Origin of the sequence: Paenibacillus methanolicus (assembly GCF_008124765.1) — a bacterium.
GTDB lineage: Bacteria > Bacillota > Bacilli > Paenibacillales > Paenibacillaceae > Paenibacillus_Z > Paenibacillus_Z methanolicus.
The window spans coordinates 57,672-115,342 of the sequence record NZ_VNHS01000003.1 but is presented as its reverse complement, the minus strand read 5'-3'; the positions used below and the strand labels follow the sequence as shown (position 1 = coordinate 115,342).

Below are 57,671 nucleotides of genomic sequence, written 5' to 3'. Positions count from 1 at the left end.
TATCCCGCGCCGATTTCGCGCTGCTGCTCGCGCGCTTGGCCGGCGCCGACGCAAGCGCTGCCGGAGGGACGGACTTCGCGGACGTGAAGCCGGGCGCTTACTATGCCGGTGCCGTAGGCTGGGCGCTTGATGCCGGCATCGTCAGCGGCGTTAGCAAGGACCGCTTCAATCCGCATGCGCCGATCACGCGCGAGCAGATGGCGGTCATGATCGCGCGCTTCGCGGAAGCGGTCGGTTACGAGCTGCCTCGGAACGCGCAAGCGGCCGCGTTCCAGGACGCAGGCGCCGTCTCGCCGTTCGCGGCGGACGCGGTGGACGCGCTTCTAGCGGCCGGCCTGCTTGGCGGCAAACCGGCCGACGGCGGCACCGTCTTCGCGCCGAAGAAGACGACAACTCGCGCGGAAGCGGCCGTCTTGCTGGCTTCGCTGCTGCAAGGCATGGCGCGTTAAGAGGGGATCCGCCAGTCGATGGCAAACGCAAAAAAGGCATGGTCCGATAACGGATCATGCCTTTTTTGATATGCATTTGGTTAAATCTTAAAGTTCTCGATCGTTTTCTTCAGTTGCTCCGCGCTCGCTTTCGTATCGCCGGCCACCTGCAGCACCTTATTCGAACTATTCAGCGCCACGCTCGCCTTGTCGGAGATGAGCTCCGTGCCGTCGGCGGACTCGTTGTTCGCGATCGAGATCTCGCGGATCGTCTGCACCATGTTTTGCACGGAGTTGCTCAGCTCGTCCGCCGTCGCGTGGAAATCGCCAAGCAGATTTTCGTAGAACTCGGCGTCCTTGTGGTATTGGTCGCCGGTCTGCACCATCGTGTTGTAGTCTTGGATAACCGTCTGATCGATGAATTCGAGCATGCGCTCGGAATTGCTCTTCAGGTTCTCGACCGAGGACGTCACCACTTGGACGACGTCGCGAATCTGGTTCGCGGACTGGCCGGATACTTCCGCCAGCTTGCGGATCTCGTCGGCGACCACCGCGAAGCCGCGGCCCGCTTCTCCGGCTCTGGCCGCTTCGATATTCGCGTTTAGCGCGAGCAAATTCGTCTGCGACGTAATTTCGAGAATGGAGCTTGCGAGTACTTGAATCTGGTCGACCGCCTTCGACTGCTCGATTGCGCTGCCCAGCTTCTCGCGCATTTGCTGGCCGATTTGCGCCGCCCGTTCGGACGAAGCGACCGCCGTCTCGCGCATATGCTCGGCGCGTTGACTCACTTCCTTGGACGTGCTCGCGCCATGCTTCGCCTTGCCGGAGATCGAGTCGACCGAATGCTGGATGCTGGCCGACGCTTGGCTCATTTCTTCCGTGGAAGCGGCCGTCTCTTCCATGGCGGCGGCCATCTGCTCGGTCGTGCCCGATACGTCGTGAATTTGTCCGTTCAAATCGTACAAGTGGCTGCTCACCGCCGTGACGGATCCGGTCAGCTTGTCGGATTCTTCCATGATCGTGCGAATCGTCCGGCTGACGGACGTCTGCATCGTATCCATCGCTCTCATGAGCGTACCCGTCTCGTCGCCGGCGCGCATGTACTTCGCCGGAATCGGCTGCGAGAAATCGCCGCCGGCAATCGTTTGAAGCGACTCGGTGGCCGCGATGATCGGCGTCGTGATGCGATACGAGAGAACGGTCAGAATCAACGTGAAGAGGATGATGCTGCCGATAATGACGATGAGCAGCCCGTTCTTCAGATCGTTCACGCTGTGCATGTATTGCTCGACGGGCTTGAAGGAGATGATATACATATCCTGCAGACCGGACTTGCCATAGGAGGCGATCTGCTTCTCGCCGTTCAGCGTGAAGTAGCCGACGCCCTTCTTATTGGCCAATACCTCTTGGAAGAAAGCCGGAATGTCTCCGTCCGCTTTGTTCATATCGAACTTCAAGACTTGATCCGTATTCTCGTTGGCGACCATGATCCCCGCGCCATTCACCATGAACGTCTTAATATTCCCGTTCTCGGTCTGCTTCACGACGCTGGACGACAGGTAGTTCAGCTCGATTGCAAGACCGAAGAACGAACGCTTGCCCGTGCTGCCGTCGGGAATGAGCGTCATCATCGCCATGGCCGGCCGGCCGGTGGCGGGGGAAGCGATCGGCGGCGTCATGATCGGACCGCTCTCCATCGCTTGGAAGGCTTCATCCGGCGTTGCGCCGGAGAGATCCGCCCCGACGGAATGGCCGTCGATGCCATCGGCAACGATTTGATCCTGGTAGGCCACGAATGCATTCTCGTATAGCCCTTCTCCATCCTTCGTCATTTGGGTCAGATACTTCGTTATGTTGGCCAAGGAAGCGGTCTTGGTGTTCCCGGTAGCCGCGACTTCCTTCAGCGCCTGCACGAGCAGCGGATTGGTGGCCATCGACTTCGCGCTCATCTCGAGCTTGGCGAAGGACATGTCCATCTGGGTGACGCGCTCCGCGACGATGTTGCCCATCGCTTCTTCGGCATCGGTCTCAAGCGCGCCGCTAGACGTCGTGGTGGCGTACCAGAGCGCGACCAACATCGGTACGATCATGCATGCAGCGGATGTGAGCAGTATCTTGGCGAACAGTCCGCGTAGTTTTATTTTTCCCATCAGCTTGCTTTTCATTGGGCACCTCCCGTAATCTAGTTGTCTCGTACTATATCGGTCGTAATCAACATGGCGTGCATAATGAATCCGCTAGTAAATCATGGGGCGAGCGAGCTTCGATTGCTTCATGCCCCTCGATAACGGGTAAAATCCCCTACCTCGCAACTGGCGAAACGGAAAGGGGATTGACCTTGAGCAAATTGATATTCGTATCCAACCGACTGCCCGTTACCGTCAAAAAGGCCGACGATGAACTGCGCTACAGCGAGAGCATCGGCGGATTGGCGACCGGGCTCAAAAGCTATCACGAGCAGGGCAACAGCCTATGGGCCGGCTGGGCGGGCATCGCGCAAGACGAGTTGCGTTCGGACGAAGCCGAGGCGATGGAGCGGGAGCTTCGAAACACATACAACTGCTTGCCGATAGCGTTGAGCGCCGCGGATATCGAACAGTATTATCATGGCTTCTGCAACGAGACCATCTGGCCGTTATTCCATTACTTTACTAGCCATACGGAATACAGCATGGAGACGTGGGACGCCTATCGCCGAGTGAACGAACGGTTCTTCGAAGCGCTCGATCCGGTGATCGGGGAAGAGGATACGATCTGGATTCACGATTATCAGCTCATGCTGCTGCCACAGCTGATTCGCGAGAAGTATCCCGACGCGAAAATCGGCTTTTTCCTGCATATTCCGTTCCCTTCCTTCGAAATCTTCCGGCTGCTGATCTGGCGAGAGGAGATACTTCAAGGCCTTATGGGCGCGAATCTGATCGGCTTCCATACTTACGACTACGTGCGGCACTTCGTGAACAGCGTTAGGCGGATTCTCGGCGTGGAGCACCATCTGTACAAAATGAATCAGGATACGCACAGCGTGCGGGTCGAGGCGTTCCCGATGGGCATCGACTACGACTATTTCACCGCAGCGCGTAAGATGGACGAGCTCTCGCCGGAGCTGAAGTCGTTTACGGAGAATGCGCAGACGGTACGCAACATATTGTCGATCGACCGGCTGGATTATACGAAAGGGATACCGGACCGGATCAAGGCGTTCAAGCGATTCTTGACCGATTATCCGGAATATCGCGGGGAAGTCCGGCTGAATCTGATCGTCGCGCCTTCCCGGGTTGAAGTGGAATCGTACGACAAGCTGAAGCGGCAGATCGAAGTGCTCGTCAGCGAGGTGAACGGACAGTTCGGCACGGCCAATTGGATGCCGGTCTGGTTCTTCTTCCGCACGTTCTCGCAGGAGGATCTGATCGCCTTCTATCGCAGCAGCGACGTGCTGCTCGTGACGCCGCTTCGGGACGGGATGAATCTCGTGGCCAAGGAATACATCGCCTCCAGGACGGACCTTCGGGGCATGATCGTCCTCAGCGAGACGGCCGGCGCGGCGAGCGAGCTGTTCGAAGCCGTCATCGTGAACGCCAACGACCACGGGGCGATCGCGTCCGGCTTGAAGACGGCGTTGGACATGCCGGAGGACGAGAAGACCGAGAAGAACCGCGCGATGCATCGCCGGTTAGAACGCTACGACGTCCACTTCTGGGCGGACAAGTTCATCACGGCGCTGGGACAGGCCGATTCCGGGCTGCAGCCGGCGAAGCCGCTGCTCGGCGATTCCGAGGCCGCCGCGTTGGAAGAAGATTACCGGCTTGCGTCGAATAGACTGCTGCTGCTGGACTATGACGGCACGCTGGTCGGATTCAAGCCGACGCCGGATCAAGCCAAACCGGACGAGGAGCTGAGGCGCTTGCTGCGGAAGCTGAGCGACGATCCCGCCAATACGGTCGTCATTATTACCGGACGCGAGCATACCGGAATCGAGAAGTGGCTGGGCGATTTGAACGTGCACTTGATCGCCTCCCACGGTCTATGGCTGCGCAAGCCGGAAGGAGACTGGGTGAAGACGATCCACGTGGACAACGAGTGGAAGGAGACGATCCGTCCGCTGATGGAGAAATATACCGACCAGATGCCGGGCTCGCTCGTCGAGGAGAAAGACTACGCGCTGGCGTGGCATTACCGTCAGTGCGAGTCCGAATTGGTCGAGCTGAAGCGGACCGAATTGCGCGAAGCGCTATTGTCGATCACCGGCTCCATGAGTCTCGGCGTGCTCGAGGGCAACAAGGTGCTGGAAGTCAAGGACGTCCGCATGAACAAAGGACATGGCGTACATTTGCTCACCGGGGAGAACGCGTACGATTTCGTGCTCGGGGCGGGAGACGATCATACCGACGAAGACATGTTCGCGGCGCTGCCGTCCGAAGCGTATTCGATCAAGATCGGCTCGGGCTCCGGACATACGAATGCCCGCAGCCAGCTGAAATCGCACCAGGCGATGCGGCGTTTGCTGCAGCGGTTGGCCGACGCAAGCGTCAAGCCGAAACAGCTGTTGCATTAGTCGAAGTCGAACATCACGAACAACGGGAGGAGACGAAGATGAAAATCCGCAAAGCGATTATTCCGGCAGCCGGGATGGGCACCCGGTTCCTGCCGGCTACCAAAGCGATGCCTAAGGAAATGCTGCCGATCGTCGACAAGCCGACGATTCAATACATCGTCGAGGAGGCCGTCGCCTCCGGCATCGAAGATATTATCATCGTGACGGGCAAGAGCAAGCGAGCGATCGAGGATCACTTCGACAATTCGTTCGAGCTCGAACATAATTTGGCGGAGAAGAACAAATGGGCGCTGCTGGACGAGGTGCGCAAGCCGACCGAGATGGCGGACATTCACTACATCCGCCAAGGAGAGCCGCGAGGCCTAGGCCACGCGATATGGGTGGCTCGGAAGTTTATCGGCAACGAGCCGTTCGCCGTCCTGCTCGGCGATGATATCGTCGAGTCCAGCCAAGTTCCGTGTCTACGGCAGTTGATCGGCGCGCACGAGCGATACGGCAGCACGATCGTCGGCGTCCAGCCGGTGCCGTGGGAAGAGGTATCCCGGTACGGCGTAGTCGATGGCGAGGCGGTAACGGAACGCGCGTTCAAGGCCCGCCGGCTGGTCGAGAAGCCGAAGCGCGAGGAAGCGCCGTCCAACCTGGCGATCATGGGCCGCTATATTTTGACGCCGGCGATCTTCGATATTCTGAGTGAGCTGGATCCCGGCATCGGCGGGGAGATTCAGTTGACCGATGCGCTCGCTCGACTGGGACAATCGGAGGACATCATCGCGTACCACTTCGACGGCATCCGTCACGACGTCGGCGAGAAATACGGCTTCATTGAGACGTCGATCCATTACGCGCTGCAAAATCCGGAGTTGCGGGAGCGGCTGATGCCGTACCTCGCGTCAATCGTGCGGGAAGCGGAACATACGAGCATAATCAAGTAGCGCGTGCGAAAGATCGCGAAGGCGCGGCAGGAATAAGTATCCTGCCGCGCCTTTCGTCATGCAGACGGACGGCAAACAGGGGCCGGCCCTTCGCCATCATGGATGAAGATCGGGACAGCCCCTTGCTGCATGATCCTAGGTTATGGATTGTGATCGATAGGCGGCGCGTTATCGGGAAGAAGGCTGCGAGACGCCCGATACGGCCAGCTCCGCTTCGTCCTTGGAGTTCTTGTCGAGCGCCAAATCGGCCATCGACACGATCCCGACGAGCTTGTCGTCGTCCATGACGGGCAAGCGCCGGATCTGCTCGTCCGCCATCAGCTTGGCTGCTTCCTTGATGCTCGTCTCCGGCTTGACGCCGATGATTCGTTTGCTGTACACGTCCTCGACGGTGAACGATTGCTTGTTCTCGGCGATGCCGCGGATGACGATATCCCGGTCGGTCACCAGACCTACGCACCGGTCGCCTTCCACGACGGGAATGACGCCGACGTCGCTGTCGCGCATGAGAGCCGCTACGGTTCGAATATCTTCCTTCAGGCCGACCGTCTTCACGTCCGTCGTCATAATTTCGCGGATTTTGTTTGCCATGTGGAATCTCCTCCTTAGGGTGTTCTCATGTCCATATACCCGCTTGGGGGGACGGGCAATCGGCTAATTTCCTTCGAGCACCGAATCCTTGCGGGATGGGAATGTCCAATGGTTGGCAAAATAAACGCATTCGTCGCGCGAAGCCATCCATCGCGCATTAGGAGGCGGTAGCATGAAGGAGCTCGTACTTGGCCTATTGGCGGGCATCATCGTCGGCATCGTGTTTAAACTCATCCGGCTGCCGATACCCGCGCCGCCCGTATTGTCGGGCGTAGTCGGGATCGTCGGGGTGTACTTGGGAGGACTGGCCGGACAATGGATCATGCAGCATTGGCGTTGATTCGATCCGGGCAACAATCCGCCAAGCCAAACGACAAGAAGGCGGTACGTTCTTGTGACGAGAACGTACCGCCTTCTTTTATCGAATCTTGGAGAACGCGCCGCGCAGCGACGCCCACGCGCTTGCGTTCTACGATGCCGCGCGTTTCATGCCTGCCGAAGCCGGTTCTTCGACCGCTTGCGGGACGCGCTTGATGAAGAACGAGAGCGCTAAGCCGATCAAGCCGATGCCGACGATGACGAGGTAGGAATCGTTGATGCCCATGATCGAAGCATCGGTGATCATCTGCGCTTGCGTCGCGCCTTCCGTGCCGCCCGAAGCCATCATATCCTTCATATGCGTCGTCGTCCGGTTGGTCATGACGGTGACGAGCAGCGAGGTGCCGACCGCGCCGGCGACTTGGCGAATCGTATTGGAGATCGCCGTGCCATGCGCGTTCAAGCGGTTCGGCAGCTGGTTCAAGCCCGCGGTCTGAATCGGCATGAGCAGCAAAGCCATTCCGATGCGGCGGGCGGTCGACATGAGCAGCAGGTACGTGTAGCTTGTCGTGTCGGTCAGATCGATGAAGCCGAGCGTCGTGACGATCGTCACGATCATGCCGATGATTGACAGCCATTTGGCGCCGAACCGGTCGAACAGTTTGCCGGCGACCGGCATCATGAAGCCCATGACGAGCGCGCCAGGAAGCATCAGCAAGCCGGATTCCAGAGCCGTGTAGCCGCGCGCGTTCTGCAGGTAGAGCGGCAGTAGCATCATGTCCGCGTACATGACCATCGTGACCGCGATATTGATGATCGTCGTCAGCGAGAACATGCTGTACTTGAACGCCCGTAGATCAAGCAGCGGTTCGCGGGTGCTCAGCTGGCGCCATGTGAACAGCGCCAACGATACGAGACCGGCCGCGATCGTCAACAGCACCTCCGCGCTCGACCAGCCCAAGCTGCCCGCGCGGCTGAAGCCGTACAGCAGAGAGCCGAAGCCGATAGTGGAGAAGACGACGCTTAGGACGTCCATGCGCGTTTCGACCCGTTCGGATACATTGCGCAAATAGAAGAATCCGCAGGCAATGACGATGAGCGCGAGCGGGATCATGCCGTAAAACATCGTCTCCCAAGCGTAATTCTCGAGAATATAGCCCGCGAGCGTCGGTCCGATGGCCGGCGCGAAAATGATCGCAAGTCCCATCATGCCCATCGCGGCGCCGCGCTTCTCCGGCGGGAACAACACCAGGATGACGTTGGTTAACAACGGCATGATGATGCCGGCTCCGGCGGCTTGGATCATCCGTCCGGTCAGCAAGACGGGGAAGTCCGTGGCCAAGGCGGAGACGATCGTGCCGACGAGGAAAATAATCATCGACGCCTGGAACAGCTGCCTCGTGCTGAACCGCTGCATGAAATAAGCCGTAATCGGGATGAGCACCCCGTTCACCAGCAGATAGCCCGTGGTTAGCCACTGCGCGGTGGCGGCGGTAATATCCAAGTCTTCCATCAGCACGGGGGTCGCCACGCTCATGATCGTTTGGTTCAGCGTCGCAAGAAAGGCGCCGATGATCATGACGAACAAGATCGGCCCTCGCTTGATTGCGTTATGGATTGTTTCCGTACCTTTACTCACTTTCTACATCCTCTCCAGTTTTCTCTAGACTTAATTTACAAGGTGTTAGATAATTAACACGTTATAAATTAGATTATAAGCAGAAAGCTGTATCTTACAAGCAACGCAATCCGGCCGAAGTGTAAAGTAATCATCGATCGACGCCGATTTTGTTGCTTAACGATCACTTATAAGACGCAATTCGCGAAAGTGTAAATTTAACGCCGGAAAGGATGGACAACCCAATGAGTCAGGACAAGCCGCGCACGGATCCGAGAATCCTGCGGACGCGCCAATTATTGAAAGACGCCTTCGTCGATTTGCTGCAGGAGATGGATATCGAGAAAATATCGGTGAACAAAATCGCCGAACGCGCGACCATTAACCGGGTCACCTTCTATCTGCATTACCGCGATATTCCCGATATGTTAGAGAAGATGGCCGACGAAATGATCGAGGACATCCAACTTGCGGTTAACCGCGAGCCCGCGCATCCGAATCAGACGGAAGACGAGGACGAGCTGGCTATGCTCAGTCTGCTCGAACATATTGCCGAACATGCGAAATTTTTCAAAGTTGTTCTCGCCTCTCGGAGGACGCCGATATTCACCGAACGTTTGCTCCGAATGCTATCGGAGACCGTTCGGCAAAGGCTCGAAAGCGGACGTCCTTCCTTCGTCAACACGGCCGGCGTTCAGAAGGATATCGCGGTCTGGTACAGCTCCGCCGCCTTGATCGGCACGATCGTGTCGTGGGTGCGCAATGATATGCCGTATTCGCCGCGTTTTCTGGCGCAGCAATTCTCGCTGCTGCGTACCCATAATCAATAACGTTAACTCCTAGGCAGCCTGCGGCCATCGGCTGCCTTCTTTCATTCGCGCGCAAATGGCCGAAATGGAGAGGGTTGACAGATTAGCAGGCGAACGGTATGCTTCTAATAATCGTAATAATTACAAAAATAAGACGCGATAAGGAGCAATGCAGCCGCTATGAGCAAGTCGAACAACAACAGCCGCCTGCCCAAAGCCAAAGGCATCGATACGGCGACGGTCTATACGCCGAAGGAATGCGCCAAGAAAGCGGAGCATAACGTGCTGACGCCGAAGAACGAACAGATCGTCCGCGAATTTCTAACGATCCTCGGCATGAAGGAGAAATTCGCGGCGCACGACGTGCCCGTGCCGAACAAGATCGTCATGTTCGGTCCGCCGGGAACGGGGAAGACGCTCACCGCCTTCCATATCGCGGAACGGCTATCGCTTCCGCTCATTCTGGTTCGACTGGACGCGATCATTCATAGCTATTTAGGCGAGACGGGCAGTAATATTCGTAAAATTTTCGAATTCGCGAAATCGACGCCGTGCGTACTGTTCTTGGATGAATTCGACGCGATCGCCCGTACTCGCGATAACAACGACGAGGTCAAGGAGATGGCTCGCGTCGTCAATACGCTGCTGCAATGCCTCGATGAATTCGAGTGCGACAGCATTTTCATGGAAATACAAGCGTTTATAAGTTTCACGTATATTACTCATCTTGTATTTCTCCGGAATGAAACGCGCGTCGCCGCTTAGAGATGGCGTCAGCCGTTTCACCTTGCCGCGACGAACTTAGAGACGCAGCTGGACGATGCGGTGTGGAGAAGGTTCGACACGAAGATGACGTATGCCGTTCCTGAGGCGGCAAGTCGCGCATTTGCGGAGCTTGCGAACGGGAACTTCGAGCACGAGCCCGGCACGGCCGAACAGACTGCGGAGTTGACGCGTAACCTGAGTTTCGCGGATATGGAGCAGATCGTGCTGAAGGCGAAGCGGAAGGCGATTATCGATGACAAGCCGCTAAGCATTCGCCTGCTTGCGGAATCGCTCGAGGAATACCGGCCGGATGCCAAGCGGAAGCAACGGGGAGACGGAAGGCAGCTGCATGTCGTTAGTTCGTAATATTTACGCCAATAATGTGAAGTGTTAGAACTTGCTCAGGACCTCCAACATCTGGTTTTAGTTCGAATGAATATCGTAAAAATTACATACAAAGTTCGAAGAGCTAGAACTAGCTACCAATAAAACGTGTAGAGGGTAATGCGATGAGACGAGAAATCGACTTTGTCAAATGCAATCCCACCCAGAATATGACCATTCTTGTGAAGACCGATCATCCTGAAGAGGAGCATAAGCCGATCGCTTCCAAGATTATGGCTTATGACAACGTTTACGCGGAACAAGTAGGTTTCATTACGAAGTCGGGCAGACGCGAAGCTGCAGCTAGCCTGCAAATGGCCGGCGGCGAGTTTTGCGGCAATGCTTGCATGGCACTGGCGGTGTATATCGCCTCGATGGAAGACGGTCGGCGGCTGGATTGGAAGGAGATCGTCCTTGAAGCCTCGGGCACCGATCATTTGGTCCGATGCCAGGTGAGGCGATCTGCGGATGACTACCAATGCCGAATCTCGATGCCTGTTCCTAACAAGATCGAACAGCGAGCCATTCGGTACGAAGGGTTGGATTTGGACCTTGCCATCGTGCGCTATCCGGACTTTATTCACATTGTATTGGAAGTGGAGCAATTCGCGGATTCCGCAAGAGACACGGCGCAGTCGCTCGCGAAGCTGCTCGGCGTCACGCTGGGTTCGAACGTGATCGGGATCCTGCTGTACAAAGCCGGCACGGGCGAGATGGCTCCGCTCATTTATGTGCCGCCTCTCGATAGCTTGGTTTGGGAGAGAGGGTGCGGATCGGGCACGGCTTCCGTGGGCGCCTACCTGGCTTGGAAACATGGCGGCGCGATCGCGGCGCCGATCCGACAGCCCGGCGGTACGATCCACGTTGCCGCGCAATGCGACAACGGCGAGATCACGAGACTTTCGATTGAAGGCGTGGTCGGCATCGTTGCGGAAGGCAAGGCTTATGTAGAAATACAAGAGTCTATAAGTTGCACGCTTTTTCATCGGCCTTGTATTTCTCCGGAAGAAACGCGCATCGCCGCAAATGAAGGCGAAGCCGTTTCACCTTGAAGTTTAGGTAACCTATCGAGTTGGAGGGTGAAATCATGAAGACGCAAGTCCATGCAGAACGGGTTCTGACTGAATATGCTGAGCAATTCGCTCGATTGGCCCGGCAGTACGACGGTACGGCACATCACAGCGAAGTACTGGAGGGGACGATCAATCAATACGCCGCGTTTATTACTAGCGACGCGAATAGAGGGATTTGGGAGGAGTTACATCAATCGGAATCCGAAGATCGGAACCGGCTAATTGCGGATTTACGCGCATACTCCGCAAGATGCGTCGCGATTATGGAGAAGATCCGTGCGTTGAAGCTGCTGAACGGCCAGACGGAACGAACGGACTATTTTGACAATATCGAATCCTGCATCGAAGAAGAGTTCGGCGGCTTCCGGCTGACGGCGACGTCCAACGTCTTGATGATCGGCTCGGGCTCCTTCCCGATGACGCCGTTGTACATCGCGAAGCGAACGGGCGCGTCGGTAGTCGGAATCGATATTGACGATGAGGCTATCGAGCTTGGTCAACGGGTCGTGGAGAGGTTGGGAGGCGGATTGCCGATCACGTTAACGAAAGCGTTCGTGGAGAACCTTCCCTATACGCAGCAGGCGACCCACATCATTTTCAGCTCCACGATCGAGAACAAATATCGGCTGCTGGACCAACTGCATGACTTAACCAACGATCGGGTCGTCGTGGCGATGAGATTCGGCGACCGGTTGAAGTCGCTGTTTAATTACCCGAAGCAAGAAACGGATGAACGAAAGTGGAACCTTGCGGAGGTCATCATGCGCCCTGAACAAGTGTTTGATATTGCCTTGTATACGAAGGGCTCCAGGGGAGGCGCGAATGAACAGCTTTAATCGCGTGCTAATTCTGGGGACGGGACCCGCAACCATACAACTGGCGGTTACCTTGACGAACAAGTTGAATTGCCCAGTCGGAATTGCCGGGCGAGAGTCTGTCCGATCCGAATCCTTCTTTGCGGCGCTTAAGGAAAGCGACCATCGCGTACGCGTACATATTCAAAATGAAAAGCACGGCCAGATGCAAGGCGAATGCGCGATCGAACATGTATATCGGGGATACGGGACCATTACGGGCGAATGGGATACGTTGATTATGGCGGTCACGGCGGATGCGTACGTTGCCGTGCTGAAGCAAATCGACGTTGAACTTCTACAACAAGTCAAGTGCATCGTGCTATTATCGCCAACCTTCGGTTCCAACGCCTTGATCCGCCATTTTATGCGAGATATTCAGCCGGCCGTGGAATTGATCAGCTTCTCTACCTATTTCGGCGCTACGCGATGGGCGGGGGACAGACCCTCCGACCAAGTGATCACGACGGCGGTGAAGAAGAAGGTCTTCGTCGGTTCGACGCATGGCCGCTCGCCCGCGGTCGTCTTGCTTGGCGAGCTCTGCGACAAGCTGGGTACGACCCTCGAAGCGATGCAATCGCCGATGGCGGCCGAGTCTCGAAATATATCGCTATTCGTGCACCCGCCGTTGTTCATGAACGAATTCTCGCTCGGCGCCGTCTTCGGAGAAGCCCATGCCAAGAAGTATGTGTACAAAATGTTTCCCGAAGGTCCGATCACGCAAAGCTTGATTCGCGACATGCTCGAGGCTTGGAAAGAAATGATGAGCATGCTCGATAGGCTCGGTATCGAGCGCATCAATCTGCTCAAGTTTATGACCGACGACAATTATCCGGTGAGGCCGGAGAGCTTGTCTCGTCATGATATAGATAACTTCATGCAACTGGAGGCGATTCATCAAGAGTATTTGGTGTACGTGCGGTATACCTCTTTGCTCATCGATCCTTTCTCGGAACCGGATCGGAACGGCAGGTATTTCGACTTCTCCGCTGTTCCCATCCGGCAGATTTTCGTGGACAAAGAAGGGTACTGGGATATCCCCCGCATGCCCAAGGAGGATTACTACCGCACCAAAATCATTCAAGGGCTCGCAAGGTACTTGGGCTTAAGCAGTCCTACGATTGATAAGTTCATTGCAACTTACGAGGGGAGCTTAGAGAGAGCCTCCTTAGCTCTGAGAGGTCAGAAGGTGTCGGACGCATTTGCCGTACATCGCTTTGAAGATGATTTGAAAATGATTTGCAGCGAAATCGAAACGCGTAAACAACCTATTGGAGGCACTTAAGATGAGAAAGTCATGGTTCACCTTAATAGCGGGTTGCATGGTATTGGCCGTAATGTTGGGCGGTTGCAGCGGAACGCAGGCAGGTTCGAAGGAAGCAACGAATGAAGCAGCACATGAAACGCCGCAAGAATCCCCGCAAGAGTTGGTCTATGCGGCGGCCAAAGACCTTATTGATATGAATCCTCATGTATACGCAGGTTCGAATTCGGCGCAGGGGATGGTCTATGAATCGCTCGTTGAACATACGGAAGAGGGCATCAAGCCGCTGCTGGCCGAATCTTGGGAGATTTCCGGCGATGGCAAGTCGTATACCTTCCATCTCCGCAAGGATGTGAATTTCCATGACGGCGAGCCATTCAACGCGGAGGCGGTCAAGCTGAATATCGACGCGGTGCAGCGCAATGCCAAGAAACACGCCTGGATCAAACTGTCGACCAAACTGACCGACGTGTTGGTCATCGACACGCATACGGTCGAATTGGTGCTTTCGGAGCCTTATTATCCGACGCTGAACGAGCTGTCGTTCACCAGACCTTACGTGTTCGTCTCGCCCCGAAATTTCATCGATGGGGAGACCAAGGATGGCCTTAACGGCTATAGCGGCACGGGTCCATACAAACTAGTCGAGCATAAAGTCGACCAACAAGCCGTTTTTGAAGCCAATGAAGCGTACTGGGGCGGTTCGCCGGCCATCAAGAAAATAACGGGCAAAGTTCTGCCGGCCGGCGAAACGACGTTCCTGGCGCTGCAAAAAGGCGAAGTCAACTTCGTCTTCACGGATGACCGAGGCACCGATAGCATCGACGTCGACGCGATGACGAACTTGACGGATGCGGGCGACTATCAAATCGTGCGAAGCAAGCCGATGAACACGAAGATGATCGTCGCGAACAGCAGCCAGACGAATAGTCCTGTACATGAACGAGCGGTTCGACAAGCGATCTGGCAGGCGATCGATCGGGAGACAATCAGCAAGCAAATCTTTAGCGGCACCGAACCCGCGGCGTATACGCTGTTCTCTTCGAACGTCAAATACGCCGATGTCGACCTGCCGCAACGCGGCTACGACCCCGAAGCTGCCCGCAAGCTGTTGGAGGAAGCAGGCTGGAAGCTAGCGAACGGCCAAGAGGTTCGGACGAAGAACGGCAGCAAGTTGACGATGAAGCTTTACTATGATGCGAATTCGTCCTCGCAGAAAACGCAGGCGGAATTCATACAGCATGAGCTGAAAGAAATCGGCATGCGGCTGGAGCTTGTCGGCGAAGAGTCGACGTCCGTCGCCAAGCGCAGATCCGCGGGCGATTATGAACTATTGTTCAATCAAACGTGGGGACTTGCGTACGATCCGCAGAGCACGATTGCCGCCTTTACGAGCGAATCGTCGTATTTGCACACGACGAAGGGCATTGCGCGAGCGGATGAGCTGTACGACAAGATTGCCGATGTGACGGTATCCATGGATGAGACGACCCGCAAGTCGCTATATGCGGACATCTTGAACATCGTTCACGAGGAGGCCGTCTTCATTCCGCTCACCAATGGCGGCGTCACGATCGTCGCTCCGCAATCGCTGCAAGGCATCGGTTTCAAACAGACCCAGTATGAGCTGCCTTTCGAGAAGATGAACTTCAATCCATAAGGAAGAAAGGGGGGATTTCCCCCTTTTCTTGTATGAAGAAAGGGAGAAGGTTGCGATGGGCTGGTATATGGCGAAACGGGGATTATACGCGATCCCCATGATGATCGTCATCTCGTTCTTGACGTTTATTCTTATTCATCTGTCTCCCATGGACCCGGCCGAGGTGGTGCTGGAGGCGCAAGGCGTGCCCCAGATTACGCCGGAGCTGATCGCGCAGACCAAAGCGGAGCTCGGCATGGACCGGCCCTTCCTGATCCGGTATGCGAATTGGCTGATCGACTGTCTTCAGCTCGATTTCGGACATTCCTATGTGTCCGGCGAACCGGTATGGACCTTGCTTGGTCCGGCCTTTCTGAACACGCTGCAGCTTACGTTCGCATCCGTCATCGCCGTCATTGCGTTATCGGTTGGACTGGGCGTGATCTGCGCCTTGCGGGAAGGCCGCCTTCTGGATCGCTCGGTCAGGGGCGTTTCCTTTTTTTTGACCTCTATGCCTTCCTATTTGCTTGCGTCGCTGATGATTTGGTATTTCGCCGTGAAGCTGGATCTTCTGCCGACAAGCGGGATGGCGTCGTCCGCTAGTTACGTGCTGCCGGTGGTCGTCATTGCGGTCAATTATGCCGGGATTTATTTTCGGATGATTAGAAGCTCCATGATCAGCCAATTGCATGAAGACTATGTTCTCTATGGAAGGGCAAGCGGCTTGTCGGAGACGACGATTACGATGCATATGATACGCAACTCCTTGCAGATCGCGATCTCCGTATTTTGCATGGCGGTACCGATCATTCTGGGCAGCACGGTCGTCGTGGAGAACGTGTTTGCTTGGCCGGGACTCGGCAGTCTGAGCATGCACGCGATTCTGAGCAGGGATTTCCCCGTCATTCAGGCGTATGTATTGGTGATGGCCGTCGCCTTTGTTCTGTTCAACACCGTATCGGACATGGTCAACGCCGCCATGAACCCTAAGCTTAGAGGGGATCTCTAATATGAACATGTTGAAGCAAATCCTCAAGGACAGGCTGGCCGGCGTCTCCTTGTTCATCGTCGCGATCACGATCGCGGCCGGGGCATTCGCCCCTTGGTTGGCGCCCCATGATCCGAATCATATCCATATGGAGCTGCGATATGCCGGCCCTTCATGGGATTTCCCGCTGGGCAACGATCACTTGGGAAGAGACGTCTTATCCCGCCTCATATTCGGCATTCGTCCAAGCGTGCTGTATGTATTCGCCGCGCTGCTGGCGTCGGTTTGTATGGGCGCGATCGTCGGCTTTATCGCCGGTTATTTCCGCGGGAGAACGGACGCCGTGCTCATGCGAGTCGTCGATGCGATGCTGTCCTTCCCGGGGTATGTGTTGACGCTGGCGTTAATCGGCATGTTGGGCGTCGGCCTGGAGAATATATTAATCGCGTTTGTCCTCAGCAAATGGGCGTGGTTCGCCCGGATCATCCGAACATCGGTGATGCAGATCGCGGAGACCGACTATATCAAATATTCCAAGACGATTGGCGTCGGCCATCTCAGCATCATGGCGCGTCACATCGTTCCGGTGTCTTTGCCCGACATTGCCGTGATCGCCAGCAGCGCTTTCGGTTCCATGGTGCTGCAAATCTCCGGTTTTTCTTTCCTTGGATTGGGCATTCAGGCTCCCCATGCCGAATGGGGCATGATGCTGAACGAGGCGAGAACGGTCATGTTCTCCAAGCCGGAGCTCATGCTCGCGCCCGGCTTGACGATCATCCTTGTCGTATCGGCCATCAACTTCTTGTCCGATGCGCTTCAGGGGGCGTTGGATCCGAAGCTCATGAGCTCCAAGGCCAAGTTCCAAGCAAGGACGGCCGTTTCGGCTGCAAGGCTGCAAGGGAAAGAGGTGGCGTAAGCGACGTGTCGCATCTGTTAGAGGTTTCGAATTTGAAAATATGGGACGGCGGCACCGGCGACGTCATCGTCCCGGGCAGCTCCTTTCATGTCAAGCCAGGCAGCTGCCTGGCGATTGTCGGCGAGAGCGGAAGCGGCAAGTCCGTCACGTGCAAAGCCATTATGCGGTTGAACAAAGCGGGCATTCGCCAATCCGGCGATCTTGTGTTTAAAGGCGAGAATCTAAGCAGGCTTACCGAGCGCGAAATGCGGAAGAAGCGGGGCAAGCAGCTGTGCATGATCATGCAAAACGGCATGCGGGCTTTTGACCCTTCCTGCGTGGTGGGCGTTCATCTCCAAGAGACGCTTCGGCGGCATTTTGGCTGGAGCAAGGACGAGATTACGTTCCAGATGAAGATAGCGATGGGAAGCGTCATGCTGAAAAACCCGCTGGAGGTCATGAATAAGTATCCGCACCAGCTGTCGGGCGGCATGCTGCAGCGGGTCATGATCGCGCTGGCGATCGTGCTCGAGCCGGATCTGATCGTCGCGGATGAGCCGACGACGGCCTTGGATACGATCTCGCAATTCGAGGTCGTGGATCAGTTCATGCAGCTGCGCGAACGAATGGGCTGCTCGATGATTTTCGTTTCCCATGATTTGGCGGTCGTCCGGAAAATTTCGGATGAAGTTATGGTTATGAAAGACGGCGTCATTGTGGAGCAAGGGACCAGCCAGGCGATATTCGCGGATGCCAAGCACGAATATACCCGGTATCTGGTATCGACGAAGCAGTCGCTGCATCAGCATTTCAAGCGCGTGATGGGAGGTTCGGGCGTTGCTGAGCGTTGAAGGCGTGGAGAAGTTCTATAAGAAAGGCGGCTTGTTCGCCCGGGACATCCAGCATGTCCTGAAGAACATCAGCTTTAGCTGCGGCGACGGAGAATGCCTCGGGATTATTGGAGAGAGCGGAAGCGGCAAATCGACGCTGGGTCGCCTCCTATTGGGGATCGAGCAGCCGGCAAGGGGAACGATTCGGTTCGACGGCGCGAACGTGATGGATCGCGGCGCAAGGTCGGGTCGCATAAGCGCCGTGTTTCAGGACTATACGTCTTCCATGAATCCATTCTTCAGGGTGGAAGAAGTGATTAAGGAACCGCTTCGTCTCCGGAAGATCGGCCATCAAGCCGTGCAGGACAAGATCGATCAGCTCTTGCACCAGGTAGGCTTGAATTCGACGTACCGCAAGAAGTACCCGCATGAACTGTCCGGCGGCGAGGCGCAGCGCGTCAGCCTTGCCAGAGCCGTCGCTACGGAACCGAAGCTGATTGTGCTTGATGAGGCGATCAGCTCCTTGGATGGATCGGTTCAGATCCAGGTACTCGACTTGCTTCGAAGCTTGCGACAACTATATAACATGAGCTATATCTTCATCACCCATGACATTCAGGCCGCCGCCTATCTATGCGACAGCGTCCTGATCATTCGGGACGGTCAAATCGAAGAGATGGCGAAGATCGAGCAGCTGAAGAACGTGCAGTCCGCGTATGCCAAGAAATTGCTGCGCATGATCATGACATAACGAGGATGAAATGAAGGAGGAGCAGTCCGGTGAGAGGAGCGCTGTCTTGGCCATTTTTACGGCTGTACCTATTAACGCTGTCCTATTTTAGCGCAAATTCGATATTAAATGTCATCATCCCTCTGCAAGGGGAGTCTATGGGCGCCAGTAATACGACCATCGGGGTCGTCATGGGCGCCTACTTGTTTACCGCAATGTTCTTCAGGCCGTGGGCAGGGAATTTGATCCAGATATATGGTCCGATTAACGTATTGCGCACGATATTGATCCTCAACGGACTTGCGTTGATCCTGTATACGTTCACGGGGTTAGGCGGATATTTTGCCGCGCGTATTTTGCAAGGCGTATGCACGGCCTTCTTCTCGATGGCTTTACAGCTCGGCATCATTGACGCGCTGCCGGATAAGGATCGTTCCCAGGGAATCTCGCTTTACTCGTTGTGCGCCTATATGCCTGGGATTGCGGGACCGTTGTTGGCGCTGGGCATTTGGCAGACGGGAGATACGAGTAATTTTACCTTGGCGATGATCGCCCTCGCCATGTTTACGGGACTAATCGGTTATAGCGCCAAGATGGACCACCGCAAAGCCGATCAGCCGGCTTCGGATAAATCGAAACAGGGAGCCCATACGTTTCGGTCATTCGGCGAATTGTTCCGGAATCCGTACTTGCTCACATGCAGCGTGCTGATGCTATCGGCTTCCATCGTATTCGGGTCGGTGACTACCTTTATCCCGCTATATGCCGCGGAAGTCCAGGGCGGCCATGCCGGGATCTACCTCATGCTGCAAGCGGGCACGCTGGTCTTGGCGCGGTTCACGCTGCGCAAGCGCATACCTTCGGACGGCAAATGGCATTCCTCCTTCATCATGGTCATCATGCTGATGGTTACCGTGGCGGCCGCTAGCGTCAGCTTCTCGCTGACCGGAGGCGCCGTCTTCTTCTATCTCGGCGCGCTTGCCATGGGAGGAGCCCAGGCGATGCTCTATCCGACGCTAACCACTTATTTGTCGTTCGTGCTGCCGCAAGCGAGTCGCAATGTACTGATCGGGCTCTTCGTCGCGATGGCGGATTTGGGCGTATCGCTGGGCGGCGTATTGATGGGACCGGTTGCGGATTTAACGTCCTATTCCAATATGTATATGATCTGCGGGCTGTTGGGCGCGTCGATGATCCTGTTCGCTTATGTTCGCCGTACCCGATTAGTCGAAGCGAGTCCCTCGGTTTCATGAAGAATGAAGACGAAACAACCGGCTCTTCCCGCAAGGGAAGGCCGGTTGTTTCGTCTTCGGAATGTAACGCGCCGTACCGCTATATGACGGCGGCAGCCCTAGAAATCATAGTTCGGATAGACGTACGGATCGTCCGCGGGCTCGATCTTCTCGGTCTTGGACGCCTGCAGCAGCATAATTTCGTTACCGTTGTAGGTCGTCGTCGCGAGCGTGCCGGTCATCCGCAGCCAAGTATCGTTCCCGTACTGCTCGGGGTGGTCGGTCTGGACCATCACGCCGTACGGCATCGCATCGGCGGCGCAGCAGGAGACGGCGAATCGGCCGAGGATGAACGCGTTGTTCGTTAGCGTATCGTCGCGATACACGAACCCTTCGATCGTGACCGTCTTGCCGACGAATCGGTCGAGGAACAGATCGAGAGCCGTCAAAATTTCCATGTACCGCTTCTCCTCGACGACGATGGTCTCTTGCTGATAGAGCTTCTTGCCGAGGTTCGCATACGAAATCGTATATTCGTCGGAGGGGAACAAGGCGTCGATCGAATCGGCGGCAGGGGCGGATCCAGACTCGGGAGATGGCGTCGCGGCGGTTGTGTCAGACGGCTCGGCAGCTAATTCCGAATCCGTTGTCGACGCATCAATGTCTTCCGATATCGCGGTATCGCTTTCCTCCGTGCCCGGCAGTTCCGCCGCTTGGCCGTCGTCGGCTGGTTGCTGCAGCGATTGCGAGGCGCTGAGCGTCATTCCCTTGTTCGCGGCCATCGCGCTGCCGATCGTCGTGTCCGGCGTTAAGAAAGCGATGCCGAGCGGAATGATGAACAACAAATAAGCGAGCGCGCTTCTGAGCGTGGACGAAGGCATCGCATGGCTGCATCCGCAATCAGCGGCAGAAGGCTTGGACAGCAGTCGGAATGCCTCATAGATGCCGAAGACGGCCGTCACATACAGCGCGAGAGAGGCGATCTTCACATAGATCGTCATCCGTGGCGCGATATATAGGGTCAGCTTGCCGGTCGTTTGCAAGTACACGATATAGAACGCGATGCCGATCAGAATCGCGGCGCGCATTACGTGATGGAAGGCGGCTTTGCGATCCGCCGGGGCCATGTGCTTCATGGGCGATCTCCTTTCCGGCTTGCGGCCGGGTTACATCAGTTTGTTCAGGATCAAGGACAGGATGAGGACGGCTGCCGTTACGAGGGCGATCAGCTGCGCGACGAAACGACCGCGGAACACCGACAGCAGCATGAGCGTGTTCTTGAAATCGATCATCGGCCCGAACACCAGGAAGGCGAGCAGCGCGCTAGGCGGGAACGTGCCCCGGAACGAAGCGGCGATGAACGCATCCGACGTCGAGCAGAGCGAGATCAGATAGGCGAAGCCCATCATGAACGCGTGCGCGCCGAATGTTCCGCCGCTCAGCGTCAGCAGATCTTCCCGGCTGATGAACGTTTGCACGCATGCGGTCAGGAAGGCGCCCAGCATCAAATATTTGCCCATCTCGAAAAATTCGTCGGCGGCATGGGTGAACACGCCGGCCGCCTTGCGCCCCGCCGACTCGTAAACATGGTCGTGTTCGTGGTCGTGCGTATCGGCATGGCCATGAGCATGGTCATGGTCGTGCTCGTGACGATGCGCAGGGGCTTGTCCGCCGGCGTCCGCCTTCAGCGGATTGCGTCGAACGGTTCGGAACAGCACGAGCCCGACGGCGGAGGCGACGACGAAAGCAAGCGCCAGCCGCATCGCGGCCATGGACGGATTCGCGGGGAACGCCATCGAGGTCGCCGCATAGGTCACCGGGTTAATGATCGGGGCGGCCAGTATGTACGTGACGCCGATGTAGACCGGCATGCCTTTGCGAATGAGTCTGCGCATGATCGGAATCATGCCGCATTCGCAGATCGGCAGCAGAATGCCGAGCGCGCAGGCATAGATTATGCCGAGCAGCGGGCTGCGGGGCAGCCATCTGCGCACCATATCCTCCGATACATAGAGGTGCAGGGCGGAGGAGACGAGCGAACCGAGCAGGATAAAGGGCAGCGCCTCCAGGAAGATGCTGACGAACACCGTCTTCATGTTATGCCACTGCGCGGCGGTGAACGCGAAAGAGTCGAACAACGACGCGCCTCGGCCCGTCATCGTGAAGAACAACAGGAGGATCAACGGGGCCGTAATGGCGTGCAGCGCGTATTTGGCAATGGAACCAGGCAATGCTTACCTCCTTAAACTTAGTAATATTTACGGTTATCAGTATATCGAATCGGAAGAGATTCGTAAACCGGCAAAGGGACGAAAAGAGCCGGCAAAATGGCGAGATACTTTCGGGATAATCCGCTAGTTTCGGTCAATTAGAGGTCCGATTTTTCGCATAACGTGTCATTTTGTTGAAGTGGATGGGTCAAAACAGCGCGAAATTGGCTCGTTGCATCGCAGGCCAAACCCTTTACAATGAGTGTCAGCACGAATAATATCGCGATAAGGCGGGAATTGTATATGACATATATTGTAATCTTGAGTCTGATTATGGTTGCAAGCTGCGCGCTTATCTACCTGGGCGGCTCGGGCTTGATCCGCGACGACGACAAGCTGGTCGAACAGCGGCACTAATCGTTCCGCTGCCATTCTCAATAGCGCAGGAGGTGCCGTTACGATGGGCATCGGTTATATTTTGGTTATCGCGGTCATCGCGGTGGCGCTGGTCGCAACTTTGGCCGTCGGCTTCTCGAAGGAGAACAAGGCGGAGGACCCGGATTACGACCGCAAGCACGGCGCCAAATGGAAGAGACTGTCCATTCTTTATGCCGTCGTAACCGTAGTGAGCCTCGTTGGGCTTATCTGGTATATCAATAGGTAAACAAGAATACTTATGCCAAATGCCGCATCCGGACTTTCCGGAAGCAAAGCAATTGGACCTGGCCAAATGCTGCATCCGGACTTTCCGGAAGCAAAGCAATTGGACCTGGCCGTTCCGATTCGAATTCGGAACGGCCTTTTTTACGTCCGGAGACTTTTATACAGCGCTTGCGCGAATTTGTCGATGCCCATCTCGATTTCCTCCATGGGCGGCCTAGCGTACGAGAGGCGGACATATCCGTGCTCCGCGCCGTAGACGCTGCCCGGGACGAAAACGACGCCGTTCCTGATACCGTTCTCCAGCAGCGCGTAATCGTTCACCTCTCCATGGATCCGGCACCATAGGTTCAACCCGCCTTGCGGCAATTCGAATGAAATCTCGCCTGGCAGCATGCGCCGCAGCGCCGAAGCCATCACATCGCGTCGATCGCGAAGCGCGATTCTCAATTGTTCGATATGGGGCAGGAACGACGTGGAATCAAGCAGGCGGGCGGCAATCCATTGCGGGAAGATGCTGAGGCCGAAATCCATCTGCTGCCGCGCGTCCGCGAGTCGTCGGATTACGGTATGGGGCGCGACCATCCAGCCAATCCGAAGACCCGAGGCGGCTATCTTGGATAAGGAGCCGATATAGAGCACGGTTCCGTTCCGGTCGAGCGACTTCAGCGGCGGCGGCGGTTGTTCGCCGAAGGCGGTCAGGCTGAACGGATCGTCTTCGACGATCGGAATGCCAAGCTCCTCGCAGCAGGCGAGCACCTCGATTCTGCGCTCGGCGCTCATGACCGTTCCGGTCGGATTCTGATAGTTCGGATTCAACAACACCATGCGAACGCGATGCTGCTTGTGCAACGAACGGATTCCGTCGGGATGAACGCCTTCATCATCGACGGGCAGTCCGAACAAGCGAATGCCGGCGGAGTGAAACATCGCCAGCGAGTAAGCGTAGGACGGATTCTCGATCGCGATGGCATCGCCGGGATTGAGCAGGCATTGCGTAAGAAGATATAACGACTGTTGCGAGCCCGAGGTGACCAGAATCGATTCGTCGGTCGCCGCGATGCCGCGCTGCTCCAGCAGGAAGGAGGCGAGCGCCACGCGCAGCGGTACGTAACCCTGCGGATTGCCGTAGCCGAGCGGTTCCCGGAACGGGTGGCTCGTCATAATATCCGCGATGGCGTCGTTCGGCGATAGGTCCGGCGCCAGCTCTCCGCCCGCGAAATTAATGAACGGCACGCCGCTCTGAAGCCCTTCCCGGATGCGGCGCATGAGCGGCAGATTCGGCTGCAGCGTTCCGCTTTCCACGTACCGGCTCCAATTCGGCGTCTGCCTCGGCGCCGAGCCCTCTCGATCCCGACAGACGCGGGTGCCGCTTCCCGTCAAGCTCTCGATTAAGCCGGACGCGCGAAGCATCTCGTACGCCTGCATGACGGTGCTCCGGTTGACGCCCAGCTGCTGGGCCAGCTTGCGCTCCGATGGAAGCGGGCTGCCGGGCGGCATTTCGCCCAACGAAATGCGTTGTTCGATATTAGTTGCGATTTGTTGATATAGCGGACGATCGCTCGCGCGGTCCGGTCTCCACATCTTGCTGCACCTCTCTTCTGTCGACTACATCTCTAGCTGATCTACGCGTACCCCGGCGCGCGCGCGCCCGGCGGTCTCCCCGAATAGCCGATCCCCTGCGGCGGCACCCTTCGGATGCGAGTATTGCTTGCGGAATTGGAGCGGCGCAAGACCCGTCTGCTGCTTGAAGCAGACGGAGAAATACGGCGTCTGACTGAAGCCGACCGCCTCCGCGACCGCCGCAACGGGCAGCTCGGTCTTTAGCAGCAGCAGCTTCGCGCGCTCGATGCGGTAGTAGAGCAAATAATCCATCGGCGTGCAGCGGTATGTTTCTTTCATGCACCGCACGATGTATCCGGGATGAAAATGAAGCGCTTCGCCCAGCCGGGCATTCGTGATCGGCTCCCGGTAATGCTGCTTGATGTACGCCTCCGTCCGCTCGGCTACGTGAAGCGCGGGCGATGCGGACGATTGCTTCAACGTCTCGTCGTACATGCGCAGCAGCTGCTGAAACAGCGTCTGCTGCTCCCAGAACGACTCCGACCGCCGGGCTTGATGCAGCCTCAGCAGCTTCTCGAGCTGCAGGAACGTTTGCTTGGGCGAGACGAGCGCGGCATATTTGGGCAAGCCCACGGTATAGGGCGAAGATGGCGAATACGCCGCATCCGGCGAAGCCGCGGCCGCTTCCGGCAAGGCTGGCGGCGGAGGCTCGATCCCGTCCGTCTCCCGCCACGCGCCGGCGGCATGAAAGTGAAGCCAGAAGAAGACGGTGGCCGTCTCGCACGGCTTCGCCGCGTAATGGTAGCGGTCCGGCAGGAGGAGCAGCGATTGGCCGGCTTCCACCGCCCATTGCCGCTCCTCCTCGCCGATATGCAGCGTTCCATTCTCGACGACGAGCAGATCGAACAGCCCCAGATTCCGCCGGTTCGGGTGCTGCTCGCCGGGCGCGTAGACGGTTTTGCCGCATTCCGCATAGTAGGGCATGGCCGGCATATCGAAGGATACGATCCGTTCAGCGGATTCGTTCATAGGCCCCGATCTCCTTTTTGCCTGAGGTTCATATTTTGAAAAAACAAGGTTAGTTTCTACGTAGTTCGTCCTTACTATAAGCGATAGAATGGCTTCTGAGAAGGATGAAAATTTGAAGGCGGAGGATGATTCCCGGATGATTCAAACGAATTTGCACGCAAGCCGGCCCATTTCGTTCAAGCAGGTTAAAATCGAGGACGATTATTGGTCCGTCTATACTCGACTTGTCCGGGACACGGTCATTCCGTATCAGTGGGAAGCGCTGAACGACCGCGTTTCGGATGCGGAGCCAAGCTACGCGATCCGCAATTTCCGCATTGCGGCCGGACATGAGGAGGGAGAATTCGGCGGTTTCGTCTTTCAGGATTCCGATCTGGCGAAATGGCTGGAAGCCGTGGGCTACAGCTTGAGCGTCCAACCCGATCCGGAGCTTGAGGCGATCGCCGACGGCGCGATCGATCTGATCGCGGATGCGCAGCGGCCGGACGGCTATTTGAACACGTACTTTACGATTAAAGCGCCGGAGCAAAGATGGACGAATTTGTTCGATTGCCACGAGCTGTACTGTGCGGGGCATATGATCGAAGCCGCCGTTGCTTACTATGAAGCGACGGGCAAGCGCAAGCTGCTGGATGCAATGTGCCGGTTCGCCGATTATATCGATACCGTATTCGGTCCGGAGCCGGGCAAACTTCGCGGGTACGACGGTCATCAGGAGATCGAGCTCGCGCTCGTGAAGCTGTACAAGACGACCGGCGAAGAGAAGTATGCGAAGCTGGCCGCCTTCTTCATTAACGAGCGCGGACAAGAGCCGAATTTCTTGTTGGCGGAATGGGAGAAGCGGGGCCGAACGTCGCACTGGCAGGCGGGCGTCACGCGCAAGCCGGACCCGGCGTACAATCAGGCGCATAAACCGGTGCGCGAGCAGGACGTCGCGGTCGGCCACTCGGTCCGCGCGGTATATATGTATACGGCCATGGCGGATTTGGCAGCGCTTACGGGCGACGAAAGTTTGCTTGAGGCATGCCGCAAACTGTGGCGCAACATGGTCGACAAGCAAATGTACATTACGGGCGGCATCGGATCCACCCACCACGGGGAAGCGTTCTCGTTCGATTACGATTTGCCGAACGACACGGTCTATGCGGAGACGTGCGCCTCGATCGGGCTCATCTTCTTCGCGCACCGGATGCTGCAGATCGAAGCCGACGCCGCTTATGCCGACGTGCTGGAGCGGGCGCTGTACAACAACGTCGCCGGCAGCATGCAGCGGGACGGCAAACATTTCTTCTACGTGAACCCGCTTGAGGTGTGGCCGGAAGCGAGCGAGAAGAATCCCGGCCGCCATCACGTGAAGCCCGTTCGGCAGAAGTGGTTCGGCTGCGCCTGCTGCCCGCCGAACGTCTCGCGGCTGCTGTCCTCGCTCGGCGAATATATCTATACGACGGACGATCAGACGATCTATACGCATCTCTATATCGGCAGCGAAGCCGAAGCGGCGCTGCCGGGCGAAGCAAAGGTCAAGCTGAAGCAGGAGACGGATTATCCGTGGAACGGGGCCGTCCGGTTAACCGTAGCGCTCGGAGAGCCAAGGACTTTCGCGATCGCGCTGCGCATTCCGTCCTGGGCGGACGGCTTCGAAGTCAAGGTGAACGGACAGACGCTGCAACCGAGCGACGACGACGTGCGGAAGGGCTATCTCTACGTCTCGCGGACGTGGGGGGATGGGGATGCGATCGAGCTTGCGCTGCCGATGGAAGCGCGCATGGTCGAAGCGAATCCGAGCGTCCGGGCCAATGCCGGCAAGGCGGCGATGACGCGCGGCCCGCTCGTCTATTGTCTGGAGGAGACGGATAACGGCAGCCACCTGTCCGCGATCGCCGTGAAGCCGGATGCGAAGCTTGAGGCGGTGTTGGAGCCGGACGTCCTCGGCGGGACGGTCGTGCTGAAGGGCGAGGGTTTCCGCGACGATCAAGCGGATTGGAGCGGCGAGCTGTATCGTCCGTTCAGCCGGAAGGCGGAGCCCGTCGCGCTGCAATGGGTGCCGTACAGCGCGTGGGGCAACCGGGGCGCCGGCGAGATGAGCGTGTGGTTCCGGATGAAGGAGTAGCAAGCAAGCAGGTTCGACGCCGCGCCGGTCTTGCGATCTACGCGAATAGAGCTGTGCGACAGAGGCGCGTCTTCTCGATAATTCCCGAGAAGACGCGTTTTTGCGTTAGCGGAATGCTGCCTTCCCAATCTTCGGATTGTGAACGCAAACCAATCCGCTTTAGATATTGCTATCTCATCTTGCAAGGTTGCTATATCATGTCCTGGCCGGCAGGCGCTACAATGAAATCGCCGGAAATGAAAACGCTTTATTATGAGGGGGAGGAGGGTGTGAAAGTAACAGATTGCGTGCGTATGTTCATATTCCAGGCGAATGGATGCGGAGGTGTAATGATGAAGAAGAAAACTTGGCTTACCTCGATCGCGACAGTCATCGCGTCCGTCATGCTTGTCACGAACGCTTATGGCGCGTCCGTATTCTGGGAGCCGCTGACGTATTTCAATTCCGCTACGTGGCAGAAGGCGGACGGTTATTCGAACGGCGGGATGTTCAACTGCACGTGGCGGGCGAACAACGCCGGCTTCACGGCCGACGGCAAGCTTCGACTCGGATTGACGAGCTCCACGTACAACAAGTTCGACTGCGGCGAATATCGTTCGACGTTCAAGCAGGGCTACGGTCTCTACGAGGTGAGCATGAAACCGGCGAAGAACGTAGGCATCGTCTCGTCTTTCTTCACATACACGGGTCCCAGCGAAGGCTCGGTTTGGGACGAGATCGACATTGAATTCCTGGGCAAGGACACGACCAAGGTGCAATTCAATTACTTCACCAACGGCGTCGGCGGACACGAGAAGCTGGTGGACCTCGGCTTTGATGCGGCTGCCGGCTTCCATACGTACGCATTCGACTGGCAGCCCGGGTATATCAAGTGGTATGTCGACGGCGTTCTGAAGCATACGGCGACGACCAACATTCCGAGCCACCCGGGTAAAATCATGATGAACATCTGGAACGGAACGGGCGTGGACAGCTGGCTTGGCGCGTATAACGGGGCGAATCCGCTGTACGCCGAGTATGATTGGGTGAAGTATACGAGCAATTAGGCGAAGCGGCCATCGTCGCGGCATGAACAACGAGTCTTAGGCAGCCCTCCCGAAGGGCTGCTTATTGACGGTTTTGCCCTCTTCGTACCGGAGAATAGCGAGATGCGCGGCCATTGCGAGAGGAAGATGCCACTTTTGCAAGAACTACTATTCAATATGCAACATCCTAAAGAAGTGCAATCGATGTTGCAATCTTAGTATAGGCGCGCCGAACGCGGTTTCTTTACGATAAGCTTTGTACACAACCTACGAATTGGGGGAAACAACGTTGGACACAAGGAACAAGAAGCGCCTGGGCGCGATGCTGCTGACCGGCATCGTCTCGTTGTCCGCGATCGCGAGCGGCTGCGGCAACAATGCGGCGGACGACGCGAATGCGGGCGCGAACGAGCAGCCGGCGAACGCGGCGACGGAGAACGCGGTAGCCGGAGCGGGGATGAAAGACGGCAAATACGATCCGCCGATCACGATCACGTATCTTCGCCCGTGGGGGCCGGACGTGAAGTTCAAGGACGGAGAGAACCAGGACAACAACGTGCATGCGAAGTGGGCGAGCGAGAAGCTTGGCATCGAGCTGAAAAATCAATGGATTTCGCCGTCGACGAACAACGCGTTCGAGACGAAACTTCGGTTGTCGCTGGCGACGAACGAGCCCATGCCGGATATTATCTCGTATCGCGGCGACTTCAACCTCGTCCGGGAGCTGATCGATTCCGGCCGCTTCGTCGATGCGGGCGAATTGTTCGATAAGTATGCGAGCGAGACGTGGAAGAAGGCGATGGACGAGGATCCTTCGGTATGGTATCCGTATATGCAAGACGGCAAGCGGATCGGCATACCGATTCTCGATTACGCGTACAACGGCGATCCGGTCATGTGGATTCGCGAGGACTGGATGAAGAAGCTGGGCTTGTCCGCGCCGAAGACGCTGGACGACCTCGAGAAGGTTATGGACGCGTTCGCGAACCAAGATCCGGACGGCAACGGCAAGAAGGATACCTACGGCCTCGCGATCGGCTTCAAGAACTGGATCAACACGTGGATGTCCGATGCCGGCTGGATCTTCGGCGCGTTCGGCACGATGTCGAATCAATGGAACTTAAGCGCGGACGGCAAGCTGGAGTACGGCTCCGTGACGCCGGGCGCGAAGCAGGCGCTTGCGACGCTGCAGGATTGGATGGGCAAAGGCTATCTGCCGACCGAGGCGGGGCTGTACGACGAGACGAAGGCGGCGGAGGACTTCACGGCCGGCAAGGCGGGCATCGTCGTCGGTCCGCATTGGATGCCGGCTTGGCCGCTCGAAGACGTGAAGAAGAACAACAAGGACGCGCAATACAAGGCGTACCCGGTACCGTCCGGTCCGAACGGACAAGCCGGCCGCCACGGCACTTCCAACGCGAACGGCGTCGTGCTGATCAATAAGGACATGGCGCATCCGGAAGCATTCTTTACGTACCAAAATTACCTGTTCGATCAGTTCGCCAACCCGCCGATCGGCGGCGAGTTCGAGTACGGCTTGGCGGAAGGCTACGACTGGGTCATGGTCGACGGCAAGCCGACGACCGACGCGGCCCACACCGGCGGGTTCGCGCCGGAGAAATATACGATCACGTTCGACGGCGCGCGCATTCCGGGCTTGAACATGGCGACGCTGGCGAAGCTGGCGGACGGAGGCGAGGCGGCGACGCCGTTCGAGAAGAAGCTGAAACTCAGCACGCCGCAGACGATGTTGGACGCGGCGAAGATCGTGCTCGAGCAGAAGGACATCACGATGCAGCAGCTGTTCACCGGCGCGCCGACGGCGACGATGCAGATGAACAACGATATTCTCGCGAAGATGGAGAAGGACACGTTCTCGCAAATCATCTATGGCAAAGCGCCGATCGATTCGTTCGACGCCTTCGTCGAGAAGTGGAAAGCGTCCGGCGGCGATCAGATCACGCGGGAAGTCAACGAGTGGTACCAGTCCGTCAGCGGCGGGCAATAAAGGCAGAAGCGGCATGCGGCGAATAGCGACGGGGCAGAGGAGCTAGCTGCAGCCGCGAATTCAGCGCAAAAAAGCGCCACGGGGCAATGTTAACCCGCGGCGCTTTTTGCGCTGTTTTTCGTTATCCTTGCTGCTGGTGCAGACCGTCGCGGTACTCCTGGGGCGTCACGTCGAAAAACTTCTTGAACACCCGAATGAAGTACGCGGTATTGTTGTAGCCGACGAGTTCCGCGATCTCGAACACCTTCGACGCCGTCGTCCGCAGATAGAACGCCGCCTTCTCCATACGCAGCCGGTATACGTATTCCGTTAGCGCTTCGCCGGTCTCCGTCTTATACACCTTGGACAAATAAACAGGGTGCAGGTGCACATGGCCGGCAATCGCGGGCAGCGATACGTCGCGGGCTAGCTCGCGGTCCACGAAGCTGCGCACGCTGCGGACGATCGTGCTGTGGTTGTCCTGCAGCTCACGATCGGCGTCTTCGCGAATGCGGTGCAGCGTCCGCAGCGCCCAATCGAGCAGCTGCGCCGCGGTCGAGTAGGCGGGACTTTGAAAATACCGGTACGCCTCGTCCGGCAGGACGGCGCGCAGCTGCTTGCCGTTCTTGTGGATGAGGTAGGCAAAGGCGCCGGCCAGCACGTGATACGCTTCGATCAGCTGCTCCGGCACATCGGAGTGCTCGTCCGCTTGCAGCAGCTCGTCGAAGATCCGCCTGATCTTGCTCTCGACGTCGTCGAACCTACCGGCCTCCAGCAGATGCAGGAGCGTCGGCGGTTCGTACAGCGACCATACGGCGTTCACCGCGGCATCCGCCGGCTCCGCGTCCTGCGGCATCATGACGAACAGCCCTTGGCCATGGCCCATCTTCTGGCGCATGGAGCGGACAGCCTGGTCGTAGATGTCGCGTACTTGGGCCGGGAAGACGCCCCAGCCGCCGACGAGAATGGAGACGGCGCCCTTCAAGTAATTGTGCACGTTCGTCTGGATTTGCGCGGCGTACCGCTCCACGAGAGGGCGCGATGTCGCGGCGTCCGTTGTTCCGCCTTCGGAGGTCGCCGCTTTCCTTTTGACAATGATGACGATATAGTCATGCGCATCCCGCGTCGGCCAGATATGGAATTCGTCCTGCATCACTTCGCTCACGATGTTGCAGATCGCGTATTCCATAAGCGCCTGTTCGCGGGCGGACAGATCGGCGAACCGCTCCTCCATGCGCACGAGCAGCAGGTTGATCTCGTCCTGGGCGGAGTAGGGCAAATCGAGCAGTTGCAGCTTGTCCGCAAGAGCAGGAGCGGCGTAGGTTTTGCCGGCCAGAAGCTCGCTTAGCATCGTCGAGCGCAGCAGCGGCAAATTCTCGTTCAAGGCGTACAGCGCCTTCTGCACGGACGCGGCTTCTTCCCATTTCGCCTGGATCTGGCCGACGACGCGCGTGACCGAATCGATTAGATCTTCGTCGCTGACCGGCTTCAGCAAATAATCGAACGTCTGCTGCGCGATCGCCTGCTTGGCATATTCGAAGTCCGCATAACCCGACAGCAGGATCGATCGGATATTCGGCCAACGGCGCTGGATGTGCGTGATGAGCTCGATTCCCGACATGCCCGGCATCCGGATATCCGTTATGACGACGTCGATCGCATTGTTCTCGAGCACCTCCAGCGCCATCGCGCCGGACAGCGCCTCGTGCACGGCGCCGATCCCGCATTCCGCCCACGGAATCGTCTCGGCCAGCGTCTCGACGACCGACCGCTCATCGTCGACCAATAATATTTGCAGCATATGCATCTCCGCCTATTCGTCTGTTTTGTCCAACCATGAGAGCGTTACCCTGACGCCGCCCGATGCCGATCGGGCATAACGGAGCCCGGCGCCTTCGCCGAAGAGAAATAGCATGCGCTGATGGACATTCCACGTTCCGCACCCCATATTCTGGTCCAGCGGCTTCTCCAACTTCCGCTGCAAATCCGCCATGGCTTCTTCCGTCATGCCGACTCCGCTGTCCTCCACCGTTAGCATGTAAATCCCGTCCTCGCATGAACCGCTTACGAGGATCTCGCCGTCCTCGGCCTGTGGCTCCAAGCCGTGCACGATGGCGTTCTCGATGATCGGCTGCAGCGTCAGCCGCGGCACGGTCACCTCAAGCATCGCATCGGGGATGCGGATCTCGAATCTCATTCGCTCCAGCCGAAGCGCTTGGATGTTCAAGTAGTTGGTCGCCATGCGCACCTCCTCGCGAATGGTGGCCAGATCATTCTCGCTTCTCGTGATATACCGGTAATATTCGCCCAGATTGAGCGACATCGCGACGACGGCTTGCTCGTTCTTCATCCGCGCCATGTTCTTGATGTAGAACAGGCAATTGTACAGGAAATGCGGGTTGATCTGCGATTGAAGCTGCTTTAAGGTCGCCTCGCGCCGCCGCAGTTGCTCCTCGTAGACGTTCTCGATCAGCTCCTGGATGCGCTGCGCCATAATGTTGAACCGTCCGAACAGCACGCTGAATTCGTTGCGCTCCGCGTTCGGCAGCCGCACGGAGAAGTCGCCGGCGGACAATCGTTTCGTCCCGCGGACGAGCTGCAGGAGCGGCAGCTGCACGCTGCGGTACAACGCGAAAACGACGGCGACGCTCATGACGAGCAGTACGGCGATCGACAGATAGAACAGGTTCCGGCTGCTCGTGACGGGGCTCAAAATTTGCTGCATCGGCACGTAATCGACATAGTACCATCCGAGGCTCTTCGACCGGATATACGACACGAAATATTCGGTGTCGTCCAGCTCGGCGCGGAAGGCGCCGTTCTCCGCTAGCGACATCCCTTTCAACTGGCCGGATAAGAGCGCGATGCGCGTTTCGTTCGCCGAGCCGTTGCGGATCGTGCCGCGCGATGGATCGAACAGGAACGGATCGCCGCTGTTGTTGATTTTGTTCTGGTCGAGCAGGGCTGTTACGTGCTCGATCGGGAAGCTGATTTTGGTAATAAGCCTTGCCGATTTGGGATTGGCCATCGCCGACACCGGATCCGTGGCATGCCACGTGAACCGGTTGCCCTCGTAGTTCCACGCTTGGGGGAAAGGCGCATCGAACTGCTTCTCGTCATAGGACAGCGCCGCGTAATAGTCGGTCGACAGCACCTGGCGGGTGCGGGGAAAGTACAGCGTGATCTCGGAATGCCACTTGCTTGCGGCGTTATAGAGATTCATTTTCTCCAGGATCGATACGCTCAGCTTCACCCGTTCATAAGGCTGCTCGGCGAAATCGGGCCGCTGGTACTCCTGGATGGAGGAATCTTGCCCGATCGATACGCCGTACAACGACAGCTGGTAGATCGTCGCTTCGACCTGGGAGGCGAAGAACGAGAGCCGATTCGTCGTGCCGCTCTGAATTTCGTGCTCGATGACTTTGACGCTCTCCCGGTTGGAATAGGTGTACAAGGTGAGGACGGGGATGAGCAGGAGCAGGATCAGCAGCGTGATTTTGGTGAAAACGTTGAAGCGCGACAGCACATCGCGGGCCTCCTTCATCTAGTTAAAATATCAATACCGTTCTTGCAATATTAGGATATAGAACCCAAATGGCCATTGCTATAATCGTTATATTACAAGGTCTGCCGGACCTAGCAAAGTAGAAATTCGTCGAATAACGGAGGATGCGAAATTGAAAGAATTGGTTTTAGAAGCGGGGAAGCCGCGCGCCGAGCGAGCTGCCGCAAAAGGAAAATGGAACCTGAAACGGAACTGGCCGCTGCATATGATGCTCGTACCGGCGGTACTGCTGACGCTGCTGTTTCAGTACGTGCCGATGGGCGGCCTCGTCATCGCGTTTCAGGATTTCAAACCATGGCTCGGTCTTGGCGGATCCAAGTGGGTCGGCCTCGACAACTTCCGGTTCCTGTTCAAGTATCCCGGCGTCGACCAAGTGATCTGGAACACGCTGATCATCGCGTTCTTCAAAATCGTCGCAGGACTGATCGCGCCGTTCTTGTTCGCGGTGCTGCTGAACGAGGTGCGATCGATGGCGTTCAAGCGGATCTCCCAGACGCTCGTCTATCTGCCTCACTTCCTGTCATGGGTCATTCTGGGGGGCATTCTGCTCGATATTCTATCCCCGGACGGCGGGATGGTCAACAAGCTAGTGGTGGCGCTGGGCGGTCAGCCCGTGTTCTTCCTCGGCGACGGCGATTGGTTCCGGGTGACGCTGATCGTCAGCGACGTCTGGAAGGAATTCGGCTTCGGCACGATCGTGTTCTTGGCTTCGCTCGCGGGCATTAACCCCGCGCTGTACGAGGCGGCCGAGGTGGACGGCGCGAACCGGCTGAAGCAGACGCTGCACATTACGCTGCCCGCGCTGCTGCCGATCGCGATCGTGCTGCTGACGCTTTCGATCGGCAACATTTTGAACGCCGGTTTCGATCAGGTGTTCAATCTGTACAACCCGCTCGTGTACGAGAAGGGGGATATTATCGACACCTTCGTCTACCGGCTCGGCATTCTCAATGGCAAAATGAGCTTCGCGACCACGGTCGGTCTGTTCAAATCGGTCGTCGGCACCGTGCTCATCGTCGTGTCGTATTGGCTGGCCTACCGACTCGCCAACTACCGCGTGTTTTAGCGGAAGTTCAATACGGCCATTGATCACGAAGCAGTTCCAGGCGTAACACGCACTTTTTAGAAGGAGGACTCGTTCTTGTATCACAAAACATCAGGCTATCGATTGTTCAGCATCGCGAATTATCTCTTCCTCGGCGCGCTGTCGCTGCTGTGCATCCTGCCGATCATTCACATCCTGGCGGTCTCGTTCAGCAGCATGGCGCCGGCGTCGGCCAATCTGGTCGGGTTCTGGCCGATCGGTTTCACGTCCGATGCATATGTCAAGACGTTCGGCAACTCGAACTTCTTGAACTCCCTCTGGATCTCGGCGGAGCGGACGGTGCTGGCGACCGTTATCGGCATGGCGCTCGTGACGCTGACGGCGTTCCCGCTGGCGAAGGAGGAGCACAGCTTCAAGGGCAGATCGATGTATACCTGGTTTTTCGTCTTCACGATCTTGTTCAGCGGCGGTCTCATTCCGAGCTACATTCTCGTGCAGAAGGTCGGGCTCATGAATTCGATCTGGGCGCTCATTCTGCCGGGCGCGGTCTCGGTCTGGAATGTTATCCTCATGATGAATTTCTTTCGCGGGCTGCCCAAAGAGCTGGAGGAGGCGGCCTACCTGGACGGCGCAGGTCAGCTGAAGACGCTCGCGCTCGTGTACATTCCGCTCTCCATGCCGGCGATCGCGACGCTGTCGTTGTTCACGATGGTGTATCACTGGAACGCCTGGTTCGACGGCATGATTTATATGTCGGATGTTAAAAACTACCCGCTCGCGTCCTTGCTCCAGACGATCATCGTGCAGCAGGATTTTTCCAAAATCAACGTCGATCCGAGTCAGCTGGAAAATATCTCGCAGCGGACGGTGCGGGCGGCGCAAATTTTCATCGGCGCGCTGCCGATCCTGCTCGTCTATCCGTTCCTGCAGCGGTTTTTCGTCAAGGGCATGGTCATCGGCGCGGTGAAGGAATAATCGCTTGGTTTCGGTTGGCAGGGCTGCGGAGGGCAGCCTTAGCCGATCGCGAGAACGAACCATACAGGAGGAGACGAACATGAACAAGACCAATTGGCTGTCCGCGATACTCGCCGGCGGCTTGCTAATCTCGGCGATCAGTCCGGCGGCCTATGCAAGCGAAACGAAGAAGCTGGCGACCGGGGAAGGCTTCGCGGATGTGAGCGGCGCGCATTGGGCGAAGTCCGCCGTTGAGCAGCTTCAAGCGCTGGGGCTGATGACCGGCGATGCGGACGGGCGCTTCCTGCCGAATCGGCCGATCACCAGAGCGGAATTCGTCGCGGTGTTGGATCGGGCGTTCGGCTACGCCGGCGACGGGTCAAAATCGTTCGCCGACGTGCTTCCCGAGGCGTGGTACTACCGCCCCGTCATGAACGCCGCCGGATCGGGCATCGTCGAAGGAACGGAGGACGGTCAATTTGCGCCGAACGCCCCGATTACGAGAGAAGACGCGGCCGTCTTGCTGGACCGTGCCTTTCAACTGTCGTCGGGATCGGAATCCGACGCGACGCTGCGGAACTTTCAAGATAGCGAGGATGTAGCCGGTTATGCCAAGAAAGCGCTTACTTATCTCGTGGAGACGAAGATGCTGAAAGGGGCGAACGGACGTCTGCTGCCGAAGAAGCCGATGACCCGCGCGGAATCGGCATTGCTGCTCGCGGGCATGATGGCCGTGCTTATCGCGAAGCCGACCCAATACGATGCTGCGAAGATCACGGGTAACGTCGTCGTTCGAACGGGCGGCGTTACGATGAAGAATACCGTCATCGAAGGGAACTTGCTGCTCGCGGAAGGCATTGGAGAAGGCGAAGTCGCGCTGGAAGGCGTGACGGTAACCGGCAGCACGATCATCAAGGGCGGCGGGAGCCATTCGATCGTCTTCAAGAATGCCAAGTTGGGACGGGTCGTCGTCGATAAGCGGGGAGAGCCGGTCCGGGTCGCCTTCCAGGACGGCACGAAGGCGGATAATGTGAACGTGCTGCAACCTGCGCAGATCGAGGTCGCGGCGGATAGCGCGATCGGCGCGATGACGTTCGGAGAGACGGCGAACGCATCCAAGCTGACGGCAGAGGGGAAGATCGGTCAGCTGCTGGTGGAGGCCGACAAGGTGACCGTGAACGGCGAAGATGCGAGCGCGGGGTATTCGGGCACCTTTGAACCGAAGGCCGTTTCGTCGACGCCGGTCGTCACGACGACGCCGGGCAACCCGGGCACGTCGCCCGGCGACAACGAGCCGCCGGTCGCCCCGACTACGATCCCCGATCAGGATTGGGAGCTTGTCTGGCGCGACGAATTCAACGCCGCCGCCATCGATGCCTCCAAGTGGACGGTTATGGATACGGACGTCGTTTATAATAACGAGCTGGAATACTACAGTCCGAACAACGCCTCCATACAGAAGGACGGCAGTCGCAGCGTCCTGAATGTCACCGCGAAGAAGGAGGCTTATCGCGGCAGCGATTACACGTCCGCCAAATTAACTACGCAAGGCAAGGGCGATTGGACGTACGGGAAGGTCGTCGTTCGCGCGAAACTTCCGGTCGATCAGGGCATGTGGCCGGCGATCTGGATGCTGCCGACGGACGAAGCGCATTACGGCGGCTGGCCGGCATCGGGCGAGATCGACATCATGGAGCTGATCGGGGGCGAGCAGAGCAAGCAGCGCGTCTATGGCACGCTCCACTATGACCGCGTGCAGCCGGACGGCTCCCATGGGCACGATCAAGGTACCTATGAATTGGCGCAGGGAGCAACGTTCGCGGACGGCTACCACGATTTTCAGGTGGAATGGCTGCCAGGCGTCATTCGCTTCTACGTGGACGGCCGGCTGTATCACGAGGTGAGCGACTGGAAGACGAAGGGTCCCGGCCAGCCGGAATATTACACCTACCCGGCTCCGTTCGATCGTCCGTTCTACTTGATTCTTAATTTGGCCGTCGGCGGCGATTGGCCTGGCGCGCCTGATGCGGATTTCGTGTCGGACGAGATGAAGGTGGATTTCGTGCGCGTGTATTCCTACAAGAAGCTGGACGAATGGCCGGACGTGACGGGTCATCCGCCGGACCCGGCGATGAAGCGGCAGCCGCAGCAGGATGGCAACCAGCTGTACAATCATGATTTCAAAGGCGAGCATGGCGCGGACGGCGTTCCGCAACACTGGCAGTTCCTGCTGAACGCAGGCGGTGAAGGAAGCGTATCCGTTGTCGACGATGAGACGAAAGGAATGGCGGCGAAGGTGTCGATCGCCAATCCGGGCGAGCAACTGTATTCGATCCAACTGACGCAGATGCCGATGTACATCCAGAGGGGCAAGCGCTACAAGGTGACCTTCGATGCCAAAGCGGACGCCAGCCGCACGATCATGGCCAAGGTGAACCAATTCCAGAAGAGCTGGAAAAATTACTCCGGCGAGCAGACCTTCGCGTTGACGACGGCATGGCAGCCGTATACGTATACGTTCGACATGCGGGAGACCACGGACAACAATGCCCGATTCGAATTTAACCTCGGCCTAAATGAGGGAATGGTCTATATCGCAAACGCGAAGCTGGTCGAGATTGGCGATGCGCCGCCGCTGCCGGACGAGACAATCGAGCGGAAGCCGCTCCCGGACGGGAATCTCGTCTATAACGGCACGTTCGACCAAGGGACGGACCGGTTGGCATTCTGGTCGCCATCCGTTGCAGCGGATGCAAAGGCGCGGATCGGCGTCAATAATTTCCTCGCCTTCCCGATCATGGAGCGGCAGCTGGTGGTGCAGGTCGAAGAAGGCGGGGCGGAGGCAAGCAGCGTCGCCGTCAGCCATCCGGGATTGAAGCTGGAAGCCAACGCGGCATACGGTCTATATTTCGAAGCCAAGTCGGATGCGCCAAGGACGATGCAAGTGGATGTCGCTCGTTCGAACGGCGGCAGCGCGCAATTCCCGCAAGGCGCATCCGTCCAACTGGGCACCGAGCTTGAGTCTTATGCCAAGGAAATCGTCATCGGACCGGAAGCCGATGCGGAAGCGGAGCTGAAACTCTTGTTCGGCGGCGAGGCCGGTACCGTATATGTAGACAACGTTCGCTTGGTGAAGCGGGGGCAGCCGGTTCATGTCGCGGGGTATGCCCATATCCCGGCCTCGCAGGCATGGGAGATGCGCGGCCTTCAACTGGAGGATGCCTCCGAAGGAGGAACGAACGTCGGCTATATGGACGAAGGCGATCTGCTCCAATATAAAGTCAGCGTCGCCGAGAACGCCGAATACGTGCTCTCCGCGCGAGTCGCGAGCGGCGAGGCCGATTCACCGGTCCGGCTTCGCGTGAAGGACGAGAGCGGCGCGACGGTTGCCGAGGCAGTAGCGAACGTCGGCAATTCGGGCGGCTGGCAGACGTACAAGACGGTATATTTCGAACCAATCGCGCTCGCAAGCGGCCGGAACTATTATGTCGATTTCGAAGGGTACGACTACAATACGCTTTGGGTGGACTTGTCGCGCAACATCGCACGCAACGGCAAATACGACTCGGGCACGGAAGCGTGGAATATGGTCACGACGGATTCGGCGACGATGGCGGTAACCGAGAGCGGCGAGCTGAGCGTTCGTCATCTGGGCACGGGCGCGCAGTGGTGGGATCATCAAGTACAGCAATTGGGCTTGACGATCGAGCAAGGGAAGACGTACCGGCTGGAGCTGGATGCCCGCTCGTCGGCGCCGAGAACGATGCATGTCGTCGTCTCGCAGAGCAGCGGCGAATACGCGAAGTATTTAATAGAAGAAACAGCGCTCGCGGAGGAGAAGTCCAAGCTCTCGTACACCTTCAAGATGGACGCGCCGACGGATGCCGCCGCAGTGTTATCCTTCGGTCTGGGCATGCCGGCAACCGCAGGCGGCGCCCATACGGTCGCGATCGACAACGTGAAACTGTACGAGGTGAACCCCGCGGCGGATGCCGGGGGGCAGCCGGTGAACGTTAATCTGCTGCATAATGGCGATTTCGCCAGCGGGACGGAAGGTTGGTTCTCTTATGCCGCCGGAGATGCGAGCCAGCTCGCGATCGCCGCGGAGGGCGGCAAGCTTCAAGTCGCCATCGGCAACGTCGGCGATTACCCATGGGACCGCCAAGTCATCAACGAAGGTTTCGCCATTCAGCAAGGTTCCCGGTATACGCTCACCTTCAAGGCGAAGGCCGGCACGCCGCGGAAGCTCGGCCTCGGCCTCGGCTGGGTGGACGTCGCGGCGAACTACGAGTGGCACGGCTATTTCGGCCAGCAGGCGGACTTGACGACCGAGGAGCAGCTCTACACGTTCACCTTCGACGCGACGGCCGAAAGCTACCGGAATGCGCGCATATCCTTCGATATGGGCAACATTTCGGGCGGAAACGCAGGGCAAACGACGATTACGCTGTCGGAGGTTAGTCTAGTCAACATCGGTCCGGCGAGTAACGAATAAAGTGATCTGCAAGCGCCGAACCGATCCCACGCGGACGTTCGGCGCTAATCGCCGTTCGATAAATTTATCGCTTGACATTTCGCGGCGTTTACCCGGGGGCTTGACAGCCATGTGCTATAGTGGAGCTATATTGCGTACTCGGGAGGCTAGCATGTTTCAACATCATCAACAGCATTACGTGAAGGTCGATTTCGGCGCTCGGGATCTGCGATACGGCGAGCTGATCGGCTGCACGTTCGATCAATGCTCGTTCGCGAACGGTTCGCTGGAAGAGGTCATCACCAGCGGTTGCCGCTTCATGTCGTGCGATTTCCGCGGGGCGCTGCTGAACGGGTCGATTCATAAAGAATCCGCCTTCGAGAATTGCGGCTTCGGCGGCGCTAATTTGTTCGTGGCCAAATTCGAGTCGTGCAAAATGACGGGCTCCGACTTCTCGGGCGCCACGCTGGACGGGATATCGATCGAGCAGGGCGATTGGTCGTACGCGAACCTGAGACAAGCCCGGCTGGCTAGACAGGACTTGCGCGGCGTCCGATTCGTCGAAGCCGATTTGTCCGGCGCTAACTTGGAGAAGGCGGATCTGCGAGACTGCGATTTGACGATGGCCGCGTTATCGAAGGCCATGCTGAAGGACGCCGATCTCCGCGGCGCCAAGCTGGACGGCGTGGATTTCAAGACGATGGCGTTGACGGGCGTGAAGCTGGACCGGGAACAGGCGGTGCTCTTGGCGCGTTCCTTCGGGGCCAAGATTGTGTAACCCAAGCCCTATGCCCACGAATTCTCGTCTTACGAATGAAGAGCATGCTGCCAAGAGCGCATGCTCTTCGTCGTGTCGGCAGTCACGAGCGAGCGTAGCTGTATCGGCCTTCATGGCAGCGAAAGGTTTCTATTCGCCGATTTCTGGCAAGAACGCCCAGCGCATTGTGTTTTATTATAGGATTCATCAGAATTCATTATCTTTAAGTCGATCATTTCGCTCGCATTATATGGTATAGTTTTCAAAAGGTAAGTTTATCGGAGGGCGGAGATGTACGTCTGCCCGCCCGGCATGTTTTCGCAAGACAAACTTTTGTGGGGTGGATCGCGTTGCAATTGCAAGTAACCAACAGTCCGTTTAACCAAGAGCAGGTCGACCTTCTGAACCGGCTTCTGCCGAGCTTGACCGACAGTCAAAAAATTTGGCTAAGCGGTTTCCTTGCCGCGACAGCCTCCGCTCCGGCGGCTTCCGCGGCTCCGTTGGCCGCGCAGCAAGCGCTTAACGTCGCGGTAGCCGCGCCGGCACCCGCAGCTAGCAAGGACGTGACGATTCTCTTCGGCTCCCAGTCCGGAAATTCGGCGGGATTTGCCAAGAAATCGGCTAAAGTGCTGACGGAGAACGGCTTCAACGTCACCGTCTCCTCGATGAGCGATTTCAAGACGAACCAGCTCAAGAAAGTCCAGCAGCTCCTGATCGTGGCGAGCACGCACGGCGAAGGCGAACCGCCGGATAACGCGATCTCGTTCCATGAGTTCCTGCTCGGCAAACGCGCGCCGCGGCTGGAAGGCATGACCTTCTCCGTGCTGGCGCTCGGGGACACCTCTTATGAGCTGTTCTGCCAGACCGGCAAGGAGTTCGACGCCCGTCTGGAAGAACTCGGCGCGACGCGCCTCGTCGACCGCGTAGATTGCGACGTCGACTTCGACGAACCGGCATCCGGCTGGCTCAAGAGCGTCGTGGACCGTTTGAAGGAAGCGGGCTCCGCCGGTACGGGTGCTGCAGTCGCAGCCGCGCCTTCGTCCGATGCCGGAACAGCCGCGGAATCCGCGTATTCCCGCACGAACCCGTTCCGCGCCGAAGTACTGGCGAGCTTGAACCTGAACGGCCGCGGTTCGAACAAAGAGACCCGTCATCTCGAGCTGTCCCTCGAAGGCTCGGGAATCGCGTATAAGCCGGGCGACGCCCTCGGCATCTACCCGCAGAACGATCCGGCGCTCGTCGACGAGCTGCTGGAAGCGACGAAGTGGGATGCGCAGGCGCAGGTCACGGTGAATAAGAACGGCGAGGTTCGCGCGCTGCGCGAAGCGCTCATCGATTACTTCGATATTACGACGCTGTCCAAGCCGCTGGCCGAGAAGCTCGCGCAGATCGCCGCGAACAAGGAAGCGCTGGAACTGTTTGATGCCTCCAACCGGGAGAAATTCAAAGCCTATGCGCATGGCCGCGATTTGCTTGATTTCATTCGGGACTACGGCCCGCTTCAAGGAAGCGCGCAGGACGTTGTGTCCTTGCTCCGCAAAATTCCGGCGCGTCTGTATTCCATCGCAAGCGCGCAATCCGCGAATCCGGACGAAGTGCATCTGACTATCGGCGCGGTGCGCTACGAAGCGCACGGCCGCGAGCGCAAGGGCGTATGCTCCGTCTATGCCGCCGAGCGGCTGCAGCCGGGCGACACGGTGCCGGTATACATTCAACCGAACGACAATTTCAAGCTTCCGGAAGATCCAAGCACGCCGATTATCATGGTTGGACCGGGCACGGGCATCGCGCCGTTCCGCTCGTTCATGCAAGAGCGCGAAGAGAGCGGGGCGGAAGGTCCATCCTGGCTGTTCTTCGGCGATCAGCACTTCGTGACGGACTTCCTGTACCAGACGGAATGGCAGCGCTGGATCAAAGACGGCGTCTTGACCCGCATGGACGTGGCCTTCTCGCGCGATACGGAAGATAAAGTATACGTACAGCACCGTATGCTTCAGCATGGCAAGGAATTGTTCGCATGGCTGGAGCAGGGCGCGTCGTTCTACATTTGCGGCGACGAGAAGAACATGGCCAAAGACGTGCACCGCGCGCTCTTGGAGATTATCGAGACCGAAGGCGGCAAGAGCCGCGAAGAAGCGGAGAACTATCTGGCGTCGATGCAGCAGAGCAAGCGGTATCAGCGCGACGTATATTGATTTTGGATGAAGAGGAGCACGACTTAGCATGGCAAAGACGAAATTAACTGCCCCTGAGGGAACACCTAGCGATGTCGAACGCATTAAGCGCGAAAGTAATTATTTGCGCGGCACCTTGGCCGAATCGATGCTCGAGCCGCTTAGCTCGGGCATCTCGGATGATGACAACCGGTTGATGAAGTTCCACGGCAGCTATCTGCAGGACGACCGCGACCTGCGCAACGAGCGCCAGAAGCAGAAGCTCGAACCTGCCTATCAATTCATGCTCCGCGTCCGGATGCCGGCTGGCGTCGCCCAGCCGGGGCAATGGCTCGTCATGGACGAGCTGGCCAATAAATATGGCAACGGCACGCTGAAGCTGACGACGCGCCAGACGTTCCAGATGCACGGCATTCTCAAATGGAACATGAAGAAGACGATTCAATCGATCCATATGGCGCTGCTCGATACGATCGCTGCGTGCGGCGACGTTAACCGCAACGTCATGTGCAATCCGAATCCGTACCAATCCGACGTCCACGCCGAAGTATACGAGTGGTCGAAGCGGCTGAGCGACGATCTGCTGCCGCGGACGAGAGCGTATCACGAGCTGTGGCTGGACGAGGAGAAGGTCGCCTCCACGCCGGAGGTCGACGAAGTCGAACCGATGTACGGCCCGCTCTACCTGCCGCGCAAATTCAAGATCGGCGTCGCGGTTCCGCCTTCGAACGATATCGACGTATACTCGCAGGATCTCGGGTTCATCGCGATCGTCGAAGACGGCAGACTGACCGGCTTCAACGTGGCGATCGGCGGCGGCATGGGGATGGCGCATGGCGACAAGGAGACCTACCCGCAGTTGGCGAAGGTCATCGGCTATTGCAAACCGGAGCAGATCTATGACGTAGCCGAGAAAATCATCACGATCCAGCGCGACTACGGCAACCGCGCGCATCGCAAGAATGCCCGGTTCAAGTATACAGTCGATCGCCTCGGCCTGAAGAACGTCAAATCCGAGCTGGAGCGCCGTCTCGGCTGGAAGCTGGAAGCGGCTAAGCCGTTCCACTTCAACGACAACGGCGACCGTTACGGTTGGGTTCAAGGCGTAGGCGATACGTGGCACTACACGATGTTCGTAGAAGGCGGACGCGTGGCGGATTTCGATGACTATCCGCTTATGACAGGTCTTCGCGAGATCGCGAAGGTGCACACGGGCGACATTCGTTTAACGGCGAACCAGAACCTGATCATTGCCAACGTATCGTCGCAGAAGAAAGCGGAGATTTCCGCCTTGATCGAACGGTACGGCCTTTCCGACGGCAAACGTTACTCGGGTCTGCGCCGCAGCTCGATGGCTTGCGTCTCGCTGCCGACGTGCGGTCTCGCGATGGCGGAAGCCGAGCGTTACCTGCCGGTGCTCATCGATAAGATCGACGGCATGCTGGACGAGAACGGACTGCGGGAAGAAGAAATCACGATCCGGATGACCGGCTGCCCGAACGGCTGCGCGCGTCACTCGCTCGGCGAGATCGGTTTCATCGGCAAGGCGCCGGGCAAATACAACATGTATTTGGGCGCCGCGCACGACGGCAGCCGCCTGAGCAAGATGTACCGTGAGAATATCGGCGAAGACGAAATTCTTCGCGAGCTGTCGGGGATCATTCCGCGTTATGCGAAGGAGCGCGAGAGCGGGGAGCACTTCGGCGACTATGTCATTCGCGCGGGCATTATCGCCGCGACGACGGACGGCACCAATTTCCATGCATAGAGGCCGCTTGATGGTGGCGTGAGACAAGCTTCCGAGAGGCATGCGAATACGAATCGCATGCCTTTCGTGCTTGTTTTGTGCGAGAAACGCAAACCACGCGAGTTTACATGCATAAGGCGCGTCAACCGAACCAGTCTAGGATCCGCGTAAGGTGGTTCCGATGAAAGGGAAGGCGTTCTTTCCTAGTGAGAAAGCTGGCAGAGTGAATCTGCGGCTTGATTCGCGCTTTTAAGCTAATTTTCAGTTTGCGCTAAGGTTCTTTTCATCTAGGTCTGCTAATGTAAAAGTAATTCATTCGCCCACTAACACTACGTCGTGTAGTGTGTGGCGAGACAGCGGTTCGCCATCTTTTTTTTATTCAATTGCACTACGAATTGTAGTGTTCGGGATGGCGACGTACATAGGAGGAGGAGAGGAAATGAAGAAAAAATGGGTACTGGCTGCAGGAGCGGCAATCGTGGTTTTGGCAGGCGGCGGGTATTTGACTTACGATTATTTCACGGGCAATCAGGTGGAAATTAAGGAAGTGATCGGCGAAGCAGACGCCGCGGCAGCCTCGGGAGCGGTAGTAACGGGCGAGCAGTTGAACGGAGAGTGGACGATTGCCGACGGGTCCGAGGTATACATCTCGATGACGACGTCGAAGGAAACGGTCAATATGACGGCCGGCACGGTAACGGGCAAATGGATGATCGATACGGCGAACGCGGGACAAATCACGGCTGAAGGCGCCGTCGACCTGGAAGGTCTGGATTCGGGCAATCCGATGCGCGACGGCCATATTAAAGGCGATCAATATTTGAACGCGGCGGCTCATCCGCAAGCGACTTTCGCCGCGGCCTCGATCGACGGCTTCCCGGAGTCGTGGAGCGAGGGCGTCGCCGTGCCGCTCCAGCTGAAAGGAACGTTGAACGTGCGCGGCGTCGACAAGGAGGTCGTGTTCGACAGTCAAGCGGTGTATGAGCAGGGCCAGGTGAAGCTGGAAGGCAGCACGATCGTCACTTTTGCCGACTTCGGCATGGAAAACCCGCATCAAGTGCTCGTGGAGACGGAGAACGACGTGAAGGTTGAATTGCAGCTGCTGCTGGATAAACCGGCGGTTTAATATAGATTTCTAAGCGCAAACAAGCCGATCCCATATGGATCGGCTTGTTTGCGCTTATATCGGGAAGCTGCGTCATGCTATGCGGAAGCCGGATGATATTCATCCGGCTTCTGTGCAGATGTCCCTCATTATATTTCCGCGCAGGCATGTTATACCGGATCTTCCCTATTATTTAGCGGTACGTATCCAGGTCATACTAATGATACCTGAAGATTGGCATAAAAGGAGCAACGTCAAGGTGAAGGATTCAACGCAAGATGCCATGCCGCTTCATCAATTCGAAGATGCGATTCGCGATATGCTGGATTTGGTCAGCCGCTATTTCGGGAAGAAAACTTGTTTTGTCGCGCATACGGACGAGCACGCCTTTCGCGTGCTGGAAACGCTGAAAGTCGGCATGGCGGGCATCGAAAACGGCGCCGTCTTGCCCATTCATGAATCCCGCTGCGAGATGATTCATTCGGGCGGCCGCGAACCTGTCGTCAACGAAGATACGGCGAGTCATCTCAACGCGCAAAAGACGGAGGTGACGGAGAATGCCCGGATCGGCTCCTGCTTGGGCGTGCCGGTCCTGCTTCGCGACGGAACCATGTACGGCACGCTGTGCGTGCTCGATTCGCAGCCCGGGCAGTTTTTCGAAGATGATCGTGCTTATTTGCAGAAGTTTGCGAATTATTTAAGCTACGTGATCGAGTTGGGGAGAATGTCGGTTCGCGATGCGCTGACCGGCCTGTACAACCGCGGTTTTATGAATGGCGTGTTCGCCGACCTCGCCAGGGAGAGTTGCTGTCTCGCGTGAGCGGCGAAGAATTCATGCTGTTGCTCCCAAAGTTGAACGAACGGGACGATGCGGTGCGAATTGCCGAACGGATACTCGAAGCCCTGTCGGAACCGTTCTTCATCGACGGCCAAGCGCTGCGGATGTCCGCAAGCATCGGGATGGCATTCTATCCCGAAGACGGCCAGGAGCTGTCGATCTTGATGAAGAAAGCGAATCGTTCCATGCATCAAGTGAAGAAAGAAGGTCGGCATAACGTTCGCGTGTTCGAAGAGCGTCAAGAACGGGACGACCGACCGCCGATCGAACGCGAGAATGATTTGCACCATGCTTTGGCAGCCGGACAATTCGTCCTCCACTATCAGCCGCAATACGATCTACGCAGCCAGCAGCTGACCGGCACGGAAGCGCTAATTCGGTGGAACCACCCCGACCTCGGCTTGATTCCGCCGTCGTCGTTCATCCCCTTGGCCGAAGAGAACGGGACGATCAACGAAATCGGGACATGGGCTTTGCGCGAAGCATGCCAACAAAACAAAGCGTGGCAGAACGCGGGCCTTGCGCCGATTACGGTCGCGGTCAATCTGTCGGCCAGGCAATTCTACCAGCCGGGACTCGTTCAGATCGTTAGTCGTATTCTTGAAGAAACGGAACTGGAACCACGTTATTTGGAAGTTGAGCTTACGGAAAGCATTATGATCGAAGCAGAGCAGGCGCTGATCGTGCTGCGCGCCTTGAAAGCGCTCGGCGTCCGAATCAGCCTGGATGACTTCGGCGTCGGGTTCAGTTCGTTGTCATATTTGCGCAAATTCCCGATCGATAAGCTGAAGATCGACAAATCATTCATCCAGGAGTGTCCGGTCGACGTCAATGACGCGACGATCGTGAAGACGATCATCAGCATGGCGCATAATCTGAAACTGAGCGTAATCGCCGAGGGCGTTGAGGATAAGGATCAGCTGACGTTTCTCATCCACCACGTTTGCGACGGCGCGCAGGGCTTTATGTTCCACAAGCCGATTCCGGGGCATGCGTTCACCGAGAAGTTCCGTGAGCTCCAATCGTTCGGGCCGAGGCTTGGGCTGAGCGGTTTGACGGCAAACCGCTTGTGGCTGGAAGAAGGGTTGCGAATGGATCGCGAAGCGTTGCAAGAGATCATTCGGCTGCAGGAAGGGTTTATTTTCAAAGTAGCCGAACGCGATGGGAAGCTTATCCACACCTTCTGCGACGGGAAGCTGCTATTTCGAATGGGACTGGTGCCGGAGCAAATCGTCGGGAAGGAAGCGAAGGAATTTCTGACGCTTGCGGACGCGCGCCGTAAGGAAGCTTGCTACCGGAGAGCGTTGCAAGGCGAAGAGATGGTGAGCTATGAATCGGAATTGAACGGCATCTATTACTTGACCTCCTTGCGGGCAATCCGCAAGGGCGGCGAAATCGTGGAGATCATCGGGACGAGCGTGGATATTACCGTCCGGCGGAACATGGAACTTGCGCTCATGCAAAGCGAAGAAAAATACCGGCTGCTCACCGATCAGATGCTGGAGTTGGTTTCGAGCATGGATGAGGATGGGCAAATCGGCTAGCTTCGGAGAAATGGGGTTCAACTCAACATATATCGCGCAAGTTTGGACAACCTTAATCGAGTACTTTAGTAGCCATGACTTGGAGGAAATGACATGATCAACGAAAAGCGGCTGGCCGCTCATGAAGCGCTTGATCTGCATGAGATCATCAATTTCAAGACGCTTGGCTTGGCCAAGTCGAAGTTGATGCAGGGGCTGGTGTTCGATCAAGAACTTCGGCAGCTCATGGAAAAGGACGTGCAGCAGACGCAGCAGGCGATCGCGCAGCTGCAAGCCGTATATGCGGAGTCGCCGTTCGAGGCCCCGGTTCCGGAGTTTCGCCCGACGCCGATTTTGAATTAAGGAAGGCAAAGGAGACCTACACCGATGAACGTGCAGCAAGATGGCCCGATCAAGATGGATGCGCTGGACCCGGCCAACGCGCTTAATATGCCGGAGATGGCGGACATGACGTTTGCGATGGATTTTCTAATGCGAGCCAAAGAAGGCGTGCGCAATATCGCCGTCGCTCTAACGGAAACCGTGTCCCCTCAGGCGAGAGCGCTGCTTCGCGAACAGCTGCGGCAAGGGATCGCCCTTCATCAAGAAATTACGGAACTGATGGTCAGGAAGAAATGGTTCCATCCTTACGAACTTCAGGAACAGTTCAAGCTGGACGTGCTGTCGCTTACGAATACGTTGGAAATCAGCAAGCAGAAATTATTCGCGGACGATACGTCGCGCAAGGGCATGTTCGACCGGACGCCGGACGAGCATATGGGAGGCAGCGAGGCATGAAAGCCGTCACTTATCAAGGCGTCAAGAACGTCGTCGTAAAGGAAGTCGTGGATCCGAAAATCGAGAAAGCCGACGATATGATTGTGCGCTTGACGACGACAGGCATTTGCGGATCGGATCTACACCTCATTCACGGGATGATTCCGAACCTGCAAGAGGACTACGTCATCGGCCACGAGCCGATGGGAATCGTCGAAGAGGTCGGTCCCGACGTGAAGAACCTGAAGAAGGGCGACCGCGTCATCATTCCGTTCAACATCGCCTGCGGCGAATGCTTCTATTGCCAAAATCAGCTGGAAAGTCAATGCGATCATTCGAACGAAAACGGTGAAATGGGGGGCTACTTTGGCTATTCCGGCACGACCGGCGGCTATCCAGGTGGACAGGCGGAGCTTCTTCGGGTGCCGTTCGCGAACTTCACCCACTTCAAAATCCCGGAAAACTGCGAGCATCCGGATGAAACGCTGTGCCTGATCTCGGACGCGATGACGACCGCGTTCTGGAGCGTGGATAACGCGGGAGTGAAAGCCGGCGATACCGTCATCGTCATCGGCTGCGGTCCCGTCGGCCTGCTCGCCCAGAAGTTCGCCTGGTTTAAAGGGGCGGGCCGCGTCATCGCGGTCGATTATTTGGATTACCGGCTGGAGCACGCGAAGCGGACGAACCGCGTCGAGACCGTCAACGCCGGCGCATTCGAGAATGTAGGCAACGACCTGAAGGAGATGACCAGAGGCGGGGCGGACGTCGTCATCGACTGTTCGGGCATGAGCGGCAAAATGACGCCGCTTGAGTCGCTTGCCTCGGGGTTGAAATTGCATGGCGGCGCGATGGGCGGCATCGTTATTGCATCGCAAGCCGTTCGCAAAGGCGGCACGATTCAAATCACGGGCGTCTACGGAGGCCGTTACAATGCCTTCCCGCTCGGCGATATTTTCCAGCGGAACGTCAATCTCCGCACGGGTCAAGCGCCGGTCATCCACTATATGCCGTATATGTACGAGCTGATCCATACGGGCAAAGTCGATCCAAGCGACGTCATTACGCACGTGATCCCGCTTAGCGAAGCGAAGCGTGGCTATGAACTTTTCGATACGAGACAGGACAACTGCATTAAGGTGGTCTTGAAGCCTTAATTGGCGAAGAGGAGGCGCAAACATGAATTTCGCATTGCACGAAACGCTGGAGGTACATGAACTGGCGGCGTTCAAAACCATCTGTCTGACGACAGCCAAAACGATGCGTGGCCTCGTTTCGGACCCGCAGCTCAAGGAAATTTTGCAGCAGGACGTGGAAATGACGCATATACAGCTGCAGGAGCTCGGGACGCTGTTAACGAAAGCCATCCAATAGGAGCGAAACGATGAATACGATCGTGGAACATTTAACCGGCATGAGCACGTTGACGGATCAAGTGGTCGCGACCAACTTCTTGATCAATGCCAAAAGCGGCGTCCGCAATTACGCGATGGCCGTTACGGAAGCCGGCACGCCGGAAGTGAAAGCCGTGCTGACGAAGCATCTGGAGGAAGCAATCGATACGCACGAGAGGATCATGGCCTACATGATCGAGCGGGGTTGGTATCACCCGTGGAACACCGCGGATCAGATCCGGCTGGATCTGATGAACATCGACACCGCTTTGAAAGCGCCGATGCTGTAGAAAGGGTGGAGTACGATAACCATCCCAGAGCAGATGCCGTCTTGGTATCTGCTTCTTTGCTTTGTCCGCTCGCCGACGCGATCTCTCGAATTCGTCCACCATTTTTTGAAATCGTCATCTATTTTCGTCCAGCCGCTTGCCCGTATACTGAAATCAAGCAATGGATGATAGAGACGGGAAGGGGTTATCAGATGCAGAAGAAAAAGAAAAAGGCGGTATGGCTAGGAATCGCGGCGCTCATGCTGCTCGCCGCCTGTAGCAACGGCAACACCGGCGGGGAGAAGAGCGCAGAGGGCAATGCCGGCGAGACGGGCGGGAACGAGCCGGCGAAGCCCGCCAAGCTGGAACTGAATTGGTCGGTTGCCAATAACATGCTGGCGAACGTGACGCTGCCGAGCGCCGATCAGGATTTCGTGAAGCGCGCGATCGAGGAGAAATTCAATGTCGATCTGAAAATCGACTATATGGTGTTCGGCGAAGAGTATCACGCCAAGCTGAACGCGGCGCTGGCGGGCGGAAGCGCGCCGGATCTGTTCATCGCGGGCGGCGCGGAATCGCAGAAATATATCGACGACGGGATCGCGGCGAATCTCAGCGCCTTCTTCACGGAAACCACGCTCCCGCATTATTTCAAGTGGGTGAGCAAGCAGGAGCTGGACGCCTATCAGCTGAAGCAGGGCGAATTCACGCGCGCCATTCTGCCGTTCCAGCGGAACACCTACGCGTCCTGGTACATTCGCCAAGATTGGCTCGATAAGCTGCAGCTGAAGCCGCCGACGAACTATGAAGAGCTGACGAACGTCTTGACGCAATTCACCAAGGGCGATCCGGACGGTAACGGGAAAGCGGATACATACGGGTTCACGGCGGCCGGCAACGGCCTAAGCCTGCCCTTCGACTTCCCTCAATGGCTGAATAACGGATTCGTGGCGGACTTCATGATCGTCGACGATGCCTACGTGGACAACCGGACGGATTTGAAAGTCGAGGGCGTCCTCGACCAGGTGGTGGACTGGATCGACAAGGGCATCGTCGACCCGGACTGGTTCTTGAACAAGCCGCCGGCCCATCACGACAAAGCCGCGCAGGGGAAGGTCGGCATGATCTTCTCGCCTGGAGACAAGACGGTCGCGCTCGACAGCGTGGCGACCAGCGTCCAGAACCGCGCGAAGGCGCTCGATCCGAACGCCGACTGGAAGCCGATCTATCCGCTCGACAAGCCGATCATGTGGAAGTACAACGTGCCGGAGAGCAGCATCCTCGTCAGCACGGCCGCGGCCGAGAAACAGCCGGAGAAGGTGAAGCGGTCGTTGGAAATCGTCGACTGGCTGACGAGCGAAGAGGGCTTCCTGCTGACGCATTACGGTCAGGAGGGCAAGCATTATACGAAGGATGGCAACAAAGTCACGCTGAACGTCGAAGCCTTCGAGGCGGATATCGCCAAAGCCGGCAACTGGCTGAACGTGTACGGCGTGTTCACGCCGGATGAGCCGCAGGTGCTTGGCATGGAATTGATCGATTCCCGGATCTCCGAGCATGACCGCGCGATTCTGAAGACGATCGAAGGGTTCCCGAAACATAATGCGCTGCCGCCGGTCAGCCTGGTGCCCCCGGAAGGCATCAACATCGGCGATTTCCGCAAGGAGATGAGCAAGTTCCACGTGAAAGCCATTCTCGACGACAAGAGCGGGAAGAATTGGCCGCAATATCGCGAAGAACTGATGACCAAATACAAAGGACGCGACATTTTCACGGAATATACGAAACAGCTGAACGCCGTCTTGAAAGATAAGCAATTGCGCGCGTTCGAATAGAAGATTAGGAGGCATCGAGGGGAGCCCTGAATCGTTCGCGGGTTCCCCCTTGGTCTTCCGATTACGAATCGGCTTAGGAGGAGATAGCGATGGCGATGGCGGAACAGGCCGTTTCAACCCCGCGTAACCCCGCCGCGTCACGGACGGGAAAGGCAGCCGGGTGGCGTACCTTTTACCGCAACCGGTGGTTTTACTTGATGATGGTCCCGGGGCTCGCGTATTACGCGTTATTTCATTACGCGCCGATGGCGGGGACGCTGATCGCGTTCCAGGATTTCAATTTAATGAAGGGGATATGGGGCAGCCCCTGGGTAGGCTGGGATAACTTCCGCATCATATTCGACAATCCCGAATTCTGGCCGCTTATTCGCAACACGCTGCTGATCAGCTTGTATAAGATCGTTGGCAATTTGATTCCGGACGTCCTGCTCGCCCTCATGTTGAACGAAGTTCGGCACCGCTGGTTCAAGAGCCTGGTGCAGACGATCACGTACGGCCCTTATTTCCTGTCGTGGGTCATCGTCTACGGTCTGGTGTTCTCGTTCCTCTCGCCGGGCTCCGGATTGATCAGCACGTTCGTCCGCGATGCGGGCTGGGGCCAGATCGACTTGATGACGAATCAGGATTTCTTCCGCCCGATGCTCGTCTTGACGGAAATCTGGAAGACGACCGGGTTCGGCGCGATAATCTATTTGGCCGCGCTGGCCTCTATTAACCAGGAACTTTATGAAGCCGCCGTCGTGGACGGGGCGGGACGCTGGCGTCAGTTATGGCATGTGACGCTGCCGGGAATCCGCGACGTGTTCGTGCTGATGCTCATATTGAAAGTCGGCGGCATTCTGGACGCCGGGTTCGACCAGGTGTTCATCTTCTTGAACGCCCGCGTGTACGAGGTCGGCGATATCGTGGATACATGGGTGTACCGGTACGGCTTCGAGCGGCTGGAATTCGGCGTGGCGGCGGCTATGGGCGTGTTCAAATCCGTCGTCGGCCTGATCTTCGTGCTCGGCGCGAACAAGCTGGCGAAGAAGGTCGGAGGGAACGGATTATGGTAAGCCATTACAACGCGCGAGGAGGTGGGAAAGATGTCGCGCATTCTTCACAGAACCAAACCGGATAAAGCCGCCGATACGCTCATCTATGCCGTGCTCGCGCTGTTCGCGTTGTCGGCGCTGTTCCCGCTGTATTATGTATTTATCGTCTCCGTCACGCCTTACGCGGAGGTCATGAAGAACGGCGGCTTCGTCATATGGCCTAAGCAGTTCACGCTGGAAGCTTACCGCGAAATTTTCGCCAGCCCGCGCATCCCGCAGGCGCTGCGCATCACCGCGTTCATCACGGTCGTCGGCACGGCGCTGAATCTCGCGGTCACGACGCTGCTCGCGTACCCGCTGTCGAAGAAGTCGCTTGCTGGCCGCAATTTCGTGCTGATGGCGCTCGTGTTCACGATGATCTTCAGCGGGGGCATGATCCCGCTCTATATCGTCGTTCGGGGGCTCGGCTTGTACGACACGGTCTGGGCGCTGATCATTCCCGGCATGGTCTCGACCTTCAATCTGTTGATCGTCAAAACCTACTTCGAGAATTTGCCGGCCGAGGTCGAGGAAGCGGCCCGCGTGGACGGCTGCGGCGATCTAGGGACGCTGGTCCGCATCGTGCTGCCTCTGTCCGCGCCGATCATGGCCACCATCGGCTTGTTCTACGGCGTGAATCATTGGAACGAATACTTCAAGGGCATCTTCTATCTGTCCGATAAGACGCTCATGCCGATGCAGGTCGTCCTCCGCAGCATGATTCAATCGCCGAACGTCAGCACGGAGCTGTCGCTCAATTCGCTGGCGCTGAACGCCCTGCCGCCGGAGACGATCAAGATGGCCGTCGTCGTCGTGGCCACGCTGCCGCTGCTCGTCATCTATCCGTTCCTGCAGAAGTATTTCGTCAAAGGCGCCTTGCTCGGATCCGTGAAAGGATAGGGGCAGAATAAGGGCAAGCGAATCTCGCATTTGTGCGGACAGGCGATAGGAACGTCATGCTATAATTGGATATAAAAATAGACGCAAGCCCTCGATTATCGGGGGCTTTGCTGCCATTGTCGCATGGCATGGGGGGCGTTAATCGCATGATTCGCCGGCTATCGGGCACCAGCTTCGCGTCGAGCGTCAGCACGAAGCTGTTTATTCTGACGTTTCTCTCCGTCGTCATTGCGTTCCTGTTGACGGCCTTCTTCGGTTATCAACGACTGTTCGAACCGATCCGGCAGAACAACGAGAAGACGCTTCAAGGCTCGGTCGTGCAAGTCGAGAATTACATCAAGACGCTGATGAACGTGCTTCAGAGCCAGCTGCTATTCCTCTCCAACCCGGTCCTCTACGACAAACTGGAGGAGTCCGACTACGTCCGCCTATTCGACGATATGATGACCTATCATCAAGACCAAATCCACAGCATCTATCTCATCGAGAACGACAAGGTGAGGATAAGCGCGCCCTATGGCTACCGCTTCGTGATGGCTCCTGGCCGAATCGGGGAAATCCGGAGCCAGACGGCCGCGCCCGGCATCTGGTGGAGCGCTCCGTACCAAATCGGCGAACGCGCCATTATTACCGTGGCCAAGCGGATCGACCGGAACCGGGTGGTGGCGCTCGACTTGGATTTGAGCACGCTCACGGGACCGCAGATTGTCCAGAACGAGCCGAGGCGCATTTATTTGTTTACCGGCGACGGCGAATACTTGTCGACCAATACGTATTTGGCCCACCCGAAGACGTACCTGGATCATCTCGAGATGAAGGAGAAGCTAGCTGCGATCGCGCGAACCGGCTCGAACGCGTACAGCGACGTGCAGACCTCGCACGGGAGTTACGCGGTGCTCAGCAGCAATCAGAACCGCTGGGACTGGGTCGTCTTCTCGGTTATCGAGGAATCGCAAGCGTTCCCCTTGCTCGAGACGCTGAGACGCCAAGCGCTGCTCATCGTGCTGCTGGCCATCGTGCTTGCGGTGATCGTATCGGGCTGGATCACGTCGTATATCCGCAAGCCGGTCATTCAGATCACGCGTCAATTCAAGGCGGCCGCGCGCGGTGATCTGGATGCCCGCATTCATCTGAAGCGCAGCGACGAGTTCACGCTGATCGCCGCCGGATTCAACCGGATGATGGGCAATCTCAGATCGCTGTTCGACGATTTGCGCGAAGCCGAAGAGAAGAAGCGGCATCACGAACTGAAGGTGCTCCATTCGCAGATCCATCCGCATTTCCTGAACAATACGTTGAACGCGGTCTATTGCTTGGGCGAGACCGGCCAGACGAAGGATATGTGCGACATGATCCAATTCCTAATGGGGTTGCTGCAATACTCGACGGACAAGGTCGGCGATATCGTGACGGTCGAAGACGAGCTCCGGCAGCTGGAAGGGTACGCGCGGATTATGGAGCTGCGGTACGGGGCGGTGTTCGAGATGGACGTTGCCGTGCCTGCCGACTATTACCAGGCGCCGATTCCGAAGTTGACGTTGATCACGCTGGTGGAGAACAGCATCTTCTATGGCCTTGGCCAGCCGGACGTGAATCATATCATCGTGACGGCCATGCGCAAGGAGACGGGCGGCGTGCTGATCGAGGTGTCGGATACGGGTCCCGGCATCGACCCGGGCAAGCTCCGAGCGTTGATGGAAGAAGGGGATGCGCAGAGCCCGTACAGAGGACTGAACAATTTGGGACTGCGCAGCGTGCAGGAGCGGCTGCGGATGACGTTCGGTTATCCGCACGGCCTGCATTTTCAGATGGAGCCGGAGGGCGGACTGCGCGTAACGGTCCATCTGCCGGAATACGGGCCGGAGCGGCAAAACGGCGGTCAAAGGGGAGAGCAAGATGTTGAAGCTGCTGATGGTCGATGACGAGAAATGGGTGCGCGACCGCTTCGCCGAGCGCATTCCATGGTCGGAGGCGGGCTTCGCGTTCATGGGCGCGGCATCCGGCGCCGAAGAAGCGATACGGTGGATCGAGCGCGAGGAGCCTCACCTGCTGCTGACCGATATTACGATGCCGAACATGAATGGCTTGGAATTGGCGGCCTACGTCCGGAAGAGATGGCCGCGCATCCGGATCATCATCCTGACGGCCTACGGCGAATTCGAATATGCCCGGCAGGCGATCGAGCTGAAGGTCGATCATTATTTGATCAAGCTGGCGCAAACGCCCGAGATCATTCTCGACGCATGTCGGAAGGTGGCCGAGACGATCGAGCAGGAGATGGGCGTGCACCAGAAGCTGGAGATGCAGCGGACGCTGGAGCGGGAGAAGACGTGGTCGCTGAAGCGGGATTGGACGGAGCGGCTTCTTCGCGAGCCGCCCGAGGCCGGTCTGTCAGCGCCGCCGGCGGAATGGTTCGACGGAGCGGGGACCGCCGGCAGCTGGGCTTCGTTCATGATCGGCTGGCATGCGGAGGCGGGCGCCCATGCAGAAGTCGCGCGGGAAAGCGAGAGCTGGATGCAGCTTGGCCGGCGGATCGGCGAGGCGTTGGAATCGCTGCTGGCTTCCGATGCGGCCGTAGCGGGCTGTCGATCGCTCGCGCTTCCGATCGGACACGACCGCATTTGGCTGCTGATCGGATCGGACCGGCCGTGGCATGGGCTGCATGCGAACCAGGTGGCGACGAAGGCGATCGCGGCCGTTCCGGCGGGATGGCGCGGATTCGCCTTCGTCGGCGTCATGCGGGAGGTATGCCGGA

At 57.5% G+C, this 57,671-nt stretch carries 47 protein-coding genes and 1 pseudogene (2 of these 48 cut by a window edge); 39 read left to right on the top strand and 9 right to left on the bottom strand.

All coding sequences use genetic code 11. The features are described from left to right. A protein-coding gene (locus tag BCM02_RS09525; protein WP_246183292.1) for a choice-of-anchor I family protein crosses the window boundary here: on the top strand, positions 1-449 show its 3' portion. 3,667 nt of this gene lie to the left of the window's left edge; only the last 449 of its 4,116 coding nucleotides appear in the window; the start codon falls outside the window, past its left edge; it ends in the stop codon at positions 447-449. An 80-nt stretch (positions 450-529) separates the two neighbouring features. On the opposite strand, the gene BCM02_RS09520 is transcribed toward BCM02_RS09525, so the two are convergent. Then, entirely contained in the window at positions 530-2,593 is a 2,064-nt protein-coding gene (locus BCM02_RS09520) for a methyl-accepting chemotaxis protein (protein ID WP_148928856.1), read from the bottom strand. A 173-nt stretch (positions 2,594-2,766) separates the two neighbouring features. Between BCM02_RS09520 and BCM02_RS09515 the strand changes: the two genes are divergently transcribed. Continuing rightward, positions 2,767-4,983 (top strand): bifunctional alpha,alpha-trehalose-phosphate synthase (UDP-forming)/trehalose-phosphatase, encoded by a 2,217-nt coding sequence (locus BCM02_RS09515; protein WP_148928855.1) that lies wholly within the window; start codon positions 2,767-2,769, stop codon positions 4,981-4,983. A 38-nt stretch (positions 4,984-5,021) separates the two neighbouring features. Continuing rightward, positions 5,022-5,915 carry a UTP--glucose-1-phosphate uridylyltransferase GalU gene (galU, locus tag BCM02_RS09510; RefSeq protein WP_148928854.1) on the top strand — a complete coding sequence of 298 codons (894 nt, stop codon included), beginning with the start codon at positions 5,022-5,024 and terminating at the stop codon, positions 5,913-5,915. A gap of 168 nt (positions 5,916-6,083) precedes the next feature. Here galU and BCM02_RS09505 read toward each other — a convergent pair whose 3' ends face one another. Then, on the bottom strand, positions 6,084-6,506 hold the full coding sequence (locus BCM02_RS09505) for a CBS domain-containing protein (RefSeq protein ID WP_148928853.1): 423 nt from the start codon (positions 6,504-6,506) through the stop codon (positions 6,084-6,086). Positions 6,507-6,678: 172 nt separating this feature from the next. Here BCM02_RS09505 and BCM02_RS09500 point away from each other — a divergent pair, with 172 nt between their 5' ends. Beyond that, positions 6,679-6,846: a XapX domain-containing protein gene (locus BCM02_RS09500; RefSeq protein WP_148928852.1), complete on the top strand. Its 168-nt coding sequence runs from the start codon at positions 6,679-6,681 to the stop codon at positions 6,844-6,846. Between the two features lie 129 nt (positions 6,847-6,975). On the opposite strand, the gene BCM02_RS09495 is transcribed toward BCM02_RS09500, so the two are convergent. Then, positions 6,976-8,403, bottom strand: coding sequence for a DHA2 family efflux MFS transporter permease subunit (locus tag BCM02_RS09495; RefSeq protein ID WP_425466167.1), 1,428 nt, complete (start codon positions 8,401-8,403; stop codon positions 6,976-6,978). A gap of 284 nt (positions 8,404-8,687) precedes the next feature. Here BCM02_RS09495 and BCM02_RS09490 point away from each other — a divergent pair, with 284 nt between their 5' ends. The 12 genes and pseudogenes from BCM02_RS09490 (at position 8,688) to cntE (ending at position 19,926) form a co-directional block, all read left to right on the top strand. After that, complete coding sequence (locus BCM02_RS09490; protein ID WP_148928850.1) at positions 8,688-9,272, top strand: TetR/AcrR family transcriptional regulator; 585 nt, start codon at positions 8,688-8,690, stop codon at positions 9,270-9,272. A 159-nt stretch (positions 9,273-9,431) separates the two neighbouring features. Further along, positions 9,432-9,935 (top strand): annotated as a pseudogene (locus BCM02_RS09485) (AAA family ATPase); the annotation flags it as partial. Between the two features lie 141 nt (positions 9,936-10,076). Continuing rightward, entirely contained in the window at positions 10,077-10,382 is a 306-nt protein-coding gene (locus BCM02_RS09480; RefSeq protein WP_187434116.1) for an ATP-binding protein, read from the top strand. A gap of 143 nt (positions 10,383-10,525) precedes the next feature. Continuing rightward, a complete protein-coding gene (locus tag BCM02_RS09475) occupies positions 10,526-11,452 on the top strand; it encodes a histidine racemase CntK family protein (protein ID WP_246183291.1) in 927 nt (308 codons plus the stop codon). 35 nt (positions 11,453-11,487) lie between these two features. After that, positions 11,488-12,309 carry a class I SAM-dependent methyltransferase gene (locus tag BCM02_RS09470; RefSeq protein WP_148928847.1) on the top strand — a complete coding sequence of 274 codons (822 nt, stop codon included), beginning with the start codon at positions 11,488-11,490 and terminating at the stop codon, positions 12,307-12,309. Beyond that, a complete protein-coding gene (locus tag BCM02_RS09465; protein WP_148928846.1) occupies positions 12,296-13,612 on the top strand; it encodes an opine metallophore biosynthesis dehydrogenase in 1,317 nt (438 codons plus the stop codon). Before BCM02_RS09470 ends, BCM02_RS09465 begins: the two co-directional genes overlap by 14 nt. 1 nt (position 13,613) lies before the next feature. Further along, positions 13,614-15,251, top strand: coding sequence for a staphylopine-dependent metal ABC transporter substrate-binding lipoprotein (cntA, locus tag BCM02_RS09460; protein WP_148928845.1), 1,638 nt, complete (start codon positions 13,614-13,616; stop codon positions 15,249-15,251). 55 nt (positions 15,252-15,306) lie between these two features. Beyond that, complete coding sequence (gene opp1B / locus BCM02_RS09455; protein ID WP_148928844.1) at positions 15,307-16,239, top strand: nickel/cobalt ABC transporter permease; 933 nt, start codon at positions 15,307-15,309, stop codon at positions 16,237-16,239. A gap of 1 nt (position 16,240) precedes the next feature. After that, positions 16,241-17,134, top strand: coding sequence for a staphylopine uptake ABC transporter permease subunit CntC (gene cntC / locus BCM02_RS09450; protein ID WP_148928843.1), 894 nt, complete (start codon positions 16,241-16,243; stop codon positions 17,132-17,134). A 5-nt stretch (positions 17,135-17,139) separates the two neighbouring features. Beyond that, on the top strand, positions 17,140-17,964 hold the full coding sequence (cntD, locus tag BCM02_RS09445; protein WP_148928842.1) for a staphylopine uptake ABC transporter ATP-binding protein CntD: 825 nt from the start codon (positions 17,140-17,142) through the stop codon (positions 17,962-17,964). Then, complete coding sequence (locus BCM02_RS09440) at positions 17,951-18,694, top strand: ABC transporter ATP-binding protein (RefSeq protein WP_148928841.1); 744 nt, start codon at positions 17,951-17,953, stop codon at positions 18,692-18,694. Before cntD ends, BCM02_RS09440 begins: the two co-directional genes overlap by 14 nt. 29 nt (positions 18,695-18,723) lie before the next feature. After that, positions 18,724-19,926 (top strand): staphylopine family metallophore export MFS transporter CntE, encoded by a 1,203-nt coding sequence (cntE, locus tag BCM02_RS09435; RefSeq protein WP_148928840.1) that lies wholly within the window; start codon positions 18,724-18,726, stop codon positions 19,924-19,926. Between the two features lie 98 nt (positions 19,927-20,024). Here the strand turns inward: cntE and BCM02_RS09430 are convergent, their stop codons facing one another. Together BCM02_RS09430 and BCM02_RS09425 are read right to left on the bottom strand one after the other, a co-directional pair. Continuing rightward, complete coding sequence (locus tag BCM02_RS09430; RefSeq protein ID WP_246183290.1) at positions 20,025-21,041, bottom strand: TIGR03943 family putative permease subunit; 1,017 nt, start codon at positions 21,039-21,041, stop codon at positions 20,025-20,027. A gap of 30 nt (positions 21,042-21,071) precedes the next feature. Continuing rightward, on the bottom strand, positions 21,072-22,136 hold the full coding sequence (locus BCM02_RS09425; protein WP_148928839.1) for a permease: 1,065 nt from the start codon (positions 22,134-22,136) through the stop codon (positions 21,072-21,074). A gap of 439 nt (positions 22,137-22,575) precedes the next feature. Between BCM02_RS09425 and BCM02_RS09420 the strand changes: the two genes are divergently transcribed. After that, positions 22,576-22,779: a hypothetical protein gene (locus BCM02_RS09420; protein WP_148928838.1), complete on the top strand. Its 204-nt coding sequence runs from the start codon at positions 22,576-22,578 to the stop codon at positions 22,777-22,779. Between the two features lie 140 nt (positions 22,780-22,919). Here the strand turns inward: BCM02_RS09420 and pdxR are convergent, their stop codons facing one another. Further along, positions 22,920-24,359, bottom strand: a complete 1,440-nt coding sequence (pdxR, locus tag BCM02_RS09415; protein WP_148928837.1) for a MocR-like pyridoxine biosynthesis transcription factor PdxR — start codon at positions 24,357-24,359, stop codon at positions 22,920-22,922. Between the two features lie 24 nt (positions 24,360-24,383). Further along, positions 24,384-25,367, bottom strand: a complete 984-nt coding sequence (locus tag BCM02_RS09410) for a helix-turn-helix transcriptional regulator (RefSeq protein WP_148928836.1) — start codon at positions 25,365-25,367, stop codon at positions 24,384-24,386. A 136-nt stretch (positions 25,368-25,503) separates the two neighbouring features. On the opposite strand from BCM02_RS09410, the gene BCM02_RS09405 reads away from it, so the two are divergent. The 3 genes from BCM02_RS09405 (at position 25,504) to BCM02_RS09395 (ending at position 30,510) form a co-directional block, all read left to right on the top strand. Then, positions 25,504-27,477 (top strand): glycoside hydrolase family 127 protein, encoded by a 1,974-nt coding sequence (locus BCM02_RS09405; RefSeq protein WP_148928835.1) that lies wholly within the window; start codon positions 25,504-25,506, stop codon positions 27,475-27,477. Positions 27,478-27,809: 332 nt separating this feature from the next. Then, positions 27,810-28,523, top strand: a complete 714-nt coding sequence (gene bglS, locus BCM02_RS09400; protein WP_148928834.1) for a beta-glucanase — start codon at positions 27,810-27,812, stop codon at positions 28,521-28,523. A gap of 301 nt (positions 28,524-28,824) precedes the next feature. Then, positions 28,825-30,510 (top strand): extracellular solute-binding protein, encoded by a 1,686-nt coding sequence (locus BCM02_RS09395; protein WP_425466166.1) that lies wholly within the window; start codon positions 28,825-28,827, stop codon positions 30,508-30,510. 121 nt (positions 30,511-30,631) lie between these two features. Here the strand turns inward: BCM02_RS09395 and BCM02_RS09390 are convergent, their stop codons facing one another. After that, positions 30,632-32,290 (bottom strand): response regulator, encoded by a 1,659-nt coding sequence (locus tag BCM02_RS09390; protein WP_148928832.1) that lies wholly within the window; start codon positions 32,288-32,290, stop codon positions 30,632-30,634. 12 nt (positions 32,291-32,302) lie between these two features. Beyond that, positions 32,303-34,015 (bottom strand): cache domain-containing sensor histidine kinase, encoded by a 1,713-nt coding sequence (locus BCM02_RS09385; protein ID WP_148928831.1) that lies wholly within the window; start codon positions 34,013-34,015, stop codon positions 32,303-32,305. A 244-nt stretch (positions 34,016-34,259) separates the two neighbouring features. Between BCM02_RS09385 and BCM02_RS09380 the strand changes: the two genes are divergently transcribed. From BCM02_RS09380 to BCM02_RS09290, 19 genes are all read left to right on the top strand, one after another. After that, positions 34,260-35,120, top strand: coding sequence for an ABC transporter permease (locus BCM02_RS09380; protein ID WP_148929216.1), 861 nt, complete (start codon positions 34,260-34,262; stop codon positions 35,118-35,120). A gap of 75 nt (positions 35,121-35,195) precedes the next feature. Continuing rightward, the gene (locus BCM02_RS09375; protein ID WP_148928830.1) at positions 35,196-36,074 is read left to right on the top strand and encodes a carbohydrate ABC transporter permease; all 879 of its coding nucleotides are present in this window, start codon (positions 35,196-35,198) and stop codon (positions 36,072-36,074) included. Positions 36,075-36,153: 79 nt separating this feature from the next. Continuing rightward, positions 36,154-40,548 carry a carbohydrate binding domain-containing protein gene (locus BCM02_RS09370; RefSeq protein WP_148928829.1) on the top strand — a complete coding sequence of 1,465 codons (4,395 nt, stop codon included), beginning with the start codon at positions 36,154-36,156 and terminating at the stop codon, positions 40,546-40,548. A 151-nt stretch (positions 40,549-40,699) separates the two neighbouring features. Further along, complete coding sequence (locus tag BCM02_RS09365; RefSeq protein WP_148928828.1) at positions 40,700-41,305, top strand: pentapeptide repeat-containing protein; 606 nt, start codon at positions 40,700-40,702, stop codon at positions 41,303-41,305. 329 nt (positions 41,306-41,634) lie between these two features. Further along, positions 41,635-43,479 carry an assimilatory sulfite reductase (NADPH) flavoprotein subunit gene (locus BCM02_RS09360; protein ID WP_148928827.1) on the top strand — a complete coding sequence of 615 codons (1,845 nt, stop codon included), beginning with the start codon at positions 41,635-41,637 and terminating at the stop codon, positions 43,477-43,479. Between the two features lie 28 nt (positions 43,480-43,507). Next, complete coding sequence (cysI, locus tag BCM02_RS09355) at positions 43,508-45,226, top strand: assimilatory sulfite reductase (NADPH) hemoprotein subunit (protein WP_148928826.1); 1,719 nt, start codon at positions 43,508-43,510, stop codon at positions 45,224-45,226. 418 nt (positions 45,227-45,644) lie between these two features. After that, positions 45,645-46,331, top strand: a complete 687-nt coding sequence (locus BCM02_RS09350) for a YceI family protein (protein ID WP_148928825.1) — start codon at positions 45,645-45,647, stop codon at positions 46,329-46,331. Between the two features lie 238 nt (positions 46,332-46,569). Further along, the gene (locus BCM02_RS09345; RefSeq protein ID WP_187434115.1) at positions 46,570-47,130 is read left to right on the top strand and encodes a GAF domain-containing protein; all 561 of its coding nucleotides are present in this window, start codon (positions 46,570-46,572) and stop codon (positions 47,128-47,130) included. Then, on the top strand, positions 47,127-48,692 hold the full coding sequence (locus BCM02_RS09340; RefSeq protein ID WP_187434114.1) for an EAL domain-containing protein: 1,566 nt from the start codon (positions 47,127-47,129) through the stop codon (positions 48,690-48,692). The genes BCM02_RS09345 and BCM02_RS09340 overlap by 4 nt, the downstream gene beginning before the upstream one ends. A gap of 93 nt (positions 48,693-48,785) precedes the next feature. Further along, the gene (locus BCM02_RS09335) at positions 48,786-49,034 is read left to right on the top strand and encodes a spore gernimation protein GerQ (RefSeq protein ID WP_148928822.1); all 249 of its coding nucleotides are present in this window, start codon (positions 48,786-48,788) and stop codon (positions 49,032-49,034) included. 48 nt (positions 49,035-49,082) lie between these two features. After that, the gene (locus tag BCM02_RS09330) at positions 49,083-49,469 is read left to right on the top strand and encodes a spore coat protein (protein ID WP_148929215.1); all 387 of its coding nucleotides are present in this window, start codon (positions 49,083-49,085) and stop codon (positions 49,467-49,469) included. Beyond that, complete coding sequence (locus BCM02_RS09325) at positions 49,466-50,602, top strand: zinc-dependent alcohol dehydrogenase (protein WP_148928821.1); 1,137 nt, start codon at positions 49,466-49,468, stop codon at positions 50,600-50,602. Before BCM02_RS09330 ends, BCM02_RS09325 begins: the two co-directional genes overlap by 4 nt. 22 nt (positions 50,603-50,624) lie before the next feature. Continuing rightward, positions 50,625-50,819, top strand: coding sequence for a hypothetical protein (locus BCM02_RS09320; RefSeq protein ID WP_148928820.1), 195 nt, complete (start codon positions 50,625-50,627; stop codon positions 50,817-50,819). A 10-nt stretch (positions 50,820-50,829) separates the two neighbouring features. Next, on the top strand, positions 50,830-51,129 hold the full coding sequence (locus BCM02_RS09315; RefSeq protein ID WP_148928819.1) for a spore coat protein: 300 nt from the start codon (positions 50,830-50,832) through the stop codon (positions 51,127-51,129). A gap of 191 nt (positions 51,130-51,320) precedes the next feature. After that, the gene (locus BCM02_RS09310; RefSeq protein ID WP_187434113.1) at positions 51,321-52,943 is read left to right on the top strand and encodes an extracellular solute-binding protein; all 1,623 of its coding nucleotides are present in this window, start codon (positions 51,321-51,323) and stop codon (positions 52,941-52,943) included. A gap of 89 nt (positions 52,944-53,032) precedes the next feature. Continuing rightward, positions 53,033-53,998, top strand: coding sequence for an ABC transporter permease (locus BCM02_RS09305; RefSeq protein WP_246183289.1), 966 nt, complete (start codon positions 53,033-53,035; stop codon positions 53,996-53,998). A gap of 30 nt (positions 53,999-54,028) precedes the next feature. Continuing rightward, a complete protein-coding gene (locus BCM02_RS09300; protein WP_148928817.1) occupies positions 54,029-54,916 on the top strand; it encodes a carbohydrate ABC transporter permease in 888 nt (295 codons plus the stop codon). Between the two features lie 146 nt (positions 54,917-55,062). Continuing rightward, positions 55,063-56,838, top strand: coding sequence for a cache domain-containing sensor histidine kinase (locus tag BCM02_RS09295; RefSeq protein ID WP_187434112.1), 1,776 nt, complete (start codon positions 55,063-55,065; stop codon positions 56,836-56,838). After that, positions 56,813-57,671, top strand: the 5' portion of a protein-coding gene (locus tag BCM02_RS09290) for a response regulator transcription factor (RefSeq protein ID WP_148928815.1). 752 nt of this gene lie beyond the right edge of the window; only the first 859 of its 1,611 coding nucleotides appear in the window; the start codon lies at positions 56,813-56,815; its stop codon lies beyond the right edge, outside the window. The genes BCM02_RS09295 and BCM02_RS09290 overlap by 26 nt, the downstream gene beginning before the upstream one ends.

What these genes read in the sequence shown, in the direction of transcription:
- BCM02_RS09520 (WP_148928856.1), bottom strand. Translation starts at nt 2,593, where the DNA reads ATGAAAAGCAAGCTGATGGGAAAAATAAAACTACGCGGACTGTTCGCC.
- galU (WP_148928854.1), top strand. Translation starts at nt 5,022, where the DNA reads ATGAAAATCCGCAAAGCGATTATTCCGGCAGCCGGGATGGGCACCCGG.
- BCM02_RS09505 (WP_148928853.1), bottom strand. Translation starts at nt 6,506, where the DNA reads ATGGCAAACAAAATCCGCGAAATTATGACGACGGACGTGAAGACGGTC.
- BCM02_RS09500 (WP_148928852.1), top strand. Translation starts at nt 6,679, where the DNA reads ATGAAGGAGCTCGTACTTGGCCTATTGGCGGGCATCATCGTCGGCATC.
- BCM02_RS09495 (WP_425466167.1), bottom strand. Translation starts at nt 8,403, where the DNA reads ATGATCATCGGCGCCTTTCTTGCGACGCTGAACCAAACGATCATGAGC.
- BCM02_RS09490 (WP_148928850.1), top strand. Translation starts at nt 8,688, where the DNA reads ATGAGTCAGGACAAGCCGCGCACGGATCCGAGAATCCTGCGGACGCGC.
- BCM02_RS09475 (WP_246183291.1), top strand. Translation starts at nt 10,526, where the DNA reads ATGAGACGAGAAATCGACTTTGTCAAATGCAATCCCACCCAGAATATG.
- BCM02_RS09470 (WP_148928847.1), top strand. Translation starts at nt 11,488, where the DNA reads ATGAAGACGCAAGTCCATGCAGAACGGGTTCTGACTGAATATGCTGAG.
- BCM02_RS09465 (WP_148928846.1), top strand. Translation starts at nt 12,296, where the DNA reads ATGAACAGCTTTAATCGCGTGCTAATTCTGGGGACGGGACCCGCAACC.
- cntA (WP_148928845.1), top strand. Translation starts at nt 13,614, where the DNA reads ATGAGAAAGTCATGGTTCACCTTAATAGCGGGTTGCATGGTATTGGCC.
- opp1B (WP_148928844.1), top strand. Translation starts at nt 15,307, where the DNA reads ATGGGCTGGTATATGGCGAAACGGGGATTATACGCGATCCCCATGATG.
- cntC (WP_148928843.1), top strand. Translation starts at nt 16,241, where the DNA reads ATGAACATGTTGAAGCAAATCCTCAAGGACAGGCTGGCCGGCGTCTCC.
- BCM02_RS09430 (WP_246183290.1), bottom strand. Translation starts at nt 21,041, where the DNA reads ATGAAGCACATGGCCCCGGCGGATCGCAAAGCCGCCTTCCATCACGTA.
- BCM02_RS09420 (WP_148928838.1), top strand. Translation starts at nt 22,576, where the DNA reads ATGGGCATCGGTTATATTTTGGTTATCGCGGTCATCGCGGTGGCGCTG.
- pdxR (WP_148928837.1), bottom strand. Translation starts at nt 24,359, where the DNA reads ATGTGGAGACCGGACCGCGCGAGCGATCGTCCGCTATATCAACAAATC.
- BCM02_RS09410 (WP_148928836.1), bottom strand. Translation starts at nt 25,367, where the DNA reads ATGAACGAATCCGCTGAACGGATCGTATCCTTCGATATGCCGGCCATG.
- BCM02_RS09405 (WP_148928835.1), top strand. Translation starts at nt 25,504, where the DNA reads ATGATTCAAACGAATTTGCACGCAAGCCGGCCCATTTCGTTCAAGCAG.
- bglS (WP_148928834.1), top strand. Translation starts at nt 27,810, where the DNA reads ATGAAGAAGAAAACTTGGCTTACCTCGATCGCGACAGTCATCGCGTCC.
- BCM02_RS09395 (WP_425466166.1), top strand. Translation starts at nt 28,825, where the DNA reads ATGCTGCTGACCGGCATCGTCTCGTTGTCCGCGATCGCGAGCGGCTGC.
- BCM02_RS09390 (WP_148928832.1), bottom strand. Translation starts at nt 32,290, where the DNA reads ATGCTGCAAATATTATTGGTCGACGATGAGCGGTCGGTCGTCGAGACG.
- BCM02_RS09380 (WP_148929216.1), top strand. Translation starts at nt 34,260, where the DNA reads ATGATGCTCGTACCGGCGGTACTGCTGACGCTGCTGTTTCAGTACGTG.
- BCM02_RS09370 (WP_148928829.1), top strand. Translation starts at nt 36,154, where the DNA reads ATGAACAAGACCAATTGGCTGTCCGCGATACTCGCCGGCGGCTTGCTA.
- BCM02_RS09365 (WP_148928828.1), top strand. Translation starts at nt 40,700, where the DNA reads ATGTTTCAACATCATCAACAGCATTACGTGAAGGTCGATTTCGGCGCT.
- cysI (WP_148928826.1), top strand. Translation starts at nt 43,508, where the DNA reads ATGGCAAAGACGAAATTAACTGCCCCTGAGGGAACACCTAGCGATGTC.
- BCM02_RS09350 (WP_148928825.1), top strand. Translation starts at nt 45,645, where the DNA reads ATGAAGAAAAAATGGGTACTGGCTGCAGGAGCGGCAATCGTGGTTTTG.
- BCM02_RS09335 (WP_148928822.1), top strand. Translation starts at nt 48,786, where the DNA reads ATGATCAACGAAAAGCGGCTGGCCGCTCATGAAGCGCTTGATCTGCAT.
- BCM02_RS09325 (WP_148928821.1), top strand. Translation starts at nt 49,466, where the DNA reads ATGAAAGCCGTCACTTATCAAGGCGTCAAGAACGTCGTCGTAAAGGAA.
- BCM02_RS09320 (WP_148928820.1), top strand. Translation starts at nt 50,625, where the DNA reads ATGAATTTCGCATTGCACGAAACGCTGGAGGTACATGAACTGGCGGCG.
- BCM02_RS09315 (WP_148928819.1), top strand. Translation starts at nt 50,830, where the DNA reads ATGAATACGATCGTGGAACATTTAACCGGCATGAGCACGTTGACGGAT.
- BCM02_RS09310 (WP_187434113.1), top strand. Translation starts at nt 51,321, where the DNA reads ATGCAGAAGAAAAAGAAAAAGGCGGTATGGCTAGGAATCGCGGCGCTC.
- BCM02_RS09305 (WP_246183289.1), top strand. Translation starts at nt 53,033, where the DNA reads ATGGCGATGGCGGAACAGGCCGTTTCAACCCCGCGTAACCCCGCCGCG.
- BCM02_RS09300 (WP_148928817.1), top strand. Translation starts at nt 54,029, where the DNA reads ATGTCGCGCATTCTTCACAGAACCAAACCGGATAAAGCCGCCGATACG.
- BCM02_RS09295 (WP_187434112.1), top strand. Translation starts at nt 55,063, where the DNA reads ATGATTCGCCGGCTATCGGGCACCAGCTTCGCGTCGAGCGTCAGCACG.